Source organism: Microbaculum mangrovi (assembly GCF_051390635.1).
Lineage (GTDB): Bacteria > Pseudomonadota > Alphaproteobacteria > Rhizobiales > Tepidamorphaceae > Microbaculum.
This window is the reverse complement of record NZ_JBPODT010000003.1, coordinates 800921-848301: the sequence shown is the minus strand read 5'-3', so window position 1 is coordinate 848301 and position 47381 is coordinate 800921. Positions and strand designations below refer to the sequence as shown.

Here is a 47381-nt window from a genome sequence, read left to right as displayed (position 1 = left end):
GGACATGGCAAACTCCTTTCGGAGCTTGAATCATCCTTCACCCTGCGCCGCTACAGGTTTATGAGTTTGCGTCCTAGTCATCTGAATCTAAAGTTCGCCACATAGGGATTTCTGCGTTTTCTGGCAGAACCGCTTGACGGAGGCGAGGATTTCGTCGGCTGATTTGACCCATGTGTAGGGTTTCGGGTTCTCGTTGTGGGCCTCGATGAAGGTGTCTACAGAACGCGGGGCTATTCGGACTGAGAAATCTGAGACACTTCCTCGATGGATCGGCTTGCGCAGATTCCCCCTTAGGGGCCGCCGCCGGCCTGGGCCACCCGTCAGCACTTTCCCCCGTGTCCGAAAATCCGACAGCAGGCCAATCGCAATTTCCTTCAGAGGAGATCGTGAATCACAAAATTAGTAGGCCCCGAGCCTACGGTTTTTGCGGCCGGCCAGCTTCCTCATTGCGCGAGCGCGTCGGTAACAAGCTTCATGGGATGGACAGCTCGGGTGGAACTGAACCGCTCCACCTGGCACCGGCAGGAAAAGCCGGTGGCCAGGATCTCGTCTTCGCCCGAAGCCGGCTGTGCCCAGCTTGCATCGAAGAGATTGCGGGACATCTGCTGATTGCGCATTTCGTGTCCGAACAGGCCCGCCATGCCGCAACAGCCGGTCTCCACCGGCTGCACGGTCACGCCGATGGCGTCGAATATGTCACGCCAGAGTTTGAGCGTGCCGGGCAGCACCGCCAGTTCGGTGCAATGCGCCATGAGCTTGCGCGACGGCGCCGCAGCGGAGCGGGCCCAGCTGTCCCCGGCGGCAAGGCGGGTGGCGAGAAATTCCTGAACCAGTGCAATCTGCGGCGTTCCGGCATCAAGATGGCGGTATTCCTGCCGCGTCAGCAAGGCGAAGGCCGGATCGACGGCAAGCATCGGCAGGCCGGTCTTCTGCAGTCGCGTGAGGGCGCCGATCTGCCGGCGGGCGCGCGCTTCGTAGCGCTGCCGCAAGCCCAGGACATGCGACGACTTGGCACCGGGCGGCAGCGTGATGATGACGGGCGCGTAGCCGAGCACAACCAGTCCGTCACATACGGCGCCGATGGCCTCGACATCGAACATGATGGTGAAAGGATCGGCCAGAACCAGAACTTCGCCGGACTGGTTCGGAAGCGACCGGTCGTTCCAGTGGTGAACCCGGTGCCCAAGCCTACGGAGGCTGCGGCGAGAAATGGCGGGCGCGTCGCACATGTCGAGGAGGGTAGAGATCCACTTGCCTCCCATCGCCATACCCAGCCGCGCCAGAGGCCGCACGGCGTCGACCAGAGTGGCGCCTGCTTCCAGCATGGTGACCAGATGTTCGCGCAAGGGGCGACGGCGCGTCTGGTAATACTGGTAGAGAAAGGCCGATCTCATGGTGGGAATGCTTACCTGAACCGGACACTGGCTGGCACAGGCATTGCAGCTTAGGCATGTGTTCAGGGCGTCGAATACATCGTCCTCTCGCTCGGCGAGATGCGGGTCCGCGGCCAGCTGTGCCTTTCGCCAGTGCCGAAGCGCATCGGCCCGCCCCTTGGGCGACTGGCGATTATCGCGCGTCGCCTGATAGGAGGGACACATGGGCGTGGTGCGGGCAAAGCCGAGGCAGGCGGCATTGCCATTGCAATGAAAGCTCTTCTCGTAGATGTCGCCCGCCGCATTGCCCTGCCGGAACGGCAAATCCATGATGCCGAGGCGCGGCCGCTCGACGACGACGAGCTTGCCCGGATTGAACCGTTCACAGGGATCGAAAGCACGCTTGACGCGCTGCAGCGCGGCATAGGCTTCCAAGCCCACGAAATCGGGCAGGTAAGTGCCCCTAATGCCCTTGCCGTGCTCGCCCCAGAAAATGCCACCATACGCCTTGCACAGCGCATAGACGGCATCGGACACCGCCTGGAAAACCGCTCTATCCCTGTCCTCGTCCAGATCCAGTGCCGGGCGGACATGCAGGCAGCCGACATCGATATGCCCGTATATGCCATAGGCGAGGCCATGCTCACGCATCAGGGCATCGAAGGCGTCCACGAAGGGCACAAGATGCTCGACCGGAACGACACTATCCTCGATGAAGGCGACCGGCCTGCGACGTCCGTCACGTTTGCTCAGCAGGCCCACGGCTGCGGCACGCACGCCCCACAGGCGCTTCTGCTCGTCGGGATCCAAGGTCATATAGGTGCCCACGACGCCGGGCAGACTGGCGGCGAAGGCGGCAAAACGCTCGGCCTGATCATCCAGTGCCGCGTCGTGCTCGCCCACGAGTTCGACGAATATATGGGAAACGGGCTGCTCGGCCTCGCCCCGGACGATCGGCGGCAGCGCGTCGGTCAGGCCGGCGTCGCGGGCGAGCCGGGAGACCCATTCGTCCATCACCTCGATGGCAAGCGGCTCATGGGTGAGGATGCCGGCACTGGCCAGGAGAGCATTTCGGAAGCTGTCGAAAGCGACCACGACGAGCCGATTGTGCTTCGGTGTGGGAACGAGGCGCACGCGGATGCGCGTCACCATCCCCAGCGTACCCTCCGCCCCGAGAAACAGGCGCCACCACTCGAGCGTGTTCCCGTCGGGCCGGGCGCGCTCGAGATCGTAACCGGTAAAGCGCCGGTTGATGCGGGGCGTATGGGTGATGAGCGCATCGCGTCCGGCATCGCAGGCGCTGGCCAGTTCAGCCAGCAGCGGCCCGGCCCAGTCCGGTGGCGGCTCCAGGCTGCTGAGATGGCGGCCGCCCTCCAGAACCACGGACAGGCCGACTATATTCTCGCTGGTCTTGCCATAGATGCGCGACCCCTTGCCCGATGCGTCCGTGCCCACCATGCCTCCGATGGTGCAGCGGGTTGCAGTCGAGGTATTCGGCGCGAACAACAAGCCCTTGTCGGCCAGGGTCGCGTTGAGTTCATCGAGAACGATGCCGGGTTCGACCTCCGCCCAGCCTTCATCGACATTGACCGCCAGAACTCGCGTCATGAAGCGCTGGAAATTGACGATGACACCGCGATTGAGGCTCTGCCCATTGGTACCGGTGCCACCCCCACGCCCCGTTATGGGCAGGTCACGAAAACGGGGTTCCGCCATCGTTGCGAGCAGCAGAATGACATCGTCCTCATCGCGCGGGGCGACAACGAGGTCGGGCATCAATTCATAGACACTGTTATCCGTCGACATCGCCGCACGGGCAGCGTGATCGCGCGAGACGTCGCCGCGAAAGCCCTTGTCGAGCAGGACCTCGCGAAGCGTCGTGAACGGATCGGCGACGATGGTTTGAAGGTGGTCGATGGGGGCTGAAACGGGCATGGGCGGATTGAAGCACAGCCATATAATTCGTAAAAGTTGAATATTATGAAGAGTGATTCGATAAAAACGAACATCAGCATTCGCCATTTGAGAGCAGCCATCGCCGTCGCGGAACTGCGCTCATTCACCCGTGCGGCGGAATTCCTGCATGTGGTGCCCTCGGCCCTGACCGAGACGATCAGGCAGCTGGAAGCCGATAGTGGCGTTTCCCTCTTCGACCGCGCCGTGCGTCCGGTCTCCCTCACCCCCGCGGGCACGGAATTGATCGCGCGCGCGCGTCGGATCGTTGCCGATTTTGATACGGCCATGCTGGAAATGCGCCGGCTGGGGGGGCTGGCCAGCGGCGCGGTGCGGGTCGGCGCAGCGCCGTCCATGGTGCGCTATCCCCTGTTGCCCGCCATTGCCAGCTTTCGGGCACGGCATCCCGCCGTGGAGGTAACGGTATTCGACGACATCGCCGGCCGGCTGGGTGCGATGGTCAGGGACCGGACCATCGATTTCGCCTTGGCAGAACGCTGGCACGAAACCGACGAGCTGACCTATCAGCCCCTGCTCAACGATCCATTCGTGCTTGTCTGCCACAGCGACCATCCCCTCGCCCGAGAGCGCGCTGTGGCGCTGTCCGCGATCCCCGAGGACGACATGATCATGCTTGCCACCAGCACCGGCATCGGCAAGCTGCTGGCAGGCGACGGCATTCTGCCGTCCCGCTTTCATGGCGGCACATTGCGCGCCCACAGCACCATTTCGCTGCTGATCATGATTTCCCAGGGTATGGGCCTGGCGCTCATGCCGCGGTTGGCCGCATCGGTTCTGCAATCGCCGCAAATCGTACAGGTGAAGCTAAAGGACCTCTCCCTCGAACGGGAGCTCTGCATCGTCACGAGCACCCGGACCAGCCTGACACCGGCTGCAACGACCCTGCTGGCTTATCTGAAAGACAGTCTGGAATCCGGCGAGGCGCCACGCTTCAACCCGAGCGGTCGAATCGCGGGGCGCGGCCGAAGCGGAGCCGGTAGGCGCGCGAAAAATGCGCCGGAGAGGTAAAGCCGCAGGCCAGCGCCACCCCGGTCACATCCATGGGAGAATGCTTGAGCAGGCGCCTCGCACGATCCAGCCGGAGATCGGCATAGTAACGGATCGGGCTGACGCGGAAATGCTGCTCGAACAGCCGCTCCATCTGCCGTAACGAAAGCCCCGCCTGATCGGCCACACGGGTGATCGAAAGCGGCGTTTCGACGTGCTCCTCCATCACCGCGACGGCGGCAAGCAGGCCAGGATGAGGCACGCCCAGCCTTTCGCGCAAATTTAGGCGCTGCTTGGCATCGGCCCGCCGCATGTCGCCATAGACGAAGTTCTCGGCCACCAGCGCCGCAAGACTGTCGCCTTCGAGCTGGCGGATGATCTGAAGCATCATGTCGAGCGCAGCGATTCCGCCGGCGCAGGTCGCGAGCCGTCCGTCTATGACGAAAATGCCGTTTTCCACTGCGGCGCCAGGGTACTGCTCGCGCAGGGCGCCGAGGTAGTCCCAATGGGTGGTACAGCGCCGCCCGTCCAGCAAACCCGCCCGCGCGAGAAGAAAACTCGCCGTGCTGGCGGCAGCAATGAGGCTGCCGCGTGTCCGCGCCGCGCGCAGATAATGCAGGATACGCTTGTCGCTATAGGTGGTGTCTTCCTGGCCACCACAGACCAAGACCATATCCTCATTCCAGCGCGGGTCGGGCGTGCCGATCGGCAATGTCTGGTTGACCATACCGCCGCTGGTATGGACCTCGCCGCCAGCGGGGCTAAGCAGACGCCAGGCAAAGACCTCCCGCCCCGCCACCCGGTTGGCGCCGCGCAAAGGCTCGGTCAGGGCCGCGAAGGACATCAGCGAATGTCCGGGCAGGAGCAGGATAGTGGCGAAATGTGTCATCGGGACCGACCGGAGAAGCGAATTTTCTACCAGCGAAAGACGCAAAGAAGATGGCGATTCGACTGCGCGTGGTCCGCACCGATCCAGCTATGTTGCTGGCTCAATTCCCGACGAGAACACAGATGACTCAAGATCTCCATTCCTTCCTCACCACTCTGCGCTGGCAAGATCTCCCCCCTGACGTTCAGCTTATGGCCGAGCGCTGCCTGCTCGACCTCATCGGCACGGCTGCGGCGGGCAGGCGCACAGATCTCGCCAAAATCATCTGCGGACATGCGGCGCGAATGTTCGGCAGCAGCGAGCCCGCCCATAGCAGCCGCATCCTGTTCGACGGGCGCAAGGCGAGCTTGGCCGGGGCTGCATTGGCCGGCGGCATGACCATCGACAGTTTCGATGCTCATGACGGGCATGTGCTCACCAAGGGCCATGCCGGCTGCGCCATCCTGCCCGGCCTTCTGGCGATGGCCGACCGTGCCGATACCAGGATGAGCGGCGCGGAATTTCTTACAAGCCTCGTCATTGGCTACGAAGTCGCCATTCGTGCAGGCATCGCCCAACATCGCATCTGTTGCGACTATCACACGTCGGGCGCCTGGAACGCATTGGGCGTCGCCGCTCTGGCAGCGCGGGCGCTCAGGCTCGACCGCACGGCTCTGGCGGAAGCCTTGGGTATTGCAGAGTATCATGGCCCCCGCAGCCAGATGATGCGCTGCATCGATTTTCCCACCATGGTCAAGGATGGCTCTGGCTGGGGCGCCATGACCGGCATTAGTGCCGCTTATCTCGCCGCGGACGGCTTTACCGGCGCCCCCGCTTTGGTTTGGGAAGACGAGGCAGCCGCCGATCTCTGGAGCGATCTGGGACAGCGCTGGCGTATTCTCGAACTCTATTTCAAGCCCCATCCGGTTTGCCGCTGGGCGCAGCCGGCGGTCGAGGCCGGACTGTCGCTCATCCGGGCCCACAAGCCCGATCCGGCCATGATCGAGCGGATCGAGGTGGAAACCTTCGAGGCTGCCGTGCGACTCGATCAGGCCCGCCCCGCCAATACCGAACAGGCGCAATATAGCCTACCCTTCCCACTGGCGGCGGTGACGGTGCATGGAACGCTGCGCCCGGAGGCGATCACGCACGAAGGCCTCAACGATCCGGCGGTGCAGGAAATGAGCGCGCTGGTCCACCTGCGTACCGACCCGGCAATCGAAGCCCGCTTCCCGGCCGAGCGGCTCGCTCGCGTGACCTACGTGCTGCGCGACGGTACCCGTCTCACCAGCGAGACCCTGCCGGCGCGCGGCGACGCGGAACGTCCGCTGAGCGACGACGAAATCCTCGCCAAATTCCGCGAATTGAGCGGAGCGCTCGGCGCGCCGGACCGTGCCCGGGCCATCGAAGCAGAAGTCGGCACGCTGGCGGAACGCGCCGATGTTTCGGCGCTGCTCGATCTGATCTTCGCGCCGATTGCCTGACGAACCGAATGTGGCGGGACCCGGTCCCGCCGCATTCGTCCTATTCTTCACTCCGGAAAACCAATTCGTCGCCCTCATAGGCCTCAAGCCGGTTGGTGTAGACGAAGCCCGCTTCTGTGTGGCGCATGGTGGTGCGGATCTCGGTGCGGACCTGCCAGTCCGCGCGGCCCAGCGTCATGGTCCAGTCCGCCTCGATCCAACCGGAGAGCGGATCATCCGGATGGATGCCGTAACGCTCCTCGCACCGGCGACCGACTTCGAGCCCATGCGGATCGAGCCGCTGCAAACCGTCATCGACGACCACAGTCAACACTTCCGCCCCGGTGATGAAATCCCGCGTCAGCCGGCGCTGCATCTGGCTCGGCCGCAGCTGCACGCGTGGATTGGGGCGTGCCGCGACAGGGGGGGGGAAACTGACCTTCGTCCCCGCCAGGGCATCGCGGTCAAGCTGCGGCAGAGACAGGGCGCAATCGGCCAGCTCTAGCGACAGCGCGGCCCGCCCTGGCACCGGCCAGACAGTGGGCCAATAAGTAGTAGAAAGTGCAAGGCGGATACGCCGCCCCGGCTGGAAGCGATAGGCCGTGTCACAGAGCTTGACTTCGATATCCACCATTTCGTCTGGCACGAGCGGCCGGGCGACATCGAAGCCGTCGCGATGGGCGAGGTTGAGAACACCATAGGTGACGCGGGCCGAGCGTCCGGTTTCATCGACCTCATTAAGTCGGGCAATGATCTGGCCGTAGGGTGCCGACGACGCCACGCGCAGGCGCAGGCGTGGCGTGCCCACAATTTCGACTGCCTCGGACAAGGGTTCGGTATCGAACACGACCGAGAGCCCGTCTTCAACGGCCTGGTCGGCCGGCTGGTCGGCGCAGGCGCCATAGGCGCACCATTCCCCGGCGGTCCAGCCCATGGTCTGCGGCGTGTCGACGCGAACCACCGCCGCGTCTTCCGTACGTCCGGCATGCAGACGGCCCGACTGAAGGTGGAGTTGCAGGCATTCACCGGCTTCGACGCGATCAAGCCCAAGCCAACGACCCGGGCGGGTATGGTGATCGGCGGCGGGGGGCAGGTCCTCCTGCATCCAGAGGCGCAGAAGCGGCTCATCCATGATGCCGCTCGGTTTGTCCTTCAGCCAGTGGTCCCACCAGCGCACGCATTCCTGCAGAAAGCCGATAGCAGGACCGGGGACTGCAGTTTGCGGATAGTCGTGTCCCCACGGACCGATGATGCCGAGCCGAGGCGATTGCAAACCCTTCAGCAGTCGTGGAACGGCATTGGTATAGGAATCGGCCCAGCCGCCGACCGCGAGGACGGCGCATTCGATCTGGCTGAAATCCTCACAGACCGATCCATGCTGCCAATACTGGTCCCGGTAGGGATGGGCCGTCCATTCGCGCACGAAGAGGCGAGCATTCTCGAGCCGCTCCAGCCATATCCGCTTCCAGTCCGGACCGATCAGCAATGGATCGGGCGGCCGGGTAAGATCGGCATAGAGCGTCTGCGACCAGGTAAAGTTCGAGCTGAGCTGGCTGCCTCCCATATAGTGGACGTCGTCGGCGTAGCGGTCGTCGGTTGAGCCGACGGTGACGATTGCCTTGAGCGCCGGCGGTCGATGGGCGGCGATCTGGAGGCCGTTGAACCCGCCCCAGGAGATGCCGATGATTCCCACCGCGCCACTGCACCAGGTCTGTCGGCAGAGCCAATCAACGATGGCGAGCCCATCGGCATGTTCCTGCGCAGTATATTCGTCGGTCAGCACACCTTCGCTGTCACCGGAGCCGCGCAGGTCGACACGAACGGATGCGTATCCATGCCCGGCGAACCAGGGGTGCATCATCTCGTCTCGTCGCGCCATGGCATCGCGCTTGCGATAGGGGATGAATTCGAGAATGGCCGGCACGGGCCGGTCCTCGGCGTCGACCGACAACCAAGCGCGAGCAGCCAGCCGGACCCCGTCCGGCATCGGAATCCACAAGTTCTCGATTTCTCGTGTCCGGACGGGAAAGCTGTCCTGGAAGGTCACCATCAAATGGCTCCTATGGCGAAATGGATCAGGGGGCGTGATAGATGTCGCAGCGCAGCGCCCCGCCATAGCCGTGTTCGGCCCGGTAGGCGGCGAAGTCGTCCGGAGCCACCCGGGCAAAGACCAGATCGTCCGCGCGTTCTGCGGCGCGGACCAGAACCTGTCCGTCGGGGGCGGCCAGCGTACTCTCGCCCAGAAAGACCGCACCATCCACGGCGTCGGCTCGGTTGCAGAAGGCGAGGAAGATCCCGTTCTCATAGGCGCGCGCCGGCACCTGCGCATGGGGCACGACCGAATAGGGCTGCGACGTTGCGCTGCCAGCTAGAATGAGGTCGACGCCGCGACGGGCCAGATCCTGGGCGGCCTGGGGCTGGTCGAGATCGAAACAGATGAGCAATCCCACGTGTAATCCATGCCGCTCTACAATTTCGGGGCGTTCGACACCTGGCCGGAATACCGCCTTCTCGTAATCACCCCAGAGATGAAGCTTGCGATAATTGGTAACGGCGGTGCCATCAGCTGCCAGCCAGAGCATGGAATTGTAGATCACGTCATCGGCGGCTTCGCCATAGCCGATGACGAGGTCGATGCCGGACGCCCTGGCTATTGGCGCAAGGCGCGCGACCAGCGCATCCCGATGGAGTGCACGCGCCCGGCTGCGTGCCGGATCGCCATAGCCGCCCCATTCGAGTTCGGGCAGCAAAAGCAGGTTGGCCCCGCCTTCGCCGCCCCGGGCGGCAAGATCCCCGATACGGCGCAAGTCATCGGCCTCGGATGGGCTGGTCGCCGTGCTCTGGGCTAAAGCAAGGGTCAGGGACGCCCTGGTGCTCACGCCGCCTTGCCGCCCGTCACCTCGAAAAGTCGCTCCCGCGACAGGCAGGAGCCGCCGCCGTCGGCACCGCGAACGGCCAGCGCCGGCGCACCGGTTTCGAGGAAGAGATTGAGAGCGTCGTAAAGGCTTGCGCCCTGCGGTAGTTCGCGCGCGCCCTCGCAGGATCCGGGCCCGGTATGGTCGACTGCCTTGAGCGTCTGCAGCAGCTTTATCATCCGTCCCTCGCCCAGAAGGCTCGCAACGAAGGGCGTCGAGGGATGCAGTAGCATTTCGGTGGGCGAGGCATCCATTACGATCTTGCCGGCCTGCATGACCACGACCCGATCCGCAAGCCGCACCGCCTCTTCCATGTCATGGGTGACGATGACGATGGCCTTGCGCAGCTTGCGCTGGATTTCGAGAATTTCGTTCTGCAGGCTGGCTCGCGTGATGGGGTCGAGGGCCCCGAAGGGTTCGTCCATGAGCAGGATGGGCGGGTCCACCGCCAGCGCACGCGCCACACCGACCCGCTGCTGCTGGCCGCCGGACAGATCGAACGGCCGGCGGTCGCGGAACTCGGCGGGGGGCAGATGCACCAGCTCGAGCAATTCATCGACGCGGCGATGGATCCGCTCCTGGTCCCAGCCGAGCAGGCGCGGCACGATGGCAATATTGGCGGCCACCGTCATATGCGGGAAGAGGCCGACATGCTGGATGACGTAGCCAAGTGAGCGCCGCAATTCGAGCAGCGGCAACGACCGGACGTCCTTACCGTTGACGAGGATGGCGCCAGCGGTCGGCTCAATCAGACGGTTGATCATTTTAAGCGTCGTGGTCTTGCCGCAGCCCGAGGCCCCGATTAGCGCCACAGTCTCGCCCTGATGCACCTTGAGGTCGATCTGGTCGACGGCAGGGCGAAGTTTGGCCGAGAAGCTCTTGCTTACGGACTGGAACTCGATGGCGATGCCGGTCATGGACGGGCTCCCGTTGCCCGGAGCGCGCGGCGCTCCAGAAAGATCATGATCTGGTTGACGACGATGGCGAGAAGGGCCGAGATACCCGATCCGACCAGAAGCGCATTGCTGTCCATTCGGGCGATGCCCTGCAGGATCAGCGTGCCGAGGCTCTCGACGCCGATATAGGCCGTCAGCGTGATCACCGATACCAGCATGATGGCCGAGATGCGCATGCCGGCAAGAATGACGGGAAGGGCGCTGGGCAGCTCGACCTTGAAAAGAATCTGGCGGTCGGACATGCCGATGCCGCGTGCCGCCTCGGTCATTTCCTCGCGCACATTGCGCAACCCGCTCATCGTATTCTGCATAACGGGCAGGATGCCCTTGACCAGCAGCGGCACCAGCGCGCCGGTATAGCCGATGCCGAGGAAGGGGATTGCGAGCGCGAGCAGCACGATCTCCGGGGTCGCCTGAAGCACATTGACCACGGGCAGGATGAAGCGAAGCGCGCGTAGCCGCTCGATCAGGATGCCAGAAACGACTCCGAGCAACGCGGCTGCGGCAAAAGCGACGAGAAAGAGCACGATATGGCGGATGGTGAGATCGACGATCATGCCGCCGAAAATCTCGAAATATTGCACTATGGACATCAGGCTGCCCTCTCGACCCGCGTGCCGGTGCGGCGACCGAGCACCTTTTCGAGCTCCTTGAGCCCCAGATCGGCCGCCAGCGCCATGATGACGACGGGAATGGACCCCGCCAGCACGACCTGTGGCGAGACGGTGGAGATGCCACGGAAAATGAGGTCGCCCAGCCCGCCAGCGCCGATCAGCGAGGCCAGCGTGCCGATGCCCACGGCATTGACCACGGCCAGCCTGATGCCGCCCGACAACACGACAAGCGACAGGGGGAGTTCGACGCGCAGCAGCATCTGGACCGGTCCCATGCCGAGCCCCTTCGCGGCCTCCCGCACGGCTGGCGAGACATTGATGATGCCGGTGTAGGTGTTCTGAACGACGGGCAGTAGCGAATAAAGCGTCACCGCCACCACGGCAGGAACGAGCCCCAGACCGAAGATAGGGATCATCAACCCGAACATGGCCAGCGTCGGCACGGTGTAGATCAGCGCCACCGTCCCCAGGATCAGAGGCTGCAGCAGCCGCACCTTGGTGGCGAGGATGCCGAGCGGGATGCCGAGTACGATGGCGAAGGCCAGCGACATACCGCAGATCTCGATATGACGCAGGGTGATCGCGACGATCCGATCGAAATTATTGATGATGTAATCCATGCCGCTCCATCCGGACGCGCGGACTGCCCCGAAAAGGGGGAATGAAGGGCCACGCCGGCGCGGCCCTTCCGGTTCTTAGTCGATGACACCGATTTCCCGGAGATACTCCTCGGCGACAACTTCGAGCGGAATGTTGTCGATGTCGGCGCGCGCGTTGAGGCGAACCTGTGTCACGGTATCGAGATTGCCGATGACATCGTCGATGGCCGGCCCGATCTCGGGATGACGGTCCAGCAGATCCTGACGCACCGTGATCGCGGCATTATAGGCCGGGAAGAAATACTTGTCGTCGTCGAGCACCGTCAGGCCGAGCTTGCCGATGCGGGCGTCGGTGGCAAAGGCGACGATCACGTCGACCTGGCCGGCATCCACGGACGTATACATGAGCCCGATATCCATGGGCTTGATCGATCCGAACTCGAAGCCATAGGCTTTGACCAATCCGGGATAGCCATCCAGCGGTCGGGCCGCGAATTCCACCGAAGACCCAAGGGACAGATCCGCCGCATGCGGTTCGAGACCCGAGATGCTCGACACGTCCATTTCAGTGGCGCGCTCGCTCTTGAGCGCCAGCGCATAGGTATTGTTGAACTTGGTCGGGGCGCGCCAGACGATGTCGAACTTCTCGGCATACTGCGACTTCACGCGGTCGTAGGCTTCGCCAGGATTGGTCAGCGGATCCTCACGGAGCACATTGGCCAGCGCATCGCCGGTATAGTCGGGGAAGATATCGATCGCACCCTGGATGATGGCCTGCTGGCCGATGGCGGTGCCACCCAGATTGGGCGAAAGCTCGACTTCCAGACCTAATTTCTTTTCGACGATCAGGGCAGCCATGTGGCCGAGCATGGCCTGTTCGGTTTGGTTCGGGAAGCCGACCCGGACCGGCTGCTCCTGCGCGAGGGTGCCCGACACCATGCCAATGGCCAAGAAGCCGGCAATGGCTGCTTTCAGGCCCATTCTTTTGTGTGACCTTGTCAATCTAGTCTCCCTTTGTGTTTGGGGTTTGCTGTTTAGGCGGGCAGAGTCGCCACGCGGTCATCCGGCCCGTTTCCCGGCGGAAGCGCTTTCGGCCGCGGAATGGCCATGTCCCATTCCCGGCGGAAGATCGGCGCCTCGTCCTCAAAGGCTTCGAGCACGGCGCGGAACCGATAGTCTTCGCCCTCGAAGCCCAGGCTGGTTCGGGACTCGATCCGCACATTCCAGTCCGGCCTCTGCATGGCTGCCAGCCGCGACGTCTCGGAGAGGGCGGATGCCGGGTCCCGCCAGGGCATGCGATAGCTTTCCGAGCCCAACGCGCGCAGCGTCAACGCCACATCACCGAGTTCGACTGCACCGAGATTGCGTACGACCTCGACGCTTGTTTCTTCGCGCTCGAGCTGCCGGGTCACTGCGATACGACCGCGCGCCGGCGCGACGGCCTGGCGCGCCTCGGGATAAGCAGGCACCACCGCCGTACCTAAAGCCGGCGGCGCGGCAGCGTTGTCCGCATCAAGGAGCGGCAGGAGAAGGCGGGCCGAGTGGAGGCGTACGGTCGCGGGGCCCGGACTGCCCACGGCGAGAGGCCAATAGGTCGTGGCTATGGACAGCCTGAGGCTGTGACCGGCGGGAATCTCATAGCCGGCGTCGTTGAGGCGCAGTATGACCGCGAAGGGGGCGCCGGGCACCATGCGCCGCGGCCCCGAATAGTCATCCGACAGAGCAAGATTGGCCAGACCGTAGGTAATGCGACGGCTGCTGCCGTCGGGCGCAACTTCGTTGAGGCGCACGGCAATCATGCCTTCCGGGCGGTTGCAATCAAGACTGAGCTCGACCTCGGATCCGCCAAGCAGGGTCAGCGTTTCGCTCAGAACCGCCATGTCGAAAGTGGCTGACAGGGCATCGTCGCCACGCTGATCAAAAGGCATGTCGGACCCCCAGCCATAGGGGCACCATTCGCCCGACGCCGTACCCGTATCGGCTGGCGACGAGATCGTCGCCAGCGTGCCCTGCCCGCTTACCGGGTGGGTAGCGAGCACGCCGCCCGGCGCCGCCACGAGCGCGAGACGTTTCGCATCAGCGGGCGGCCACTGACGCTGCCCGATCCAGTCTCCCCTGCGCTCGACATAGGCCGGGCGCGGCGGTTCCGATTGCTGAATCCAGGCGGTGAGCATTGGCTCGTCCATGAGTCCGGTATCACGGCCCTTTAGCCAGTGATCGAACCAGCGGGCGAGATAGGCGATGAAGTCGATGGACGGACCGGGCGTCGCAACGTGCGGATAGGCGTGCCCCCATGGTCCGATCAGGCCCTTGCGCGGCCCCTTGAGGCCCGAAAGCAGGCGCATGACCGCATTGGTATAGCCATCCGCCCAGCCGCTAACGGTCAGGACCGGCACCTCGATCTGCCCGTAATCCTCGCAGACGCTGCCCGAACGCCAATAGGCATCGCGCGTCGGATGCTGCATCCAGCGCGCTGCCGGCGGCTCGACAACCGCGAGGCGATCGAGCCACATCTGCCGCCAGCGCGGGCCGACGATCTCGGGGTCCGGCGGTGTTCCCAGCCAGGTGAACAGCGTCGCCCCATACTGCAAATTGTCGTTGAGCAGGCAGCCGCCCATATAATGCATGTCGTCGCGATAGCGGTCATCCGATGCGCAAACCGAGACTACGGCCTTGAGGGCCGGCGGTCGGCAGGCTGCGACCTGGAGCGAATTGAATCCGCCCCAGGAGAGGCCCATCATCCCCACCTGTCCGTCGCACCAGTCCTGCTCCGCCATCCAGGCGATGACCTCGCAGGCGTCCTTCCATTCGGGCGCGGTATATTCGTCATACAGCAGCCCATCGCTGTCGCCGGAGCCGCGCATGTCGACCCGCACGCATACATAGCCCCGGGCCGCCAGGGCCGGATGGGTGAAGGCGTCATCGTTGCGATGGCGGTCGCGCCGGCGATAGGGGATGAATTCGAGGATGGCGGGGAGAGGCTCGGTAACGCCAGCGGGGCGCCAGGTCCGCGCCGCGAGGCGACAGCCGTCCGAAAGGGGAATCCAGACCGTTTCCTCGCTTTCAACCTGCGTCAATGCGCATCCCTTTCTCACGGGCGATGGCGGCGCCGGCGCGATCCGCATCCGGCGCAGAACCGACTTCCGATGTGCCCTTTATCGAAACCGACCGATCCGAATGCTGGTTGGCCCCGCGCTCCGATCGCCACATCTTCATCTTGCAAGCCTAGCAGCTTGAGACAGTCCAGCTTTCCGAGAGATCGCCAATAACTATCAAATGATCGACACGCCCCATGCCCCACCCGGTGGCGTGGCCCAAGCTGCACATGCCCTCCCACGGGGGAAGGGAGAGGAGCCCGGACAGCATTGCGCGCACATCATGGCGACTCTTTGATAGTTCTTGGCGATCCGCTGGAATGCGGATCGCAGAGGTTTCTCTAGGTTCGGGAGTTGACCAAAGGAGCATTCCGGTGACGCAGTTGATTGATGCCCACGTCCATTTCTACACGGCGCGGGATCTGGCACGGGCCGCCGGCCCGAAACCCTATAGCATGCCGGCGCCGCATACGCTGACCGACTATCTCGACACCCTGATCGATGCCGGTATCAAGCCGGAGCTGGTGCATAATGCGCATCTGTCGATCCTGCCCGATTCCGAAAACGTCTTTGCGTCATTTCACGAGCTGGACACGCTGCAGAAAGCCTTTCCAGCCCGATATGGCGGCATTGCCATTACCGGCACGATTCTGGCGGATCCGGCCTATGCTACGTCCGAACGCCTCGCCCATCCCCGGGTCAAGGGCATACGCGTCGTATTGCACGACACCCGCCTGGAAGACGTCCCGGGCAGCCTATGTGCCGGTCAGGACTGGAATGCCCTACTCGGCCGGCTGCGGTCCGATCAGCATCTGCATGTCTATGCCAAGGATCCGCGCGTCAATCTCGTCGTGCTGCGCCGCATACCTGACCATGTGCCCTTGATCATCGACCATCTGGGCACCTGCCATCCCGAGCGCGGAACGGACGACCCGGGCCACATTGCGTTGGTTGATTCAGCGCGGGCGCGCGGCAATACCGTTTTCAAAGGTCCCGGCTACCGAACGGCGACCAACGCCGAGGTCACCCTGCCCTTCCTACTGCGCATTCTCGACGCTCTCGGCCCGGACCAGATCCTGCTTCAGGCCAGTGACGCTCCCCATGTCGGGCTTGATCAGTCCGGACGCCCCTATGGCGACCAGCTGACGCCGCTGACGGCTCTCGAATACACCGCCCGTCTGGCCGGATTGGCAGCCAGTGCGACGCGGCTTGCGCCCCAGAGCATTTTGCAGGGTGCGCGATCCTGGATAAACCCAATGCCAATGAAAGCACCGTCATGACTCAGTTGATTGAAGAAGAATTCACGTTCCCGGTGACCTATGGCAACACCACGCTGCAATTGCGCGGCTTCGTGTTTCGTCCAGCCGAGGCGGACAAGAGCCTGCCCCCTTTCATCTTCAATTCGGGCTTCACCGGCGGCGTGGCGATGTATGGCCAGCTGTTCGGCCGCACCATGGCGGCCCGCGGCTACAATGCCGTGACCTATGACGTTTCGGGCTTCTTCTCCAATCGCGACGTCCGCAATACGAGCAAGGCGGGCGACGTAACGGTGACCAATGTCAGCCTGGAAGATCAGACGATCGAGCTTCTTGCGCTCATCGAGTGGACGCGCCAGCGCTTCGGCGCGGCGCCGGCCGTTGCCTCCTGGGCCATGGGTGCGGTGGCGAGCCTCGCCGCCGTTTCCGAACTGGCCCGTTCGGATCGCGAGCAGATCGCCTATTATGTGCCGATGAGCTATACGCGCCTCAGCGCCCTGCAGAATTTGCGCGCCGATGCTGTTGGAGCCCATCTCGCCATTTCCGCGCTGGCCGACGATGCGGCAATTCCGCCCTTCGATACCGGCACGGCAGCGACACAGACCGGCTTTTATCCGCTCGACCCGGCGACGCAGGACTATACCGATGTGCAATTGGGCAAGTATACGGAAGTGGGCAAGGTCGACCGCTGGCCGGGCTGCTCGCATGTCACCGCCCTTTCCTACAAGAGCTATGTGACCTTCGACCCCGAAAGCGACCTGGCGGGCATCGCCAGCGATTTCCCTCCGGCACTGATCATTCACGGCATCGCCAACAGCCTGCATATGCCGTCTGAATCCGTCCGCCTGCACCAGGTCTATCCGGGCCTCAAAGGCGATGCCCCCGTGCTCATCGACGACATGAAGCATGGCCAGCAGCTCGAGGACGGCAACCCGATCTTCGAAACGCTCATCGGCAAAATCGACGAGGCCATCCGGGCGGCCCACGGCTGATCCGATCTCCCGCCGTCACCCCATCGTCACGTCCCCGGCCCAGCCGGGGACGTCCTGCCTTTTGTCGAACTTGCATTGCCGCGCCAGAGAACCGAGATAGAAGCAGATAGGGGACAAGCGACCCCGCCCTTCACGATCCGGCAGACCATGACAGCGCGAGAGCAGGACGGGGGTAACGATCCCGAGACGGACGAAACCAATGGTCTTCGACCCGTCAGTGTCGGCTTTTTGGTTTTCCCTGATTTCTCGCTGATGGCCTTTTCCTCGGCGAGCGAACCCCTGCGGGCGGCGAACCGACTGGCCGGCAAGACGCTCTACGAATGGCGGCTGCTGTCATCGGCCGGGGGCGAGGTCCCCTCAAGCAGCGGTTTCAACTTTCCGACCCTGTCCATCGGCGAAGTCCCCGCGTTCGACCGACTCCTGGTCGTGGCGAGCCTGGGCATCGAAACGCTGCGCGACCGGCACGTCATGGCCTTTCTCCAGCGCGTTGCACGGGAAGGCAAACCGCTGGGCGCCATCAGCACGGGCACATTCGTGCTGGCGCGCGCCGGCTTGCTGGCCGACCATCGCTGCACATTGCACTGGGAATCCATCCCCCAGTTCGCCGAGGAGTTTCCCGACATCCAGGTCAGCCGCGAGATCTATGTCCGCGACCGCAATCGCTGGACCTGCGCGGGCGGCATCGCCGCCATCGACCTGACACTAGATCAGATCCGGACCGACTATGGCAGTCTGCTGGCCTCCGAGGTCGCCGACCAGTTTCTTTACCACCGCATAAGGGGAGCCGAGTCGCTTCAGCGCACGCAGATCGAATGGCGTTACGGCATCAACAATAGCCGCATCAGCGCCGCCATCGCTTGCATGGAAGCGAACATCGAAAATGTCGTCGACATTTCAGAGATCGCCCAACGCTGTAACCTGTCACTGCGGCAGATGGAGCGCCTCTGGCATCGCCACTTGAACATGACGCCGCAGAAATTCTATCTCGCCATCCGCCTCAAAGAAGCACGCAAGATGCTGCGCGAGAGCAGCGAGCCAATCGCCGCCATCGCGCTGCGCTGCGGTTTCGTCTCAGCTTCACATATGGGCCAAGCTTACCGTCGGCTTTTCGACCGCAGTCCCGGCGAAGAACGAAAACTGATGATCAGATCATAGATGCGCCTCAAATGAGGAGCGTCTTCCGATTGTCGGCGGCAGTTAACTATTCCTAGTCGACTGCTCGCTGAGCACATGGACTACATCGACATCGGCCCACCCTGATCGGCAACCCGGGTCCTGACCTGAGAAACTGATCCGGTCCGAGTGCGAATTTTCGGGCACTATCCAGGCGATGGAGGAGTGTCCAAATGCCGAAGAAGCGATTTTCTGACGAGCAGATTGCCTTTGCGCTGAGACGGGCGGAAGCGGGGACGACGGTCGGCGAGATCTGTCGCAAGATGGGCGTTGCGGAAGCCACGTTCTATCGATGGAAGAAGATTTACGCCGGCATGGGCGTTTCGGAGATCCGGCGGCTGAAGCAGCTTGAGGAGGAGAATTCGAATCTGAAGCGCCTGGTCGCTGATCTCACGCTGGACAAGACCATGCTCCAGGATGCGCTGCGAAAAAAGTGGTGAAGCTCGTCCGTCGCCGCGAGGTAGTCCGCCATTACCAGGATATCTTCGCGTTGTCGGAACGCCGTGCGTGCCAAGCCATGGGCTTCGGACGGGCTTCCCATAGATACCAGTCGCGGCGCGATCCCGCAGTGGAACTGCGGATGCGTCTCAAGGAGCTGGCCGAGAGCCGGGTCCGGTATGGGTATCGGCGTCTGCACATTCTGCTGCAAAGGGAAGGCTGGCAGGTGAACCACAAGCGCCTCTATCGGCTGTACAGCGAGGAGGGGCTGAACGATGTCTGGGCCATGGACTTCATGTCGGACAAGCTCTTCGACGGTCGGCCGTTCCGGATCCTGACGATCGTGGATTGCCACACGAGAGAGGCTCTCGCGACCGCTGCGAGGACAAACTTCCGGGCCTACCAGGTCATCGATGAGCTTGACCGGATTGCTCGGGTCAGGGGCAAGCCGCAAAGTATACGGGGCGACAACGGCCCGGAATTTGCCGGGCGGCTGCTCGATCAATGGGCTTACCTCAACAAGGTCGAGCTGGACTTCTCCAGACCAGGTAAGCCAAGCGACAACGCCTATATCGAAGCCTTCAACAGCCGGGTCAGGCAGGAGTGCCTGAATGCTTCCTGGTTCCTGTCAATGGCCGATGCCCGACAACGGATCAACGAATGGAGGATCGACTACACTGAAAATCGGCCGCACTCGGCACTTGGAAACTTGACGCCAAGCGCCTTCGCAGCCCAACTACAACCAGCCCGAAAGGTCGCGTGACGGCCGGACCAAAGACGGGGTGAGTTCCCATCCTCCGTCTTCCTAAACATAACGGCGGACCACTTCAGTGGGGGAGGATCACATCACGATGGGACATTCACCGACAAGAGTGGGCCGATTCTGGGCGCACACCACAAACGCCACACTGCGGTGGCCTAAGCAAGTTACTATATCTCGCATTCTAGGAAATTATAATGAAAGTGGTTGCGGGGGTAGGATTTGAACCTACGACCTTCAGGTTATGAGCCTGACGAGCTACCGGGCTGCTCCACCCCGCGACAGGGACGAGCCGGACGTTTGACCGGATCGTTGTCTGAGAACGGCCGCGACCGACCGTGGCGCTTATGTAGCAACCTCGTGGGCGAATTGCAAACCCCCGCGACACTTTGATCGCACCGGGGGTGGATAAATGGCGAAAGCCTCGATTTGCCGCGGTTTTCCCGACACAATCACGTCATAGAATTCGCCGATACGACTAGCGCCCTGCGAAAAAATTGGGGGAGATGAAGACCTTGCGGGTGTTGGAACTCTACGCGTGCGCCAGCGATCGGGGGCCCGGATCGAGTGCCGGCGCGGTGTCGGTCGTCCCGAGACAACCACGGTGGGCCACGCGTTGAAGGCCCGGGTCGACGTCGCGCGCACGGTCGGCAGTGACGTGCGCGGTGTCATGGACGAATTGCTCCAGGACGCCGTCGCCCTGCTGTCGTCCAGGAAGTGCAACGTCCATGAGGCGGTGCACGACGCGCGCAAGAACCTCAAGGCGTTCCGCAGCTACCTGCGCCTCCTGCGTTCGCTCATCGGCGAGGATTACCGCGCGTTGAACGTCCAGGCCCGCGATGCGGCCCGCACCCTGTCCGGCGCGCGCGACAGCGTGGCGCTGCACGACGCCATAGACCAGGTCGAAGCGTATTTCGCCCATCGCCGCATCCGGCCGGATATCACCGCTCTCCGCAACGCCGCCGACGCGGAAAGCCGCGAAGCCGCCAGCGACGACGTCATCCGCGCGGCGTCCCGGGACGTCGCCAAATTGCTCAAGCCGTGCCGCGAGACGGTCCGCGCCTGGAAGCTGCCCGATGACGCCGATCCCTATGTCGACGGACTGACCGCGACGTACAAGTCCGCGCGCCGGCTTTTGCAGCTCGGCCTCGATACCCGCCTGCCCGTCGATCTGCACGAAGCGCGCAAGCGGGTCATCCACTGGCGCTACCAGATGGATCTGTTCACCAGCCTGTGGCCCCGCGTCCTGAAAGCGACGGTGCGCGAACTGCAGGACTTGCGTGAGGATCTCGGCCAGCACAACGACCTGGTTCTGCTGGAATCGCGCATCCGCGCCGCCGAGGGCGGATTCGAAGGCCTGGAGTCCCCCGAGCCATTCCTGGACTCGATCACCGTTCTGCGCGCACGCCGGGTTCATTGGGCACTCTATCGTCAGGCCCTGCTTTTCTGCGATCACCCCTCGGTCGTCTCCGACCATCTGACAACGTGGTGGAAGGCCGCGCGATCGCGCAAGCACGCGCCGTGAGTTTGCGGCGCGGCTCCAACCGCGGATCAGGCCTCCGGGGTATCGTGACGGCACGTTCGTCGCTACGGTCATGTACCGCGTGCGAAAGGACCGCCGATGATCGACCGCCTCCCGCCCGCCTTCGCCCCGGGTGCCCGCGTTCTCGTGCTTGGACTGGCGTGCCTGGGCCTTTCGTCCGGCGCACGCGCCGATTCCTCGGTCACCTGGGACTGGATCCTCAGCGGGCGGCTGCCGTCGCCGCCTCCGGTGGTCGACTATCTCGATACCGACGCGTTCGACACCCCGGCAGACTTCGTCGCCGCGGCGAAGGCTAACGGGACGACGGCGATCTGCTACATCTCCGCCGGCACGCTTGAAAACTGGCGGCCGGATCGCCGGGCGTTCCGGAAACTCGATCGCAAGCAGCGCCGAAGGGGCAATCCACTCATCATCGGCAGGAAGTACCCCGACTGGCCCGACGAGCGGTGGCTGAATTTCGCCCGCTACAAGGTGTTTCTGCCGCTGATGGTCAAGCGCATGAAGCGCTGCCGGTCCAAGGGCTTCGACATGATCGAGTTCGACAATCTCGACGGCTATGCCAACCGTACCGGGTTCAAGATCCGCAAGCGTCATGCGGTCCGCTATGCCCGCGCACTTGCCCGCAAGGCCACGCGCATCGGCCTCGTTCCGATCCAGAAGAACGCCCCCGAGCTTGCCGGCAGGCTACAGCGCCATTTCGGCGCGCTGCTTCTGGAAGACTGCGCGCTGTACGATTTCTGCGGCGACGCGGTCGTCTATCGCGCCGCCGGCAAGCTGGTCTTCGACGCCGAGTATCCCGAAGCCTGGTCGGACGAGGGAAAGCCGTTCGACCTGGACGCGGTCTGCGCCACGACGGACGCGGCCGACATCTCGCTGATCGTCAAATCCCTCGATCTCGACAAGAGCGTCCAGCGATGCCCCTAGGCGCCGCGAGCCTCGGCCCCGCACTTTGGAACGGCGGGATCTAGAGCCGTCCCATCTCGAATTCCTCGCAGGACATGCCGAGCATCGACAGGCCCTCTTCGAGGTGGTCCGGCAGCAGCGGCATGCCAAGCAGGTAGGACGCCGTCCTGTTGTTATGGGCGCCGGCGGCCTCGTCGCGCAATTCGGCCCAATCGGCCACCGTGTAGTCGCCGCGCCCGAGCCAGGCGAGCGTGACCAGATCGACCTGCTCGTCGACGTCGAGCGCGTCGATCGTCTGCGTGATCTCCTGGACGCTCGGGTCGTCGCCGTGGTCCTCGAGCACCGAGATCATGTGGTCGTCGGCGGCATTCGATCCCGGATCGGGTTCGCTGACCTGATCCTTCGCGTCGAACTCGCGCGCCTTCACGATGAGGAAACAGACGGTTTCCGCCGAAATCGACAGTTCCGGCATCGAAGCTGGATCAGGGGCCATGGCGGGCACTCCGGATTGAGGCAGCCGTAATAGCCGACCGCCAATGTTCGATAGAGCAATCCATGCCAGCCGCCTTGCGGGAGGTCAATCGAGGCAATGCTTTCAGTGCGACCTAATGACGGCCGACCTGATCGCCCCGAGACACCGGTCCGGCGTCGATAATGGGCGACTTGCCGCAATGTGCATCAAGAGCGAAGGATCAGGTCGCGCTGCCCGCGCCGGCCGTTTTCCAAGAAGTCGCAGATTCGACCAGATGGTGAAAAACGCCACTCCGACTGCTTCCAACCGCTGATGAATGGCGCAAAATTGCTCATAGTTTCGGGTCTGCACAACGAGATCGAGAATGACAACAATGGGACCGCATTTTATTTAATATTGATATTGTGAATACCTGAATGCCATCCAAGAGAATATTAATAATACCAGCGCACGATCCAGCCCAGCAAGACAAACAAGACTTTCTGGGGGAATGGATGGAGTCTTCTGCCGGCATTGCGTTTCTCGATTTCACCGAAAAAGACCGTAGGTGGCTGCACGAAGCGTACGACGTCGTTCGACCGCTGCTCGATACGATCCTCGACGAATTCTACAGGTCCCTCGACAAAATCGACTCCGGACCGGAAACCTATGGCGTACGGCGCGAAGACCTGAAAAAGCGGCAGAAAGACCACTGGCACCAGCTGTTCCAGGGCAGTTTCGATGAGACCTACGAGAACACGGCGCGTCGAATCGCCATCCGGCACCTGGAAATCGGCCTGCCGCAGGACCTCTATGTCCTGTCCTACCTGAAGATCCTGTCGCTCGTGAGCGGCGCAATCTGCGGGATCCCGGGAGAAGAGCGTGAGCATTCGGCCAAAATGGTCGAGGCGGTCACGAAAGCGATCGCCATCGACATGGTGCATGCGATGGCGCCTTACAGCGCCGAGGTCCTGTAGTTCCTCAGCCCTTCGCGTCCCGGACGATCATCTCCGCGCCCTTCTCCGCGATCATCATGGTCGGCGAGTTGGTGTTGCCCGATGTGATGCGGGGCATCGCCGATGCATCGATCACCCGCAAACCCGCGACGCCGCGCACCCGCAGGCGCTCGTCGAGAACCGCCATCGGGTCGGTGTCGACACCCATCCTGGCGGTGCCGACCGGGTGGAAGATCGTGGTGCCGAGATCGCCGGCGGCGACGACCAGATCCTCGTCGGTCTCGACATGGGCGCCGGGCTTGTATTCTTCCGGGCTATGCGGCCGTAGCGCCGGCTGCGCGACGATCCTGCGGGCCATGCGCAAACCATCGACGGCGACGCGCCGGTCCTCGTCGGTCGACAGATAGTTTGGCCGGATATCGGGGGCGGCGCCCTCTCCGTCGCGCTTCAGATGGACGCTGCCTCGGCTCGACGGGCGCAGGTTGCAGACGCTCGCGGTGAAGGCGGAGAACGGGTGTAGCCCCTCGCCCCAGGCATCCAGCGACAGCGGCTGGAAGTGGAACTCGATATTGGCGGTGGCGTAGTCTGGCGACGAACTGGTGAAGGCGCCCATCTGCGAGGGCGCCATCGTCAGCGGCCCCTTGCGGCGCAGCGCGTAGTCGACCGCCATCAGCGCGCGCCGGACCGGACTGGCGTAGATGTCGTTGAGGGTCTCGATGCCCCGCACCTTGTAGATCGGCCGGATCTGAAGGTGATCCTGCAGGTTCTCGCCGACACCGGGCAGATGGTGGACCGGCGCGATGTCCTGCGCCTTCAGCCGTTCGCCATCGCCAATACCCGAGGATTCCAGGATAACCGGCGAGGCGACCGCGCCCGCCGACAGGATCACCTCGCCGTTGGCGCGGGCGACCAGGCGCCTGCCGTCCTTCACGAACTCGATCCCGACCGCCTTCCTGCCCTCGAACAGCACGCGGTCGACCGTCACCCCCGTTTCCAGCCGCAGGTTCCGGCGCTTGAGGACCGGCTTGAGGAAGCCGCGGGCCGCGCTCCAGCGCCGGCCCATCTTCTGGTTCACGTGGAAATAGGCGCAGCCCTCGTTGTCGCCCGAATTGAAGTCGTCGACCTTCGCGATCCCAGCCTGTTCCGCCGCGTCCCGGATCCGGTCCAGGATTTCCCAGTGCACCCGCGGATGCTCGACACGCCATTCGCCGCCGGACCGATGCATGCCGTTGGGCGGATCGACATGGTCCTCGTGCTTCAGGAAATAGGGAAGCACATCGTCCCAGCCCCAGCCGGTCAGCCCCAGCTGGCGCCAGCCGTCGTAATCGGCCGCCTGACCGCGCATGTAGATCATCGCGTTGATCGCCGAGCAGCCGCCGATCACCTTGCCGCGCGGATAGGCCAGCGAGCGGCCGTTGAGGCCGGGCTCCTCGGCGGTCCGGAACATCCAGTCGGAGCGCGGATTGCCGATGGCGAACAGATAGCCGACGGGGATATGGAACCAGATCCAGTTGTCGAGTCCGCCGCCTTCGAGCACCAGAACGCGGTTGCGCGGGTCGGCGGAAAGGCGATTGGCCAGCACGCAGCCGGCGGATCCGGCGCCGGCGACGACGTAGTCGAAGGTGCCGATGGACGACGCACTCAATGAGCTATCGGGCACTTCGGGGATCTCCTCGCTGTACTCCGGGACGCCGGCGACCGCTCTTCCGTCCGACTATATTGCCCGAAATCTCGCTGTGAAGCGTTGTCGCGGGCAAGCGGGGGCGGGTAAAGGTGCGTTGCATTTTCGACCCGCGTCAGAAAACCGGACGGATCCTGCATGCCATTGCCGAAATCTTTCGAGGGGCGCCTCGCCGTCCCCGCCATCGCCGCGCCGATGTTTCTGGTTTCCGGCCCCGACCTCGTAGTGGAGTCCTGCCGGGCGGGGATCGTCGGAACCTTTCCGGCGCTCAACCAGCGCACCAGCGAAGGTTATGCGGACTGGCTCAGGGAAATCGAGGAGCGGCTGGCGACGGCGGATTGCGGCGACCGTCCGGGGCCGGCACCCCACGGCGTCAACCTGATCGTCCATCGATCGAACAAGCGGGTGGAAGCGGATCTGAAGATCACCGTCGAGCACAAGGTTCCGCTGGTGATCACCTCGCTCGGGGCGGTGCGCGACGTCGTCGACGCGGTCCACGCCTATGGCGGGCTCGTGTTCCACGACGTCATCAATCTGCGCCACGCCGAAAAGGCGGTGGAGGCCGGCGTCGACGGCATCATCGCGGTGTGCGCCGGTGCCGGTGGCCACGCGGGGACGATGAGCCCCTTCGCCCTGGTACCGGAGATCAAGCGAATGTTCGACGGCACGGTGGTCCTGTCCGGCGCCCTGTCGACGGGCGCCCATGTCGTAGCGGCACGCTTGATCGGCGCAGACATGGGCTATTTCGGCACGCGCTTCATCGCGACGAAGGAGAGCATGGCGCCCGTGGTCTACAAGCAGATGCTGCTGGACGCCCGGGCGTCCGACATCGTCTACACGCCGTCGATCAGCGGCGTGAACGCGAACTTCCTGCGTCCGAGCATCGAGGCGGCGGGGCTCGATCCCGACAATCTGCCACCGCCTGGCGAGATCGAGGTCGGTCAGCACGAGTTCCGGGCCTGGAAGAACATCTGGTCGGCCGGCCAGGGCGTGGGACTGATCCACGACATTCCCTCGGCCGCCGATCTGTGCGCACAGCTTGCCAGCGACTACCATGAGGCGATGGGCCGGTCCGGCTAGCCGGACCGGGCTAGCCGGACGCCCTGCCCCGGACTAGCAGTCCTTTCCCGCGTCGCTGCCCGGCGCCGGTTCCGGCTTGTGCGGGATCGCGCGAAAAAAGGCGCGGATGTACGCCGCGCGCTCAGGGCTCGGGCCAGCTCACCACGCGCCGGTACAGGTGCCAGGTGGCATGGCCGAGGACGGGGAGGACAATGATCAGGCCGAGCAAGGCCGGCAGGATCGCGAGAAAGGTCAGCACCCCGACGATCACGCCAAAAGACAGCATCGGCAGGGGGTTGGCGCGCACCGCCTTCCAGCTGGTGACGATCGCGGTAATGAAATCGGTGTCGCGGTCGAGCAGCAGCGGATAGCCGACCACGGTCGTCGTGAACACGAGCACGGCGAATACCGCTCCGATCGCATTTCCGGCCACGAGGAAGATCAGGCCATGCGGGGTGGTCAGCGCCTCGGTGACGAGACTCACCAGATCGAACCGGCGCAGCCCGAAAAAGCCGAGATAGATCGCGGCGGCCACGTCGATCCAGATGAAGAACACGAACAGGTTGAGCATCGGCATCCAGCCCAGGCTGCGTCCGCCCGTCCCCGTGACGACGCCGAAGACCCGGCCGAGCGATCGCGGCTCGCCCGCCTCCAGCCGGCGGCTGACCTCGTAGAGCGCGATCGCGGCGAAGGGCCCCAATAGCACGAAGCCGGCCGCCATCGGATAGGTCAGGTAGAACAGCCCGGCCCAACTGGTGAGCAGATAGATCACCATTCCGCCGACGGCGTAGAACGCGCCGATGGCCACGCCGCAGGCGGGCGCCCGCTGCAGATCGCGCAATCCGTCGCCGAGTGACGCACGGACGTCGGCGAAGGAGATCTGGTTGATGGTCGGCACAGCCTTGCGTGCCGTCGCCACATCGCCCGCTTCAGCGGGCCCGGCTGCCACGTAAGCCAACCCCTCTTTCCCTCCTGCGTTTTCCTCCGGGTGCGGCGATCATTGCCGTCGCCAATCGTCACCCTGACGCTATTCTGCAACGGGATCAGCACGAGGCCAAGGTGCGCCCTGCTGTTTCCGTTTCCGGCCAATTTGCAACACAACACCGCTAAGCAATCCGATTGCCGTCAACGATCCTTGCTTTCGCCACACCCCGCTTATATGCACCGCAACATGAAAGGATTGTCCGGTCTACTTATGGGTCTGTTGTTACTGTTCGCAGCCCTCCCGGCACACGCCGGGGCCGCCGCCACCTTCGTGGCGACGGAAGCCGGAGGTGTCCCCGTCCGACCGCGGACGGCTGAACCGCCGGCAGTTGCGCAGACACTTAACAAGACCCGCTGCACGCGTGCCCTGACGGGCGTCGCCCCTGGTCCGTGCAGCATTGGGTTCGCAGTGCTGATCCCGGTACCGGAAGCCTTGACGACAAAACCGTCGTTACGCGCCGACATGTCCCTGGGACGCTGGTGCAAGCCCTTCCGGCCGACGGGCCTTCTCGACCCACCCAGATCGGTCTGATCGCCAAATCCCGCAACGCTTGCGTTGCACTTCATTCGATCAGACAGGAGTACATCATGTTGACACGTCGCAGCCTGCTCAGGGCTGGCGGGGTCATCGCGGCAACGGGCCTTTCCGGCGGGCTTGCCGGTTGCATGACCCCCACCGCGGATTCCGCAGCTTCTCTCAGTCCCATCGCCCCGACGATGCCGCTCTTCTATGCCGCGGTGGACGACGAACCGTATCCGCTCGAGGCCGTGCCGGCCAACGTCGTCCCGAAGCGCTACTGGCGCCAGCGGGTGCCCGACCCGACCGGCGAAGCACCCGGCACCCTCGTCGTCGATCCGAGCGCCTACTATCTTCATTTCGTCGAGCCGAGCGGCACGGCGATGCGTTACGGCATCGGCGTCGGCAAGGCCGGGTTCGAATGGGCTGGCGAGGCCAAGGTCCAGTACAAGCGGCGCTGGCCGAAATGGACACCGCCCGCGGAGATGATCGCACGCGAACCGGAGCTTGCGCAGTATTCGGCAGCGAACGGCAGCTATCCGCCCGGGCCGACGAACCCCCTGGGCGCCCGGGCGCTCTACCTGTTCCAGAACGGCGAGGACACGCTCTACCGGATCCACGGCTCGCCGGAGGCGTGGACGATCGGCAAGGCGGTCTCGTCGGGATGCATCCGGCTCCTCAACCAAGACATCATCGATCTCCATGACCGCGTGCCGAACGGCGCGCGCGTAGTCGTGCGGGCCTCGCAGATGCCGGGCGCGCTGGCGTAAAAAACGGCCGGGCGGAAAACCGCCCGGCCGTCTCGTTCGTTCGCAAAAGCCGCGAGCGCCTAGGCGTTCGCGGCGCGCTCCTGCAGCTTCTCCGAGAAGGCCAGCAGGAAGGCCAGGCTCTTCTGCGCCTCCGGCTTCGACAGCATCGAAACGGTTGCGAGCATCCCCCCTTTCGCGGGCTTGCGAGCGGTCTCTTCGGCCGCCTCCTCCAGTGCCTCGCGGGTGTTTTCGGCCAGCGTGCCCATCGCCTCGTTGCCGACGGTATTGATCATCTGCTCGAAGAACATGAACATCCGCTCGACGATATTGTCGGTCGAGGCGTTGCGGGCGGCGTGCATCAACAGCACAAGCTCGAACAGGGTATCGAGGGCTCCGACCTTGTGCAGCTCGGTGAGCCGGTCGAGAAGGCCGTGAACGGCCTCGCTCGTTTGCTCGTCGTTGAGCCGGTCGACCAGCTCGAAGGCGCTGCCGCCGGTGATCGCGAGGCGCTCGACCATCGAGTCGGTGAGGGCCTCGCGTATGGCCAGCGTCAGCCGTGCCATTTCGTCGGCTGGCGGGTTGTTTGAGTCGGTCATCGTCGCCTCCTCACAGCAAGCCGCGGGCCGACAGCCAATAAAGCCGGTTATAGGCGAGCTTGAACCAGTGGATCATCTGCGACGGCGGACCTGGATTGGGAGGCGTCGTGTAGTTGAACCACACATAGGTTCCGGTGTTCAGGCCGGTCTCGACGAAGCAGAAGACCTTGCCGTCGTAATGGCGCGCCCAGCGACCTTCCTTGATGAGCGAGGTCAGGTTGTCGATGATCGTGTCTGCCTCGAAATGCGCGGTCGAGCCGGCTTTCGAGATCGGCAGGTTGGTGGTGTCGCCGCAAATGAAGACGTCGGAGGAGCCTTCGCGCAGAAGCGTATTGCGCTCGGTGGGCACCCAGCCGCCGGCGCCGAGATCGGAGTCGAGGATGACCTGCTGGCCGGTGTGCGGCGGTATGGTGATGAGCAGGTCGTAGGGAAGCGTCGTGCCCTCTTCAGACGTGATCGTCTTCGCGGCGGGATCGACATCCTTGGTATTGAAGAAGGTCTCCGACTTGATCCCGTGCTTCTCGAACTCGGGCACCGCCCAGGCGGCCACGGGCTCCAGCGTGTGCAGCCGGCCGATCGGATAGGTATAGGTAATCTCGCTCTTGTCGAGGACGCCCTTTGACTCGAGGAAGTCCTTCAGCATGAAGGTGACTTCGAGCGGCGCCACAGGGCACTTGTGCGGCACGTTGACGTTGAGGACGATCTTGCCGCCCTGGAAGTCGTCGAGCGCTTCGCGCAGCTTGCGGGCGCCATCCAGATCGTAGAACCAGTGGCCGCCTTCGACCATGCCTGGAATGTTATCGGGACGAATGCGCGACCCGGTCGCGATCACCAGGTAGTCGTAGTCGTAGGTCTTGCCGGACTCGGTCGTGACCGCCTTGTTCTCGACGTCGATGTGCTTGGCCGGATCGATATAGTAGGGAACCTTGCGGTTCAGCACCTTGCGTTGCGGGCGGAACAGCTCTGCCTCGCGCATGCGGCCGAACGGAATGTACAAGAGGCCCGGCTGGTACATGTGGGTGTCGGACGTCCCCAGCATGGTGATGGAGACGGCGCCCGAGGACATTTCCTCGTGAAGCTGTCGGCACAGGCCGTTGGCAACAATCGTGCCGGCGAGACCCCCGCCGACAATCAGTATTTTCTTAGCCATGGATTTCCCTCCCCAATCGGCATCCCTCCCGCCGCGCCCCGATGGCGCGATCCCGTGGAGCCGTTTCGAAGCTTACTTGGCCTTACGCACGACGATCGACCAGTGGTCGCCCTCCTTGTTGATACCGACCATCTCGTGCTTCACCTTGTTGACCCATTCAGGGATGTCGTCGGCGGACCCCTTGTCGCTCGACAGGACCTCGATCTCGTCGCCGATCTCGACCAGCTTCAGCGCCGCGATGAGCTCCATAAGCGGGCCAGGACAAAAAGCGCCGCGCGCGTCGATCTTGGTTCTCTGAGCCATCCAGGCGAGCCTTTATCTTTCCCTACAACGAAATGAACTGGCCGTTTTCGGCGTCCGACAGGAACTTGGTCAGGCCGAGCGCGCCGTCGAACAGGCCGTCCTCGAGCCGGTCCAGCTCCCATCCCTTGACGTCGAGCGCCATGGAACAGGCCCACATCTTCAAATCGCCGAGATCCTTGCCCTGCTGAAACAGCATGACGGCGTCGGGCGCCTTCTTCTCCTTCAAAAGCGTAGAGAACGCGCCACCCTGGTAGCGCTTGCCGGCGTCCACGCCCTTCTCGAAGGCGAACATGGCGTTCATCGAGACGAACACCTCGACGGGACGCTCGGAAACGGCTCCGACGGACGCCATCATAGCCGCCATCTGCACCTTCTCATGCTCGCCGGAGCAAAGCAGGATGTATAGCGGTTGCGTCATGGCCCTGTTCCCTGTCCCGGCGCCGAGATCACGCGGTGTGCTTGATGACGAAGGTGAAGCTGCCGCCCTCTTCCTTCGAATCCAACAGTTCGTTGCCGGTCGTACGGCAGAAGGCCTCGAAGTCCTTCACCGCACCGGGATCGGTTGCGATCACCTCCAGGGTCGCACCCAAGGGCATGTCCTTGAGCGTCTTCTTGGCGCGCAGAATGGGAAGCGGGCAGTTCAGACCTTTGACGTCGAGGACCTGGTCGGCCATGTTTTTTTCTCCGAATACTACAGTGATTGCTCGGTCGTTCAGATGAACAGGTTGATGTCGCTCTTGGTCGCCGTCTCGATATAGGTGGCGGCGCCACCGAGAACCGGGCCTTCGATCATGTCGTCCTTGGTGTACTCGAACAGATCCATGGTCATCTGACAGGCGATCATGTTGACGTCGGCCTCGAGGGCCATCTCGCGAAGCTCCTCGATCGAGGCGACGCCCTTCTTCTTGATGAGATTCTTCATCATCACGGTCGCCGCCGCGTCGACGCCAGGAATGGCCGAGGCGATGTTCGGCATGCCGATATGCATGCCCATCATCGGCATCTCCATCGCCGGATTGCCCAGCGGCGTCACGCCGAGGTTGAGCTTCTTCTTCAGAAGGGCGAGGCCGTAGAAGGTGAAGAACATCGTCACGTTCAGACCCATCGCCGCGGCCGTCGTCGCCAGAATGAACGGCGGGTAGGCCCAGTCGAGCGACCCTTTGGTCACGATGATCGACATGCTCTTGTTATTTGCCAAATCGGCACCTGCGGTTTGCGTGCTCACGATGCCGTCCTCCTGTCTGTTGTCGCCTTACGAGCCGGGCACGGAGACGATCCCCTGCCCGACCGCATCCTAGGGTCTAGGCGCAACCGGCGAATTCGTCGGCCGCCATCTTGGCTTCGTAGGGACCTGCCACGGCGCTGCCGGGCGTCAGGCCGCCCGCGGCGTCGGGATCACTCGGCTTGATCTTGACCAGCCAGCCGCCGCCGTACGGATCGGCATTGGCCATCTTGGGGTTGGCGCTGAGATCTTCATTGACCTCGATCACATCCGCATCGAAAGCGACCTTGGCGGGTCCGACCCACTTGCCCGACTCGATGGTAGCGCAGGACTTGCCGGCCTTCACCGAACGCCCCGCCTTCTTGGGCGTGAAGGCGACGAGCTCACCGGCCATCGCCGAAGCGACGGCGGTCATGCCGAGCGTCAGCGTGCCGTCGCCATTGTCGCGGTACCAGATGTTGTTGTCGACGTCGTAGAGCAGATCGTCGGGAAGGTCGCAGCCGCGTACAGTAGCCATTAGTCGCTCCTTGAGTTCATAAGTGCCGGGCGCCGCCCTGCGCCGTTTCATCTTGACGCAAGGGCCGCGACGAGCAGCAGAACTCGCCGAGCCCGGAATTATCCAGCTTGCCACCAACAAATAATACCAGGTGGCGCGCCACCATAGCACCGAAACGCAGATTTCGAACGACATCCTCCGCAGAGGGATCGTCGTGGACGAGATTGCGGTGATAGACGAGTTCGCGGCAGGACTCCCGGCAGGCGTTGAAGCTCGGATCGCCCTTCGCCGCCTGACGGTGCAGCGCCAACAGCCGGAATCCCTCGACCTGACCGTCGGTCGGCTCGCGGTCGTGCGCGACCAGCCAGCGTACGAGAACCGCTTCGCCGATCACCAGCAGTTCATCGGCGAGGTCCAGCGCGTCGGTGGCCAATATCGCGTCCGGCGCCTCGACGAACCAGTCAACGCGCTCCGACATGGCGTCGAAGGTCGGCGGAGCGGTGTGTTCCATCAGACCAGCCCTTTCTCGTGCAACAGATCGGTGGCGTTGGAGAGATTCTCCTGCACGCCGACCTGGCGCTGCGACAGGCCCAGCGCGATGCCCAGAAGCTGGGTGAAGTAGAGGATCTTCACACTGGTTTTGCGGCCGAGCACCTTCTCGGCGCGGACCTGGTGCATCTCCAGACCCGTATGGCAGGTCGGGCATTCGGTGGCGATCACATCGGCGCCGCATGCCTCGGCCGTGGTCAGCAGGTTGAGCACCAGCTTTGTCGAGGTGTCGGAATCCGACAGCGTATGGGCACCGCCGCAGCAGGCCGTCTTCAGCGGATAGTTGACGTTCTCGGCGCCCGCGGCAGCGAGAATGTCGTCCATGAAGTGCGGCTGCAACGTCGATTCCGAGCCCGGCCCCTTGTCCTTCTCGGGGAAGATGTGCCGGGGGCGCGTATACATGCAGCCATAGTAGTTGGCGACCTTCAGGCCCTTCAGCGAGTTCTTCACCCGCGCCTTGATGCCCTCTTCGCCGATCGAGTCCTTGATCCAGTCGAGAGCATGGATCGTCTCGACCTTGCCGGCCTCGTAGGTCTTGTGGCCCGCCTTCGACGACAGGCGATGCGTCACCTCGCGCGAGCCTTCGTCGTTCGCCAGGTCGTACTCGGCCTTCTTGAGATTGTGATAGCAGCCGTTGCAGGGCGCCATCACGGTATCGAAGCCCATGTCCTCGGCGATCGTGAGATTGCGCGCCGACAGATAGGTCTGCAGCTTGGGATCGATGTTCTTGACCTCCATCGCGCCGCAGCAGTTCCAGTTCTTCAGCTCGACCAGATCGAGATCCAGCGCCTTGCCGACCGCCTTGGTGGAGCGGTTGTAGGCGTGCCCGGTGCCCTCGAGCGCGCAGCCCGGGTAGTAGGCGACCTTCTTGTGCTTGCCAGTCATCATTCCGCTCCCTGAGTATCGAGTCCAAGTGCACGCCGGTCAGCTTCCTTGCGCTCGGTGACATATTCGGCGATCGCCGCGCTCGCCGCGTCCCAGTTGCGGGTACGCGGATGGAACACGGAGGCAAGTCCCATCTTCATCAGCAGGCTGACCGGCAGTTGCGTCAGCAGGCCGCGAACCAGGGCGATGAGCCAGTCCTGGAACAGGGACTGACCGGTGCGCGCGAAGAACCGCCGCAGCACCTTGCCGTCCTCGATCTTGCCGGTGGCGAAGACCTGCGAGGAAAACTCCTCGTCGAACACCATCGCCGGCGACTTCTTGGTGTAGCCCTTGAGCTCCAGCCAGTGCGAGGTCGCCTTCATGACCCCTTCCGGGAAGACGTCGCGGGGGCAGGCATAGGTACATTTGTTGCAGGACACGCACTGCCAGATGATGTCCTTGTCGCGCACCAGCTCGTCCTCGAAACCCATGCGGATCAGATAGATCCAGTAGCGCGGGTTGAAGTCCGGGTTGAGGGCGTTGACGGTGCAGGCGTTGGTGCAGGAGCCACACTGCCAGCAGCGATGGATAAACTCGCCGCCGGGAAGCGCGGCGATCTCGTCCTGCATCTGTTCGTTGTAGTCGGTGATCTCGCGGCTTTCGATGAAGGTCGACCAATGACCGGATACGTCGATACCATCGAGCTCCAGATGTTCGTGGGTGACCAGGTTCTCCGGCCGGATCAGTGACTTCTCATGGATCGGCATTAGCGTTTCCTCAGCTTGTCAGCCGGCGCGGCTCGCCCAGCACGTAGGCTTCACCGTCGATCAGTTTCAGGCGGGTGCGGCCAGACTCGGTATCGACAGCATCGAGGCCGAGCAGGCGGCGCGTGTGCGCCATGGCATCCGTCTTGGCGCTGCCACAGAAATCGGCCCGCAGAAACTGACTGCCCTTATCGTTTATGTAGTCCGCGTAGACGTGCGCGCAGAGCAGGTCCATGTAGAACGGCAACTCGCGGAACACGCCGTTTTCGTGCAGGAAGCCTTCCAGTTCCTCGCGCAGCACCCGGAACGTCGCGAAATCGTCGGCAACGTCAATATTGCCGGCCTCGCGGCCGTCGTTGGAGAACCAGATCTCGCGCAGGACCCCGGTGTTGACGCGGGCGTCCCACATCCAGCGCGTCATCAGCGGATAGCGTTCCGGCGCGGTGAAATGCAGCACCTCGGCGGCAAGATCGCGGACCCAGCGATGCTCGCGATCGGCCGGGAACCCCTTGATGAACGCGGCCATGCGATCGTCCGTCGTGGAGACGTCGGACCAGCCCTCTAGCAACGCTTCCAGCCGCCGGCGCATATCGACAAAGCCGTGCTTTCCGAGCCAGGCGCCGATACGTCGGCGGGCCGGGGTTATGAAGGCGGCGAGATCGTAGAACTCCGGCTCGGCCAGCTCCGCGACCTTGCCCTTGCCGAGCACTTCCTCGAAAAGCGAGGCCTTCAGCGCCAACGCGCCGACATAGCGCTCGACGCCGCCGGTGTCCTCGGCGGACTCGGCCAGATGCTCGAACGCGCGCCGGAGCACTGGCCCCGACAGGTCGAGAACCGGTCCTGACGGCGCCGGGGCCTTGGGCCTGACTGCGCCGATCGGCCACATTACTCGGCAGCCTCGCGCACGGGCGTGCGCGCAAGCGTCAGCGCCGCCATCGCGGCCGACTGACCCTGGGCAATGGAGTCGTCGATCGTCTCCGGTCCCGTCGCGGCGCCGGCGACGAAGACGCCGGGACGCGAGGTGTGCGACATCGACGAATAGGTCGAGGCCTTCTCGATGTGGCCGTGCTTCTCCAGCTTGACGTCGAAGATGGCCGACAGCGTCATGTTGTCGACGTTCGGGTCCATGCCGATGGCGTGCACCACCATGTCGAAGGGAATGGTGATCGGGCGTTTGACCAGGGTGTCCTCGCCCTTGACGATCAGCCGCTTGCCGTCCGACGTCACCTCGGCGATGCGCGCCTTGATGTACTTGACCTTATGCTCCTCCTGGCTCTGCCAGTAGTAGAGGTCCTCGTAGAGGCCGAAGGTGCGGATATCCATGTAGTAGATGTAGACGTTGCACTGCGGCAGCTCCTCGCGGATCTCCATGGCGAGGTTGGAGGACACCGTGCAGCAGATCTTCGAGCACCACTCGCGGCCGATCTGGCGATCGCGCGAGCCGACGCAGAGCAGGATCGCGACGCGATCGGGCTTGCGGCCATCGGAGGGGCAACGCACGCCCTTGCCGGACGAGATCATCTGCTCGACCTGGGTCGTCGTCACCACGTCGGGATAGGTGCCGAAGCCCCATTCCGGCTTATTGACGGAGTCGAAATGGGTGAAGCCGGTGGTCAGGATCGTCGCGCTCGCCTTCACCTCGGTGCCGTCGGACAGCGTCGCGGTGAAGTCGCCGGGCTCTCCGGCGAAACTCTTCACCGTCGTGTTGAGATGAACAGTGACGCTGCTGTCGTCTTCGACGCGGGAGACCATGCCGCCGATGGCGTCCTTGGCCCATTGTCCCGAGGGGACGAGCTTGGCGTATCCCGACAGGATCGGGGAGCCGCCGAGGCGGTCGGCCTTGTCGACAATCACCGCCGACTGCCCGGCCGCGGCCAGGGACTGGGCCGCGGACAGACCGGCGGGACCACCGCCGACGATAAGAACTGGCTTACTCATTCATCTCCTCCCGAAGCGGCGAGTACCTTCGGATTGACGTAGCCCGGACCGGAGGTGATGGCGCGCTTGGGATCGTACAGCGTCTCGATCCTGCCGGCCTTGACCTCTTCCAGGTAGCTTTCGAACTCGACCTTGGCCTTCTCCCAGTCGATGCCGATCTTCTCCAGCAGCTGCTCGAAGGGCGAGGCGTGCCAGTGCAGCTGGGCGAGCTTGTAGGGGTGGGCGCCAAGCGCCAGCGCGGCGAACTGGCAGTCCGCCATGATCGGCAGGGCGTAGACCTTGTCGACCGCCTTGCCGATCCACTGGTTCTTGTCGAGCGTAGTAATGCAGCCGGTGTCGTGGCCGATCATCACGTCGGCGCGGGCTTCCTCGACCGCTACCTTGATCTTGCGGTCGATGGCGAAGGAGCGGGTGAACTCGCGCTCGCCGATGATGTGGCGGAAGCCGAAGCCGCAGCAGTCGTACCAGGTCGAATAGTCGACGACCTCGGCGCCGAGCGTCTCCATCAGACCGGTGGAGACAGCAACGCGGTCGCCGTTCAGCACGGTGTCGTCGTAGATCACGTCCTCCGGCACCATCTTGTAGACGTGGCAGGCGGGATGGATCGTCGCGCGGACACTCGACACGTCGATCTTCTGACGTTCCTGCAGGCGGTGGCGCATCACGTGCAGCCACTCGGAGTAGTGGACGACTTCCTCGGGGATCAGGAGCTTGCCGTCGATCAGTCGGCCGAGCTTGCCGAGGATCTTCTTCACCTCCTCGCGCAGCTCCGCGGATTGCATGAGGAAGATGCGCATCTCCTTGTAGTTGCCGAAGGAGGTGCCGCAATGGACCAGCGGGTAGTAAGTCCCCATGTCCAGGCCCTGCGCCTTCGCCGAGACATAGGCCTGGTGGAAATTGCGCAGGAAGACCGCGGCGAGGCTGACCACGTTGCCGATGCCGGAGCCGTGATAGTTCCAGGCCGTGCACGAGGTCTGATCGGTCTCGTCGAGATAGTTGATATCCAACTCGTTCATGAGCCACATCACGCTCGACGGATAGCCGGGGATGTTGCCGCACTGGCCGCACGACTTGTGGTGCCAGAGATTGTTGGTCGGAATCTTCTTGTCCCAGCCGTACAGCGTCTTGGCCATGACCGGGTCGTGCCGTTCGTCGACACGGTGGACGAGGATCTCGCCGTCCTTCTCGAGCTGCCACATGGCGTCGCGGATGTCCTCGACGCGATCCTTCTTGGTAAGCATCGAACGCTTGTTGATGCGGGCCTCCACCCAGGAGGTGGCCTGCTGGGCCTCGCCAGGCGTCAGATTGGACGGCTTCCAGTCGGAACCGAAGCCCTTAAAGGCCGTATTCTCGGTATCAGAGTTGTCCAATTTCTCCTCCTAGTGCTTTTGGGCGCCGACGTTTGCGGTTCTTCTGGCGAAATACCGGGGGACTACTCGTCCTCGTCTTCTTCCTGTTCCTCGAGCCATTCCTCGTATTCGTCGCGCTTCTCGTCCATGACGTCGGAGACGACATCGAACAGGTTCTCGTCGACGATCTCGAGCTGGTCGAGGACGCCCGTCGCCTCCCAGATCGAATAGAGCTCGACCGAGGTCTTCAGGTTCACTTCCCAGGCCGTGTCCATGGTGTGCATGGTCGGTACGGGGATCGCCTTGCGCAGGATGTTGAGCGGCGCCTCGACCTTCGAGACGTTCGGACCCCAGTCCGGGAACGCCTCGCGGGTGATCATGTTCGGGGCGAGCTGGTTGCCGGTCGAGATGACCTTCAGCAGCACCCGCGAGAACGGCCGCAGCACGTCCTTGGCCGACTGCATGCCGTGCTTGATCGCCACCTCGCGCATGATCATGACGAGGCCACCGGGCGAGTTCTCGAACGGGCAGCGCGCGGCGCAGGTGTAGCACTGGGCGCAGGCCCAGATCTTCTCTTGCATGGCGTCGTAGACGCCCTCGAGATTCTCGGTCCAGAGGAGCTGGACGATCTCGCGCGGGGAATAGTCGTAATAGAACGCGGCCGGGCACGTGGCCGTGCAGATGCCGCAGTTGAGGCAGCCGTGCAACTCGTGGTCGAACAGCATGTGCGAGCGGATGTCCTCGAAGATCTCCTCGAGATCCTCCCTGGGCATCACGGGATGTTCCGATACCGGATCGCCTATGGGATTGCGTTCGCCTGTTGCGTGCATAGCGCGTGCTCCCTGGTCTGCCGCTTTAGTAGGTCAGCACCTTCGCGTCGTCGTCTTCCATGATGTCCTCGATGACCTTGGCGCCACCGACGATGCCTTCGCATTCGGGGATCAGGTCGTCTTCGGTCATGTCGAAGAGATCGAGGTTCGGCGAGCAGCAATAGAACTTCACGCCGGCATCATGAGCGTCCTTGATGAACTCGTAGACGGTCTTCGGAGAGCCTTCCTTGACGTACAGCTTTTCCGCGACGCCCTTCTTCATCAGCTGGCCGGCGGTCGCCGTGCAGACGACGTCGACCTCGTAGTCCATGGCCGCGGCAACGGTCGCCTGGAAAAAGGGCGCACCCAGTTCCTCGCCGTTGCGAGGATCCGTGTTGACCATCACGATGATGAGCTTGCTCGCCATTTACAGTACACCTCTCCTTGTGGCTGTCCCGACTTCGACCTTCCCGAAAAGGTGGTCGATTTGCTTCCTACCTATATTGATTTTCATATTCTAATTTTTGAATGCGTCCAACGCAAGGAAATTACGACCCGCATTCCGAGCAATCGCATTTATTGCCCAAGTCCTTGCTCCGACATCCATTCGGCGCTCATCACGAGGCCAACCATGATCGGGGTCAGCGCCCCGGCGATCTGCCCCTGCGCGTCGCGCAAAGTTTCCAGCGTCGCCGCGGTATTATCGGGGCACTCGTCGAATTCCATGATCAGGTCCTCGACCATGGCCGACTTGATGCCGGGATGGCCGACAAACCCGAAGACGTTGTCGCCGATCTGGAAAACCAGAGGCTCACCGTCGTCATCGGCGGCCAGCACCGTTGCGCCTTCCGGCAGCACCGGACGGTCGCGCATGTAGACCCCAACCGGAAACGAGTCCGGCAGAAATCCCTTGAGGGCATCGTCGCTCTTGCGATGGGCCGTCGAAACGGTGAAACGCAGCGGCGCTTCCTCGGCGCCGCCGCCGGTCGCCGTGGCGACCATGACCGCGCCGAGACCGATGCCGATCACCGGCAGACCGCGATTGATGAAATCGGCGATCAGCCGCAGTTCGGGGCCGAGGCTCGGCACTAGGTTGCCGCTGACGACGCCGAGCGGGCCGGCGCCAAGCACCACCAGGCCGTCAAATCCTTCGGCGTCCGGCGGAATCTTGCCGCCGGCGGTGAACGGACGGGAATAGAGGAAGCGGACCGAGCGGGCCTCCAGATGGTCTTCCATCAGGCCGAGATACTCGGTCTCGGTATGCTGGAGGACGCAGATCGTCTTCATCGGCGCGGTGAAGAACGGCGAGCGCTCCTCCTCGACCGCCTCGCCCGTGGCCGAGGCGAGCTTCTTCAACGTGAACTGAAGGGCCGGTCCGCAGGTCATGTCAGGTCGATGCCTCCTTGGCCGCCATGACGGTTGTGGCGATGTCGGCGGGCTCGACGCCCGGCATCTCGATGCCGATCTCCTTGAAACCGCTGGCGGCCGCCGCGGCGAGACCATCGAAGTCCAGGTTCTCGCCGACAAGCCGCTCGGCCAGCCGGTCGATGCCGCCGGGAGGCAGGCAGGTGAAGTCGCCGGAGATCATCAGGTCGGCGATCTTGCCGTCGCGCTCGAGCAGGTGGACGCGAAGCATGCCGCCCGGTGCCTTGTGGGCGCTTTCGGTCAGATGCATCCCGGCGGAAATCTTGACGCCCATGTCGACGAATTTGCGGCCCTGCTTGTAGGTCCACTCGGGATCGGAAAGCGCCCTCTCCTCTTCCTCGATGGCCTTCATCTCGGCCTCGGTCGGCTCGGACATTTCCGGCGTCACGCCGAGCGCCCCGGCGCAATGCTTGAGGAACAGGGTGATCAGATGCGAGCGGTCCGGCACCTCGTCCATCTGCTTGACCATCGTCGTCATGTAGTCGTCGAGGGTCGTCTTCAGCTTGTCGCGAAACTTCTCGGAGGGAACCTTGAGGCAGCGCGCCATGTTGGCGGTGTCGAAGTCGTACATGAAGCTGCCGGCCATCACCGTCGCCTCGCCGATCGAGGCCGCGCCAGTACCGCCGATCTTGCGGCCGTCGACCTGGATGTCGTTTACCGGACGATACACGGCGTTGACGCCGAGGTCCTGGTAGGTCCGCACCACCGGCTCGATAAACATCGGGTAGAGGTTGACCGCGAATTCCGGCGCCTTCTTGCGCGGATAGATGAAGTGCGTGAACAGCTGGTTGCGGTCGAGATAGACGGCGCCGCCACCGATACGGCGGCGGAAGATCGGCAGGTTTCTGGCCTTGCAGAAATCCTCGTCGACTTCCTTGGCGATCTCCTGATGCAGGCCCACGCAAACATAGGGATCGTCCGGGTTGGTCAGCGTCAGCACCGGATCGTCGTCCGGGCCCATCGCCCGTGCCATCCCGTGAAAGCCCGCCTGGCTGCGTAGCGGGGAAACCGATCCGAAATCTATGACGCGAAGCCGCATTCCTACCTCCGAAATGACCTGACCCCCGTCGACGTTCGCCGACGGGCGCCACTCTCACTCGAAGCGTATCGGATCGTAATCAAGGTAGAAACTGTCATCGACGTTTCGACCTCGGCACTCTTCACGGTGCCTGAAAGCCTGTTCCTCCGTTCAAGTCGTTCGGGCGTGCTGATATCCGTAGTAAAGCGTTGAGATATGTCGCGCCTCGGCAAAGAACAACCAGCGCTCGGTGAGAATCCCCGGAACCATGGCGACAATCGCGAGCATGGCGGTCGCCACGGGCACGATAGCGCTGCCGCCTTCGGCCAGAAGTCCCAGCAACACCGCGGCGAGCGGGAGCGCGAAGGCCAGCACCTGGGCGTAGCGACGCAGCTTGGCCGCATGCTTGCGGGCGACCCGGTAGCCCATCTCCTTCAGGACGTAATTCGCCTGCGAGTGAGGCCACTCGACGGAGCGCACCTCGCCCGCGCCCAGGCCGGTCGCGGCGGCGGCGTCGGGAAGCGCCAGTGCGTCATTGTGACGCCACGCCGACAGCTTCAGCCCCCAGGCCAGCGCGATGAACACGACGGCCAGCCAGGCGGCGAGAGAAACGAAGCCGACGAAAGCCACCAACAGCGCATTCAGCAGGATCGCTCCGGTAGCCAGCGAAAAGGCCAGATAGACCGGCAGCGTCCAGCGGTTCGACCAGTCGGGAACGGGCGTCAGCGAGGCATAGATCATCGCGGTGGTGCAGACGGTCGCCAGCGCGCCGGCCGCGGCTAGAAGTCCGGCGGCGCGCACGGCCGCCCCGTCAACGCCGAAGACGACCCAGCCGCCGGCGAAGACCACCGCCGGGACATAGGTGACGACGCTGCAGATACCCTCCCGCGACAGCCAGGAGGAGCGCCACTGCGAGAAGGCGCGCCAGGCCCGCTCGGGATGGCCGAGATGGAAGGTCGACGACAGGAGCCCGGCGGTGATCATCACCAGAGCCAGGCCGAGGCCGACGATCGCCAGCGCCCGGCTGTCCGGCATCAGACCGAAGGCGGCGCCCAGCCCCATCAGCGCCAAAAGCCCGTAGCCGGCACCAGAAGATGTGGTGAAGAAGATAACGGAGAATGCCGGATGCATGGCTACCTCGACAGCATCTTGTCGACCCACGCGAAAAATCCGCTCTCCGACGCGTCCGGCTCGTGCCTGGCCGGTGCGGGCGCCGGAACCGCCGCCTGCTTCTTGCGCGGCGGCAGGTAGCGGTTGGTCGGCGCGTACCCGAGCTCGGGCATGAGCGCGACGCCCTCGCGTTCCTCGACGAGCTTGGAGACCGGCGACTGCGGGTCGCCGAGGTCGCCGAAATGCCGCGCTCCGGCCGGACAAGCAGCAACGCAGGCCGGCACGCGGTCGATTTCGGGCAGGTTGTCGTTGTAGATCCGGTCGACACACAGCGTGCACTTCTTCATCACCCCGACCTGGGTGTCGAATTCGCGCGCGCCATAGGGGCAGGCCCAGCTGCACAGCTTGCAGCCGATGCACTTGTCCTCGTCGACCAGCACGATGCCGTCGGACGTGCGCTTGTAGGATGCGCCCGTCGGGCAGACGGTAACGCAGGCCGGCGTCTCGCAGTGCAGGCACGAGCGCGGAAAATGCACCGTACGGCCGCAGCCATCGGCGGTGTGCTCGAAGGTGTGAACGCGGTTGAACCAGACGCCGTCCGGTTCGGCGCCGTAGGGCTCGATGTCGGTCAACGGGGCCATGTGGCCGCCGGTGTTCCATTCCTTGCAGTTCGTCACGCACGCCTGGCAGCCGACGCAGGTGTCCAGATCGATCACCAGGCCGAGCTTCTTCGTGGTGCTTGTCGGCAGGGACGTCATTTCGACCGCTCCCGGAACTGGGCGCCGTAGGTCGAGACCTCGGGCGCCGCCGGCAGCACGGCATGGCTGATCGGCTCGTAGCGCGGCGCCGTCTCGCCGGCCTCGTCCGGCGCGGCCTTTTCGATGCGGACGCGCAGGTCGTACCAGGCCGCCTGTCCGGTGACGGGATCGGAATTGGAGAAGCGGTAGCCGCCGCCGCGCTCGGGCAGGAGCTCGGCGATCAGGTGGTTGAGCAGGAAGCCGCGCGTTGCCTCCGGTGCGTCGTTGGCTAGGTTCCACGCACCCGAGCGCTTGCCGATGGCGTTCCAGGTCCACACGGTGTCGGCGTTGCAGCCGTCCATCAGCTGGATCTGGCATTTGACGCGGCCGGTCGGGCTCGACACCCAGACCCAGTCATCGTCGGCAAGCCCCATCGCGAGCGCCCTGTCGCGGTTCACGAACAGGCGATTGAACCCGTGGATCTGGCGCAGCCAGGCGTTTTGCGATCCCCAGGAATGGTACATCGCCATCGGCCGCTGGGTGATGGCATAGAGGGGAAATTCGGCCGCATCGACCGTTTCCTGCTCGAGCGGAGTCGACCAGAACGGCAACGGATCGAAATGTGTCTCGACACGGGCGCGATGCGTCTCCGGCGGCTGCACCGCGCCATGGCCCTGTGCGGCCAGACGGAACTTCTGCAGCGTTTCCGAATAGAGCTCGAAGGTCAGCCGCGCGTCCGACCGCACGAAGCCCATCGATACCGCCCAGTCCAGATACTCGGCATTGGCGTGCTTGAAGTAGCGCTGGCCGGGCTTCAGATGATGGACGCAGAACGAACCGTTCTCGACGTATCGGTCGAGCTGGTCCGGGTTCGGATCGCCGGTGCCGAACTCGGAGCCGTCCTTGCCGCGCCAGCCGGCGAGCGGGCCGATCCCGGGCAGCCGCTCGTGGTTGACGATGTAGTCGGGATAACCGCCGGGATATTTCGGGCTGCCGTCCTCGTTGACGAAGCCGGGCAGCTTCAGCCGCGCGCCGAGATCGATCAGCACTTCCTGGAACGGTCGCACGTCGCGGTCAGGCTTGACCACCGGATGGCGAATGGCGTCGGCCGGCCCCTCGGGCTCGGAGATCGGCCGGTCGAGCAGCGAGATACAGTCCCACCGTTCCAGATAGGTGGTGTCGGGAAGGATCAGGTCGGCGTAGGCGACCATCTCCGAATAATAGGCGTCCGAGTAGATGATGCGCGGGATCTTGTAGGCGCCGGTCCAGGGATCCTTGTCGGTCAGGTGCTTGAGCGTGTCGGCGGTGTTCATCGCCGAATTCCAGCTCATGTTGGCCATGTACAGGAACAGGACCTCGATCGGATAGGGCGTCCCGAGCGCGGCGTTGGTGGTCACCATGTGCATGAGACCGTGGGCCGACAGCGGGGCGTCCCAGCTGAACGCCTTGTCGATGCGCTGCGGGCGGCCGTTGCGGTCGATCAGCAGATCTTCGGGGCCGGTCGGAAAACCGAGATGCGGACCGCCGAGCGGCTCGTCGGGGAGAACCTCGCCGGGCTTGCCGCGCGGCTTCAGGCGCGGCGGAATGCACTTGGGATACGGCGCCTTGTAGCGGAACCCGCCGGGGCTATCGATGGTGCCGAGCAGGATCTGCAGGATGTGGATCAGGCGGCATGTGTGGAAGCCATTCGAATGCGCCGAGATGCCGCGCATCGCGTGCATGGAGACCGGGCGGCCAACCATCTTGTCATGGCGGCGGCCATAGATGTCGGTCCACGGAATATCGAGCACCACCTCCTGATCGAAGGCCGCCTCGGCGAGCTCGGCGGCGATCCGCCGGATGGTATCGGCCGGCACGCCGGTCTCGCGTTCGGCCCGCTCGGGCGCATAGTCGGTGGACAGATAGCGCTTGGCGAGAAGCTCGAAGACCGGAACCGCCTTGCGCCCGTCGGCAAGGGTGAACTCGCCGTGCAGGGCCGGGGCGATGTCGGGCTTGCGGGCGGCGACGAAGGCCTTGGTCGCGGTGTCGTAGGCGAGCGGACGGTCCTTGTCGTCGCGCACGATCAGTCCGTCGTCGGCGGCGCCGGGATCCTGGATCACCAGCCAGGGGGCGTTCGAATAGCGCATCAGATAGTCGAGGTCGATCTTGCGGGTGCGCAGCAGCTCGTGGATGAGCGCGCCGACGAACAGTCCGTCCGTGCCAGGCTTGATGCCGACCCACTCGTCGGCGACCGCGTTGTAGCCGGTGCGCACCGGGTTGATCGACACCACCTTGGCGCCGCGATCCTTCAGCTTGCTGATACCGATCTTGATCGGATTGGAGGCGTGGTCCTCGGCGACGCCGAACAGCAGGAAATAGCGGGTATGATCCCAGTCGGGCTCGCCAAATTCCCAGAACGAGCCACCGAACGTGTAGAGCCCGGCGGCGGCCATGTTGACCGAGCAGAAGCCGCCGTGCGCGGCGTAGTTCGGGGTGCCGTACTGGATCGCCCACCAGCCGGTGAGCGACTGCGACTGGTCCCGGCCGGTGAAGAACGCCAACCGGCGCGGATCGGACTTGCGCACGCCGCCGAGCCATTCGGTGGCGAGCCCCAGCGCCTCCTCCCAGCTGATCTCCTTGAACTCGCCGCTGCCGCGCTCGCCGACGCGCAACAGCGGGGCGCGCAGCCTGGCCGGCGAGTAATGCTGCATGATGCCGGCCGAGCCCTTGCCGCAGACCACGCCGCGGTTGACCGGGTGGTCGCGGTTGCCGTCGATGTAACGGACCTTGCCGTCCTTCAGGTGGACGCGGATGCCGCACCGGCAGGCGCACATGTAGCAGGTGGTGTGCTCGACCGTATCGGCGACCTTCGGCGAGGTGTCGACGCCGTCGCCTTCTTCAGGCGCAGCGGTAACGGTCAGCGGAGCCTGCGTGGCCCTGCTGTTGGCTCCAGCGGAGGAGGAACTCATTATGCCAGCGGCTCAGTCCGCATTTCGAGGCGCTCTTTGGCGCGCGTTTTCGGTCCGGGTCCGCGCATGTAGTGCTTCTCCGGGTGATAGCGCTCGGCGGTTACGGCGGGCGCTTTCTTCAGTGGCCTGCGGAACCAGTTCTTAACACGTTCCAGGAGGCCGAGCTCGGACGATTTCTTGGTCTGGCCGTTCATTTCGATTCTTGTCGAGTTGGCGAGCCGGCACTGTGCCAAGTTTAAAACAATCGGTCCAATATATTGTTTTTGTCTTTTCAATCGAAAATATCGATTGATTGGTTCTCACCCTTCGGATGGGTCGGGATGTCTTGGCGATCGTCGTTGGCAATCGTCCGGGGTGGCGGCCCCGGATGGCCGCTCATTCCGCAGCGACGATGCGCGCTTCAGTGGAGAAGCCCCAGGCCGGATCGAACCGGTGGACGTAGTAGACGGGGACCGTCTTCATGCGCGCGGGATAGTCGCCCTTGCGCAAGGTCGTCGCGATGCAGGGCATCACGGCAACCTGAATGCGCCCGACATGACCGGCGGTGCCCCGGTGAACATGTCCGCAGAAGACTGCCGCGACCCGGCCGGAGTGCTGCACTGTCCGACGCAGCCGATCCATCATCTCGGGCTTTTCGAAATTGAACGGATCGGGTCCGACCTTGACCTCGAACGGCGGATGATGCGCGAGAACGGCGATCGGCTTGCTGGCCTCCGCGTCGATCAGCTCGATCAGGTGATCGGCCCGCCGCGGGCAGAAGTCGCCCTTGTTGCTGCTGGCGTTCAGGGTATCGGCGGCGATCAGCCTGACAGGATAGTCCTCGATCGCGTACTGGACGAAGTCGGCACCCGGCTCGAGATAACCGCGCGGGGAGAAGGCGGTGCGCAGGTTGGTCCGGTCGTCCTTGTTGCCGGGAATGACATAGACCGGCGCGCGGGCCTGCGCGAGGATGCGGACCGCCTCCGCGTATTCGTCCTGCCGGGCGTTATGTACGATATCGCCGGTGTGAACGATCACGTCCGGGAGCGGATCGAGTGCGTTGATATCCGCGATCGTGGCTTCGAAATCGCGTATCCGCTGGTCGGCATCCGGCGTGTCCAGCGCGATGTGTGTATCGGAGATCTGCGCGATGATCATGCCGCCGACCGCTCACCCGCCTAGCGCAGGCTGGCGTAGTACTCCTTGAGGATCGCCACCACCTCCGGCCGGCTGAACTCCGGCGGGATGTCCGCATTGGAGGAAAGCATTTCGCGCTGCTGCGTGCCGGAAATCGAAATGTGGTGCTCGGGATCGTGCGGACAGGTCTTCGCCGTGGCCATGCCGTAGCACTTGCGGCAATAGAACGTGATGTCGATCTTCAGCGGCTTGGTCTGCAGCGCACCCGGCCAGAGCTCGTCGAAGATATGATGGGCGTCGAACGGGCCGTAGTAGCTGCCGACGCCGGCGTGGTCGCGGCCGACGATAAGGTGCGAGCAGCCGAAGTTCTGGCGGATGAGCGCGTGCAGCAGCGCCTCGCGCGGGCCGGCATAGCGCATCTCGATGGGGTAGCCCGCCTGAACGATCGTCCCCGGGCGGAAGTAATTGTCGATCATCGCCTGGATGGCCCGGGTCCGCACATCAGCGGGAATGTCGCCGGCCTTCAGTTTGCCCAGCACCTGGTGAATGAAGACACCGTCCATGACCTCGATCGCGATCTTCACCAGATGCTCGTGGCTGCGATGCATGGGATTTCGGGTTTGGAAGGCGGCGACGTTGGACCAGCCCTTCTCCAGGAACATCGCCCGCGACTGGGCGGGC

The 47381-nt window shown here is 63.8% G+C and carries 46 protein-coding genes, 1 tRNA gene and 1 pseudogene (1 of these 48 cut by a window edge); 11 read left to right on the top strand and 37 right to left on the bottom strand.

Annotated elements, in window-relative coordinates:
* Positions 1 to 87: 87 nt before the first annotated feature.
* Together ACSF9G_RS16785 and ACSF9G_RS16780 are read right to left on the bottom strand one after the other, a co-directional pair.
* Positions 88 to 279 (bottom strand): annotated as a pseudogene (locus ACSF9G_RS16785) (IS630 family transposase); the annotation flags it as partial.
* A gap of 164 nt (positions 280 to 443) precedes the next feature.
* On the bottom strand, positions 444 to 3395 hold the full coding sequence (locus ACSF9G_RS16780; protein WP_436643245.1) for an FAD-binding and (Fe-S)-binding domain-containing protein: 2952 nt from the start codon (positions 3393 to 3395) through the stop codon (positions 444 to 446).
* On the opposite strand from ACSF9G_RS16780, the gene ACSF9G_RS16775 reads away from it, so the two are divergent.
* Positions 3354 to 4355, top strand: a complete 1002-nt coding sequence (locus tag ACSF9G_RS16775) for a LysR family transcriptional regulator (RefSeq protein ID WP_436643244.1) — start codon at positions 3354 to 3356, stop codon at positions 4353 to 4355. The two genes, ACSF9G_RS16780 and ACSF9G_RS16775, sit on opposite strands and share 42 nt — an antisense overlap.
* On the opposite strand, the gene ACSF9G_RS16770 is transcribed toward ACSF9G_RS16775, so the two are convergent.
* A complete protein-coding gene (locus ACSF9G_RS16770) occupies positions 4279 to 5223 on the bottom strand; it encodes a GlxA family transcriptional regulator (RefSeq protein ID WP_436643243.1) in 945 nt (314 codons plus the stop codon). The genes ACSF9G_RS16775 and ACSF9G_RS16770 overlap by 77 nt on opposite strands.
* Positions 5224 to 5345: 122 nt before the next feature.
* Here ACSF9G_RS16770 and ACSF9G_RS16765 point away from each other — a divergent pair, with 122 nt between their 5' ends.
* The gene (locus ACSF9G_RS16765) at positions 5346 to 6686 is read left to right on the top strand and encodes an MmgE/PrpD family protein (protein WP_436643242.1); all 1341 of its coding nucleotides are present in this window, start codon (positions 5346 to 5348) and stop codon (positions 6684 to 6686) included.
* 40 nt (positions 6687 to 6726) lie between these two features.
* Here the strand turns inward: ACSF9G_RS16765 and ACSF9G_RS16760 are convergent, their stop codons facing one another.
* The 7 genes from ACSF9G_RS16760 to ACSF9G_RS16730 all read right to left on the bottom strand — a co-directional run bounded on the left by ACSF9G_RS16760 (position 6727) and on the right by ACSF9G_RS16730 (position 14874).
* Positions 6727 to 8715 carry a CocE/NonD family hydrolase gene (locus ACSF9G_RS16760; protein WP_436643241.1) on the bottom strand — a complete coding sequence of 663 codons (1989 nt, stop codon included), beginning with the start codon at positions 8713 to 8715 and terminating at the stop codon, positions 6727 to 6729.
* A gap of 25 nt (positions 8716 to 8740) precedes the next feature.
* Entirely contained in the window at positions 8741 to 9544 is an 804-nt protein-coding gene (locus tag ACSF9G_RS16755) for a nitrilase-related carbon-nitrogen hydrolase (RefSeq protein WP_436643240.1), read from the bottom strand.
* Positions 9541 to 10497, bottom strand: coding sequence for an ABC transporter ATP-binding protein (locus ACSF9G_RS16750; RefSeq protein WP_436643239.1), 957 nt, complete (start codon positions 10495 to 10497; stop codon positions 9541 to 9543). The genes ACSF9G_RS16755 and ACSF9G_RS16750 overlap by 4 nt, the downstream gene beginning before the upstream one ends.
* On the bottom strand, positions 10494 to 11129 hold the full coding sequence (locus ACSF9G_RS16745; RefSeq protein WP_436643238.1) for an ABC transporter permease: 636 nt from the start codon (positions 11127 to 11129) through the stop codon (positions 10494 to 10496). The genes ACSF9G_RS16750 and ACSF9G_RS16745 overlap by 4 nt, the downstream gene beginning before the upstream one ends.
* A complete protein-coding gene (locus ACSF9G_RS16740) occupies positions 11129 to 11770 on the bottom strand; it encodes an ABC transporter permease (protein WP_436643237.1) in 642 nt (213 codons plus the stop codon). Before ACSF9G_RS16740 ends, ACSF9G_RS16745 begins: the two co-directional genes overlap by 1 nt.
* 75 nt (positions 11771 to 11845) lie before the next feature.
* The gene (locus ACSF9G_RS16735) at positions 11846 to 12730 is read right to left on the bottom strand and encodes a glycine betaine ABC transporter substrate-binding protein (RefSeq protein ID WP_436643236.1); all 885 of its coding nucleotides are present in this window, start codon (positions 12728 to 12730) and stop codon (positions 11846 to 11848) included.
* A gap of 53 nt (positions 12731 to 12783) precedes the next feature.
* Positions 12784 to 14874 carry a CocE/NonD family hydrolase gene (locus ACSF9G_RS16730; protein ID WP_436643235.1) on the bottom strand — a complete coding sequence of 697 codons (2091 nt, stop codon included), beginning with the start codon at positions 14872 to 14874 and terminating at the stop codon, positions 12784 to 12786.
* Positions 14875 to 15218: 344 nt separating this feature from the next.
* Here ACSF9G_RS16730 and ACSF9G_RS16725 point away from each other — a divergent pair, with 344 nt between their 5' ends.
* The 4 genes from ACSF9G_RS16725 (at position 15219) to ACSF9G_RS16710 (ending at position 19466) form a co-directional block, all read left to right on the top strand.
* Entirely contained in the window at positions 15219 to 16124 is a 906-nt protein-coding gene (locus tag ACSF9G_RS16725; RefSeq protein WP_436643234.1) for an amidohydrolase family protein, read from the top strand.
* Positions 16121 to 17092 (top strand): alpha/beta hydrolase family protein, encoded by a 972-nt coding sequence (locus tag ACSF9G_RS16720; protein ID WP_436643233.1) that lies wholly within the window; start codon positions 16121 to 16123, stop codon positions 17090 to 17092. Before ACSF9G_RS16725 ends, ACSF9G_RS16720 begins: the two co-directional genes overlap by 4 nt.
* A gap of 147 nt (positions 17093 to 17239) precedes the next feature.
* Entirely contained in the window at positions 17240 to 18247 is a 1008-nt protein-coding gene (locus ACSF9G_RS16715; RefSeq protein WP_436643232.1) for a GlxA family transcriptional regulator, read from the top strand.
* Between the two features lie 191 nt (positions 18248 to 18438).
* Positions 18439 to 19466 (top strand): IS3 family transposase gene (locus ACSF9G_RS16710; RefSeq protein WP_436643231.1). Its coding sequence is split into 2 segments (ribosomal slippage): positions 18439 to 18691 and positions 18691 to 19466, totalling 1029 coding nucleotides; the frame shifts between segments, so codons are not numbered across the junction.
* A 201-nt stretch (positions 19467 to 19667) separates the two neighbouring features.
* Here the strand turns inward: ACSF9G_RS16710 and ACSF9G_RS16705 are convergent.
* Positions 19668 to 19744, bottom strand: a tRNA-Met gene (locus ACSF9G_RS16705).
* 257 nt (positions 19745 to 20001) lie between these two features.
* Between ACSF9G_RS16705 and ACSF9G_RS16700 the strand changes: the two genes are divergently transcribed.
* Together ACSF9G_RS16700 and ACSF9G_RS16695 are read left to right on the top strand one after the other, a co-directional pair.
* Positions 20002 to 20988, top strand: coding sequence for a CHAD domain-containing protein (locus ACSF9G_RS16700; protein ID WP_436643230.1), 987 nt, complete (start codon positions 20002 to 20004; stop codon positions 20986 to 20988).
* 96 nt (positions 20989 to 21084) lie between these two features.
* Positions 21085 to 21930: an endo alpha-1,4 polygalactosaminidase gene (locus tag ACSF9G_RS16695; protein WP_436643229.1), complete on the top strand. Its 846-nt coding sequence runs from the start codon at positions 21085 to 21087 to the stop codon at positions 21928 to 21930.
* A 40-nt stretch (positions 21931 to 21970) separates the two neighbouring features.
* Here the strand turns inward: ACSF9G_RS16695 and ACSF9G_RS16690 are convergent, their stop codons facing one another.
* Positions 21971 to 22402 (bottom strand): DUF3775 domain-containing protein, encoded by a 432-nt coding sequence (locus ACSF9G_RS16690; RefSeq protein ID WP_425256286.1) that lies wholly within the window; start codon positions 22400 to 22402, stop codon positions 21971 to 21973.
* 473 nt (positions 22403 to 22875) lie between these two features.
* On the opposite strand from ACSF9G_RS16690, the gene ACSF9G_RS16685 reads away from it, so the two are divergent.
* The gene (locus ACSF9G_RS16685) at positions 22876 to 23337 is read left to right on the top strand and encodes a protoglobin domain-containing protein (RefSeq protein WP_436643228.1); all 462 of its coding nucleotides are present in this window, start codon (positions 22876 to 22878) and stop codon (positions 23335 to 23337) included.
* A 4-nt stretch (positions 23338 to 23341) separates the two neighbouring features.
* On the opposite strand, the gene ACSF9G_RS16680 is transcribed toward ACSF9G_RS16685, so the two are convergent.
* Positions 23342 to 24976 carry a GMC family oxidoreductase gene (locus ACSF9G_RS16680; protein WP_436643227.1) on the bottom strand — a complete coding sequence of 545 codons (1635 nt, stop codon included), beginning with the start codon at positions 24974 to 24976 and terminating at the stop codon, positions 23342 to 23344.
* Positions 24977 to 25135: 159 nt separating this feature from the next.
* Between ACSF9G_RS16680 and ACSF9G_RS16675 the strand changes: the two genes are divergently transcribed.
* Positions 25136 to 26077: an NAD(P)H-dependent flavin oxidoreductase gene (locus tag ACSF9G_RS16675; RefSeq protein ID WP_436643226.1), complete on the top strand. Its 942-nt coding sequence runs from the start codon at positions 25136 to 25138 to the stop codon at positions 26075 to 26077.
* A 121-nt stretch (positions 26078 to 26198) separates the two neighbouring features.
* Here ACSF9G_RS16675 and ACSF9G_RS16670 read toward each other — a convergent pair whose 3' ends face one another.
* Complete coding sequence (locus tag ACSF9G_RS16670) at positions 26199 to 27005, bottom strand: DUF2189 domain-containing protein (RefSeq protein WP_436643274.1); 807 nt, start codon at positions 27003 to 27005, stop codon at positions 26199 to 26201.
* A 623-nt stretch (positions 27006 to 27628) separates the two neighbouring features.
* Between ACSF9G_RS16670 and ACSF9G_RS16665 the strand changes: the two genes are divergently transcribed.
* Positions 27629 to 28327 carry a L,D-transpeptidase gene (locus ACSF9G_RS16665; RefSeq protein ID WP_436643225.1) on the top strand — a complete coding sequence of 233 codons (699 nt, stop codon included), beginning with the start codon at positions 27629 to 27631 and terminating at the stop codon, positions 28325 to 28327.
* Between the two features lie 59 nt (positions 28328 to 28386).
* Here ACSF9G_RS16665 and ACSF9G_RS16660 read toward each other — a convergent pair whose 3' ends face one another.
* The 23 genes from ACSF9G_RS16660 to sat form a co-directional block, all read right to left on the bottom strand.
* Entirely contained in the window at positions 28387 to 28902 is a 516-nt protein-coding gene (locus tag ACSF9G_RS16660) for a helical membrane plugin domain-containing protein (protein ID WP_436643224.1), read from the bottom strand.
* Between the two features lie 10 nt (positions 28903 to 28912).
* Positions 28913 to 30052 carry an NAD(P)/FAD-dependent oxidoreductase gene (locus ACSF9G_RS16655; protein WP_436643223.1) on the bottom strand — a complete coding sequence of 380 codons (1140 nt, stop codon included), beginning with the start codon at positions 30050 to 30052 and terminating at the stop codon, positions 28913 to 28915.
* A 72-nt stretch (positions 30053 to 30124) separates the two neighbouring features.
* Positions 30125 to 30355 (bottom strand): sulfurtransferase TusA family protein, encoded by a 231-nt coding sequence (locus ACSF9G_RS16650; protein ID WP_436643222.1) that lies wholly within the window; start codon positions 30353 to 30355, stop codon positions 30125 to 30127.
* 22 nt (positions 30356 to 30377) lie between these two features.
* On the bottom strand, positions 30378 to 30773 hold the full coding sequence (locus tag ACSF9G_RS16645; RefSeq protein ID WP_436643221.1) for a hypothetical protein: 396 nt from the start codon (positions 30771 to 30773) through the stop codon (positions 30378 to 30380).
* A 28-nt stretch (positions 30774 to 30801) separates the two neighbouring features.
* Positions 30802 to 31029, bottom strand: a complete 228-nt coding sequence (locus ACSF9G_RS16640; RefSeq protein ID WP_436643220.1) for a sulfurtransferase TusA family protein — start codon at positions 31027 to 31029, stop codon at positions 30802 to 30804.
* 38 nt (positions 31030 to 31067) lie between these two features.
* The gene (gene dsrE2 / locus ACSF9G_RS16635) at positions 31068 to 31580 is read right to left on the bottom strand and encodes a sulfur carrier protein DsrE2 (protein ID WP_436643219.1); all 513 of its coding nucleotides are present in this window, start codon (positions 31578 to 31580) and stop codon (positions 31068 to 31070) included.
* Positions 31581 to 31656: 76 nt separating this feature from the next.
* A complete protein-coding gene (locus ACSF9G_RS16630; protein WP_436643218.1) occupies positions 31657 to 32094 on the bottom strand; it encodes a biotin/lipoyl attachment domain-containing protein in 438 nt (145 codons plus the stop codon).
* Positions 32095 to 32110: 16 nt separating this feature from the next.
* The gene (locus ACSF9G_RS16625; protein ID WP_436643217.1) at positions 32111 to 32584 is read right to left on the bottom strand and encodes a hypothetical protein; all 474 of its coding nucleotides are present in this window, start codon (positions 32582 to 32584) and stop codon (positions 32111 to 32113) included.
* Positions 32584 to 33507, bottom strand: coding sequence for a CoB--CoM heterodisulfide reductase iron-sulfur subunit B family protein (locus ACSF9G_RS16620; RefSeq protein ID WP_436643216.1), 924 nt, complete (start codon positions 33505 to 33507; stop codon positions 32584 to 32586). The genes ACSF9G_RS16625 and ACSF9G_RS16620 overlap by 1 nt, the downstream gene beginning before the upstream one ends.
* A complete protein-coding gene (locus tag ACSF9G_RS16615; protein ID WP_436643215.1) occupies positions 33507 to 34253 on the bottom strand; it encodes a 4Fe-4S dicluster domain-containing protein in 747 nt (248 codons plus the stop codon). Before ACSF9G_RS16615 ends, ACSF9G_RS16620 begins: the two co-directional genes overlap by 1 nt.
* Before the next feature lie 10 nt (positions 34254 to 34263).
* Complete coding sequence (locus ACSF9G_RS16610; RefSeq protein WP_436643214.1) at positions 34264 to 35136, bottom strand: hypothetical protein; 873 nt, start codon at positions 35134 to 35136, stop codon at positions 34264 to 34266.
* Positions 35136 to 36188, bottom strand: a complete 1053-nt coding sequence (locus ACSF9G_RS16605; RefSeq protein ID WP_436643213.1) for an FAD-dependent oxidoreductase — start codon at positions 36186 to 36188, stop codon at positions 35136 to 35138. Before ACSF9G_RS16605 ends, ACSF9G_RS16610 begins: the two co-directional genes overlap by 1 nt.
* Entirely contained in the window at positions 36185 to 37558 is a 1374-nt protein-coding gene (locus ACSF9G_RS16600; RefSeq protein ID WP_436643212.1) for a heterodisulfide reductase-related iron-sulfur binding cluster, read from the bottom strand. Before ACSF9G_RS16600 ends, ACSF9G_RS16605 begins: the two co-directional genes overlap by 4 nt.
* A 62-nt stretch (positions 37559 to 37620) precedes the next feature.
* Positions 37621 to 38367, bottom strand: coding sequence for a 4Fe-4S dicluster domain-containing protein (locus ACSF9G_RS16595; protein ID WP_436643211.1), 747 nt, complete (start codon positions 38365 to 38367; stop codon positions 37621 to 37623).
* A 25-nt stretch (positions 38368 to 38392) separates the two neighbouring features.
* Positions 38393 to 38773, bottom strand: coding sequence for a DsrE family protein (locus tag ACSF9G_RS16590; RefSeq protein ID WP_261617415.1), 381 nt, complete (start codon positions 38771 to 38773; stop codon positions 38393 to 38395).
* 149 nt (positions 38774 to 38922) lie between these two features.
* Positions 38923 to 39732 carry a type 1 glutamine amidotransferase gene (locus tag ACSF9G_RS16585; RefSeq protein WP_436643210.1) on the bottom strand — a complete coding sequence of 270 codons (810 nt, stop codon included), beginning with the start codon at positions 39730 to 39732 and terminating at the stop codon, positions 38923 to 38925.
* A gap of 1 nt (position 39733) precedes the next feature.
* The gene (locus ACSF9G_RS16580) at positions 39734 to 40810 is read right to left on the bottom strand and encodes a lipoate--protein ligase (RefSeq protein ID WP_436643209.1); all 1077 of its coding nucleotides are present in this window, start codon (positions 40808 to 40810) and stop codon (positions 39734 to 39736) included.
* 150 nt (positions 40811 to 40960) lie between these two features.
* Positions 40961 to 41920 (bottom strand): dimethyl sulfoxide reductase anchor subunit family protein, encoded by a 960-nt coding sequence (locus ACSF9G_RS16575; RefSeq protein WP_436643208.1) that lies wholly within the window; start codon positions 41918 to 41920, stop codon positions 40961 to 40963.
* Positions 41921 to 41922: 2 nt separating this feature from the next.
* A complete protein-coding gene (locus tag ACSF9G_RS16570) occupies positions 41923 to 42657 on the bottom strand; it encodes a 4Fe-4S dicluster domain-containing protein (RefSeq protein ID WP_436643207.1) in 735 nt (244 codons plus the stop codon).
* A complete protein-coding gene (locus tag ACSF9G_RS16565) occupies positions 42654 to 45584 on the bottom strand; it encodes a molybdopterin oxidoreductase family protein (protein WP_436643206.1) in 2931 nt (976 codons plus the stop codon). The genes ACSF9G_RS16570 and ACSF9G_RS16565 overlap by 4 nt, the downstream gene beginning before the upstream one ends.
* Positions 45584 to 45778, bottom strand: coding sequence for a hypothetical protein (locus ACSF9G_RS16560; RefSeq protein ID WP_436643205.1), 195 nt, complete (start codon positions 45776 to 45778; stop codon positions 45584 to 45586). Before ACSF9G_RS16560 ends, ACSF9G_RS16565 begins: the two co-directional genes overlap by 1 nt.
* Before the next feature lie 181 nt (positions 45779 to 45959).
* Entirely contained in the window at positions 45960 to 46721 is a 762-nt protein-coding gene (locus ACSF9G_RS16555; RefSeq protein WP_436643204.1) for a metallophosphoesterase, read from the bottom strand.
* A gap of 20 nt (positions 46722 to 46741) precedes the next feature.
* Positions 46742 to 47381, bottom strand: partial view of a sulfate adenylyltransferase gene (gene sat / locus ACSF9G_RS16550; protein WP_436643203.1) — the 3' portion only. The gene runs 533 nt beyond the window's last position; 640 of the gene's 1173 nt are visible here — the last part of the coding sequence; its start codon lies beyond the right edge, outside the window — the gene reads right to left on this strand; it ends in the stop codon at positions 46742 to 46744.

Excerpts from the sequence above, each read along its gene's own strand:
- ACSF9G_RS16750 (WP_436643239.1), bottom strand. The coding sequence starts at position 10,497 with ATGACCGGCATCGCCATCGAGTTCCAGTCCGTAAGCAAGAGCTTCTCG.
- ACSF9G_RS16570 (WP_436643207.1), bottom strand. The coding sequence starts at position 42,657 with ATGACGTCCCTGCCGACAAGCACCACGAAGAAGCTCGGCCTGGTGATC.
- ACSF9G_RS16580 (WP_436643209.1), bottom strand. The coding sequence starts at position 40,810 with ATGCGGCTTCGCGTCATAGATTTCGGATCGGTTTCCCCGCTACGCAGC.
- ACSF9G_RS16735 (WP_436643236.1), bottom strand. The coding sequence starts at position 12,730 with ATGGGCCTGAAAGCAGCCATTGCCGGCTTCTTGGCCATTGGCATGGTG.
- ACSF9G_RS16740 (WP_436643237.1), bottom strand. The coding sequence starts at position 11,770 with ATGGATTACATCATCAATAATTTCGATCGGATCGTCGCGATCACCCTG.
- ACSF9G_RS16640 (WP_436643220.1), bottom strand. The coding sequence starts at position 31,029 with ATGGCCGACCAGGTCCTCGACGTCAAAGGTCTGAACTGCCCGCTTCCC.
- ACSF9G_RS16675 (WP_436643226.1), top strand. The coding sequence starts at position 25,136 with ATGCCATTGCCGAAATCTTTCGAGGGGCGCCTCGCCGTCCCCGCCATC.
- ACSF9G_RS16765 (WP_436643242.1), top strand. The coding sequence starts at position 5,346 with ATGACTCAAGATCTCCATTCCTTCCTCACCACTCTGCGCTGGCAAGAT.
- ACSF9G_RS16720 (WP_436643233.1), top strand. The coding sequence starts at position 16,121 with ATGACTCAGTTGATTGAAGAAGAATTCACGTTCCCGGTGACCTATGGC.
- ACSF9G_RS16595 (WP_436643211.1), bottom strand. The coding sequence starts at position 38,367 with ATGCACGCAACAGGCGAACGCAATCCCATAGGCGATCCGGTATCGGAA.
- ACSF9G_RS16645 (WP_436643221.1), bottom strand. The coding sequence starts at position 30,773 with ATGACGCAACCGCTATACATCCTGCTTTGCTCCGGCGAGCATGAGAAG.
- ACSF9G_RS16585 (WP_436643210.1), bottom strand. The coding sequence starts at position 39,732 with ATGACCTGCGGACCGGCCCTTCAGTTCACGTTGAAGAAGCTCGCCTCG.
- ACSF9G_RS16745 (WP_436643238.1), bottom strand. The coding sequence starts at position 11,129 with ATGTCCATAGTGCAATATTTCGAGATTTTCGGCGGCATGATCGTCGAT.
- ACSF9G_RS16615 (WP_436643215.1), bottom strand. The coding sequence starts at position 34,253 with ATGCCGATCCATGAGAAGTCACTGATCCGGCCGGAGAACCTGGTCACC.
- ACSF9G_RS16770 (WP_436643243.1), bottom strand. The coding sequence starts at position 5,223 with ATGACACATTTCGCCACTATCCTGCTCCTGCCCGGACATTCGCTGATG.
- ACSF9G_RS16690 (WP_425256286.1), bottom strand. The coding sequence starts at position 22,402 with ATGGCCCCTGATCCAGCTTCGATGCCGGAACTGTCGATTTCGGCGGAA.
- ACSF9G_RS16590 (WP_261617415.1), bottom strand. The coding sequence starts at position 38,773 with ATGGCGAGCAAGCTCATCATCGTGATGGTCAACACGGATCCTCGCAAC.
- ACSF9G_RS16620 (WP_436643216.1), bottom strand. The coding sequence starts at position 33,507 with ATGACTGGCAAGCACAAGAAGGTCGCCTACTACCCGGGCTGCGCGCTC.
- ACSF9G_RS16655 (WP_436643223.1), bottom strand. The coding sequence starts at position 30,052 with ATGGCTAAGAAAATACTGATTGTCGGCGGGGGTCTCGCCGGCACGATT.
- ACSF9G_RS16695 (WP_436643229.1), top strand. The coding sequence starts at position 21,085 with ATGATCGACCGCCTCCCGCCCGCCTTCGCCCCGGGTGCCCGCGTTCTC.
- ACSF9G_RS16555 (WP_436643204.1), bottom strand. The coding sequence starts at position 46,721 with ATGATCATCGCGCAGATCTCCGATACACACATCGCGCTGGACACGCCG.
- ACSF9G_RS16775 (WP_436643244.1), top strand. The coding sequence starts at position 3,354 with ATGAAGAGTGATTCGATAAAAACGAACATCAGCATTCGCCATTTGAGA.
- ACSF9G_RS16715 (WP_436643232.1), top strand. The coding sequence starts at position 17,240 with ATGACAGCGCGAGAGCAGGACGGGGGTAACGATCCCGAGACGGACGAA.
- ACSF9G_RS16730 (WP_436643235.1), bottom strand. The coding sequence starts at position 14,874 with ATGCGGATCGCGCCGGCGCCGCCATCGCCCGTGAGAAAGGGATGCGCA.
- ACSF9G_RS16760 (WP_436643241.1), bottom strand. The coding sequence starts at position 8,715 with ATGGTGACCTTCCAGGACAGCTTTCCCGTCCGGACACGAGAAATCGAG.
- ACSF9G_RS16685 (WP_436643228.1), top strand. The coding sequence starts at position 22,876 with ATGGAGTCTTCTGCCGGCATTGCGTTTCTCGATTTCACCGAAAAAGAC.
- ACSF9G_RS16610 (WP_436643214.1), bottom strand. The coding sequence starts at position 35,136 with ATGTGGCCGATCGGCGCAGTCAGGCCCAAGGCCCCGGCGCCGTCAGGA.
- ACSF9G_RS16575 (WP_436643208.1), bottom strand. The coding sequence starts at position 41,920 with ATGCATCCGGCATTCTCCGTTATCTTCTTCACCACATCTTCTGGTGCC.
- ACSF9G_RS16650 (WP_436643222.1), bottom strand. The coding sequence starts at position 30,355 with ATGGCTCAGAGAACCAAGATCGACGCGCGCGGCGCTTTTTGTCCTGGC.
- ACSF9G_RS16780 (WP_436643245.1), bottom strand. The coding sequence starts at position 3,395 with ATGGCGAATGCTGATGTTCGTTTTTATCGAATCACTCTTCATAATATT.
- ACSF9G_RS16665 (WP_436643225.1), top strand. The coding sequence starts at position 27,629 with ATGTTGACACGTCGCAGCCTGCTCAGGGCTGGCGGGGTCATCGCGGCA.
- ACSF9G_RS16605 (WP_436643213.1), bottom strand. The coding sequence starts at position 36,188 with ATGAGTAAGCCAGTTCTTATCGTCGGCGGTGGTCCCGCCGGTCTGTCC.
- ACSF9G_RS16630 (WP_436643218.1), bottom strand. The coding sequence starts at position 32,094 with ATGGCTACTGTACGCGGCTGCGACCTTCCCGACGATCTGCTCTACGAC.
- ACSF9G_RS16660 (WP_436643224.1), bottom strand. The coding sequence starts at position 28,902 with ATGACCGACTCAAACAACCCGCCAGCCGACGAAATGGCACGGCTGACG.
- ACSF9G_RS16565 (WP_436643206.1), bottom strand. The coding sequence starts at position 45,584 with ATGAGTTCCTCCTCCGCTGGAGCCAACAGCAGGGCCACGCAGGCTCCG.
- ACSF9G_RS16560 (WP_436643205.1), bottom strand. The coding sequence starts at position 45,778 with ATGAACGGCCAGACCAAGAAATCGTCCGAGCTCGGCCTCCTGGAACGT.
- ACSF9G_RS16625 (WP_436643217.1), bottom strand. The coding sequence starts at position 32,584 with ATGGAACACACCGCTCCGCCGACCTTCGACGCCATGTCGGAGCGCGTT.